A 57,671-nucleotide genomic window follows, 5' to 3' on the forward strand; every position below is an offset into this window, starting at 1 on the left:
TCACCGGGTTCACCGCGACGCCCACCGGCTCGGACGGCCAGGCGACGCTGCGGTTCGACGCACCGGCCTCGCACGGCAAGTCGAACACCGTGACCTGCACGTGGTCCGGCGGCTCGTGCGGCACGTGGACCTACCCGACCGGCGGGCAGGCCGGGGCGACGCAGACCATCACCGGGCTGCCGAACGGGCAGCCGGTGACGATCAACCTCCAGGCGTGCAACGGCAGCGGCGGCGGTGCCTATGCGGGCAACCCGTGCAACAGCGCGGTGAGTGCCGGCGTGACGACGTACGGGCCGATGCGCGACCTCGTGCTGAACACGTCCACGAGCAACACGGTCGTCAACTTCTCCGTGTCCGTGAACCCGAACGGCAAGCCCGCGAACGTCCAGGTGACGACGAGCCGTGGCTTCAACCAGTCGTTCACGACCGGTGTGGGCGGGTGGAGCTGGTCCGGTAGCCAGGACGTCGGCCACTCACAGACGGTGACCGTGACGGTGACGGTGTCCGATGCGGGCCGGCCGACGCTGAGCCAGTCCCAGCAGCAGACGACCCCGCCGCCGCCACCCACGGTCACCGTCTTCAAGGGTGCGCCCTGTCCTGCTGGAGGGTGCGTGGGCACCGTGGGGTCGTGCAGCTCCAGCGCGTGCGCCTATATCGGAGTGCAGACGGCGAATTTCCCTGGAAACGTGACCTGCAGTTTCAGCAGCAACGCCGGTGGCGGTTTCTTCAACGAGAACTTCGGCCCGAACGAACGCAGACAGACGAAGAACTTCTTCGGCTTCACGGGAAAGACGGTCACAGCCACCTGTGGCGGTGTCTCGGGATCAATCGTCTGGTGATCACGCGTACAGCGAAGGAATGAATCATGACCGCCACTCCTGAACAGGCTCGGCTGTTCGCGCAGACTTTCGAGCAGATGGTGCTGAACATCTCCCGTGCCATTTCCGGCAAGGAGCACGTGATCCGTCTCGCGCTCACCTGTCTGCTTTCCGACGGCCACCTGCTGCTGGAGGACTACCCCGGCACGGGAAAGACCTCGCTGGCCAAGGCGCTCGCGAACACGGTGCAGGGCAAGAGCACCCGCATCCAGTTCACGCCGGACCTGCTGCCGTCGGACGTCACCGGCGTGCAGATCTACGACCAGCAGCGCGCGGTGTTCCGCTTCCACCCCGGCCCGATCTTCGGCTCGATCGTGCTCGCGGACGAGATCAACCGCGCGTCGCCGAAGACGCAGTCGGCGTTGCTGGAGGTGATGGAGGAGGGGCGGATCACCGTCGACGGCGAGACGCACCCGGTCGGGTCGCCGTTCATGGTGATCGCGACGCAGAACCCGATCGAGCAGGCCGGCACCTATCGGTTGCCGGAGGCACAGCTCGACCGGTTCCTGATGAAGACCAGCGTCGGCTACCCGGACCACAACGCCACGGTGGCGCTGCTGGCGGACGCGGCGACGCGGGACAGGTCGGTGAACGTGCCCGCCGCCATCGCCGCGAACGCGGTGTCGCAGCTGACCGCGCTGGCGGACCTCGTGCACGTCGATCCGGCCGTGCTCGGGTACGTCAGCCGGATCGCCGAGGCGTCGCGGGCGCATCCCGCTGTGCGGCTTGGAGTCTCGGTGCGCGGCTGCCTCGCGTACGTGCGGTGCGCGAAGACGTGGGCGCTCGCGCAAGGTCGCAGTCACGTGGTGCCCGACGACATCCAGGAACTCGCGCATCCCGTGCTGGGGCACCGGATCCTGCTGCACCCGGAGGCGCAGTTCGACGGCGCGACAGTCGAGAAGGTGATCGACTCGCTGTTCGCGGACATCGAGCCGCCCGTCCGGCGAGGTGTCTGACGTGGGGCGGCTGCTGGAGGTCGTCTCCCCGTCCGGGCGACTGCTCGCCGTGGTCGCGGTCGGGACGTGGATTCTCGGCGCCGTGCTCGGCTGGGACGAGTTCGTGCTGCTCGGCGCCACGGGTGTGCTGCTGCTGGCACTGGTGTGCGGGCTGACGCTGGGCCGTGGCGCGGTCCGAGTCCGGGGCGACGTCACCAAGCGCCGCCTGCAGCCCGACGAGTCCACGCGGTGCGCGGTCGAGGTCGAGCACCACGGCCGGAGGTCGTTGTTCGCGCCCGAGGTCGAGCTTCCGATCGGCAAGGATCGCGTCGAGGTGTTCGACCGCGGCCGGGAGATCGAGATCGCCGGACTGAAGCGCGGCGTGATCGCGGTCGGTCCCGCGACGACGGTGCGCGGTGACCCGCTCGGGCTGGTGCGGCGGACGGTCGGGATGACGGAGGTCGTCGAACTGTTCGTGCACCCGCTGACCGTGCCGCTCGCGCCACTGGGCACCGGGCTGCTGCGCGACCTGGAAGGCTGCACCACCAACGACGTCTCGATGAGCGACCTGGCCTTCCACGCCCTGCGCGAGTACGCGCCGGGCGACGACCGGCGGCACATCCACTGGCGTTCCACGGCGAAGCTTGCAGCGTCCACTCAGGACGGACGGTTTCTGGTGCGGCAGTATCTCGACACGCGGCGGGCGCACATCGTCGTGATCGTCGACGGCGCGGAACAGTCCTATTCGGACTCCGAGGTGTTCGAGATGGCGTTGTCGGCCGGTGCCTCCGTCGTGAAGCGCGCCGCCGCGGACGAGATCGACACCACCGTGGTCGCGGCGGGGCACGTCTCCGGCCGTGGCGGCGGACAGCACGTGCTGGACGTGTTCGCCCGCGCCGAACTCGGCGGTCTCGGCCTCGCCGGAGCCGCCACCCGCGCGGTGGCCGCGGCACCGGACGCCACCCTGGTCGTGCTCATCACGAGCGCGCGGCACAGCTACGCGGACCTGCGGGTCGCGGCGTCCGCGTTCTCTCCGGAGGTGCGCAAGGTCGTGCTGCGGGTGGACCCGGCCGAACACACCAGACGAGCGGCGAGCACCTCCTTCACCGTGCTCACGTTGCGGCAGCTCGGCGATCTGCCGGGACTGCTGGCGGGAGGGACCCTGCTGTGACCGGACTCGTGCCCCGCCGCGACGACCTCGTCGACGCCGCCTTCCTGAGCGCGTTGTTCGTGGTGGCGTTGCTGGGTTTCCGCACCACCTACACCGGCTGGGGCTTCCTGCTCGCCGGTGGCGCCGGACTGGTGCTCGGCGTTCTCGCCGGGCACGTGGCCTCCGCGCTGCGGCGCCCGATGATCGCCGTCGCCGCGATGACGGTCGCGGTGTTCTTCCTCCTCGGCGGCGCGGTGGCGATGCGCGGCAGCGGCGGAGTGCCGACCCCGGACACGCTCGCGGAACTGGCCGACATCGGCGTCCACGGCTGGAAGCAGTTGCTCACGACGCTGCCGCCGGTCGACGGCACCGGCCCGTTGCTGGTGCTGCCGTACATCCTCGGTCTGCTCTGCGGCTCGGGCGGGTTCACGCTGGCCCGCCGGGTGAAGCTCAGCGCGGCCCCGATCGGCGCGCCGCTCGCCGTGCTCGCCGCGGTGATCCTGCTCGGCACCGGAGAGGCGGCCGGGGTGCTGGGCGCGGCCTTCGCGGCGGCCGGCACGGGCTGGCTCGCGGTGCGGGCGGCACGGCATCGCACCGGGGCGCGCGTCCGCGGGATGCGATCGGTGACCGCCGTCGTGCTGGTGGGCGCCGCCGCGGGCCTGGCGTTGCTGGTCGCGCCGGTGCTGCCCGGCACCGGCAGCGCGGACCGGCTGGTGCTGCGCAACTACGTGGAGCCGCCGTTCGAGATCGGCGCGTACGCGAGCCCGTTGGTCGGCTATCGCAAGCACACCAAGGACGCCAACCAGCTGTGGGACCAGACGCTCTTCACCGTGCAGGGCCTGCCGGAGGGCGAACGCGTCCGGATCGCCACGCTCGACGGCTACGACGGCCGGGTTTGGGGCGCGACCAACGATCCGTCCGGCATCGCCGGTCCGTTGCAGCGCAACAACTTCCAACGCGTCGGCGCGCGTATCCCCGTCATCGGCTCCGGGGCCGAGGCGGACGTGACGATCAGGATCGAGGCGGCCTACGCGACGGCGGACGAGCTGAGCGCGTGGCTGCCGACGGCCGGGCGCGCGCGGGAGATCGCGTTCGCCGGTGAGCGGAAGGCCGGTCACACCGAGAACCTGCGCTACAACCTCGCGACCGCGTCCGGCATCGTCGCCGACCGGCTGCACGAAGGCGACACCTACGCGTTGCGCACAGTCCTTGCGGCCCAGGGAATCCCGGACGACGCCCAGCCGTTCGGACGGCCCTCGGTGCGTACCGGTGACCTTGCTTTCGTACGCAGCAAGGTCTCGAAGTGGGCCGGCGACGCGACGACGATCGCCGGGCGGCTGAAGGCGGCCGCCGCGTACCTGCGGGACAACGGCGCCTACACCGACGGCGGTCCCGGCGAGACGGAATACCTGCCGGGACACAGCACTTCCAGACTCACGGCGTTCTTCAACGCTAAGCGACCGGCGGGCAACGACGAGCAGTACGCCGCCGCGTACGCGTTGGTGGCCAACGAGATCGGCATGCCGGCCCGCGTCGTGCTGGGCGCGCTGCCCGGCTCCGGCGGGGTGGTGCGCGGCGAGAACGTGCAGGCGTGGGTGGAGATCCACCTCGCGGACGGCACGTGGGCTGTCGTCCCGAACACCGAGTACATGCCCGACCGGTCGAAGAAGCCGGATCACCAGCCACCGCAGGAGATCGAGAACACCGACGCCTCGGTCGTGCCGCCGCCGAACACCGTGAAGATGCCCAGCTCGCTCGTCGACGCGAGCCGTGCGGACGCGGCCGGCGTCGGCACCGGCCCGATCGACCAGCCGTTCCTGCCGCCGTGGCTCAGAGATCTCCTGATCACCCTCGGCACGGTGCTGCTCCCGATCGGCGCGCTGATCGGCCTGCTCGTCGGGGTGAAGTCCCTGCGACGCCACCGAAGGCGGACGCGCGGGAGTCCGGTGACGAGGTTCGCCACCGGCTGGCGCGAGGTCGTCGACCACGCCCGCGACCTCGGGGCGACGGTGCCCCGGGGACTGACCCGGCGCCAGCAGGCGGCCGTGCTGGCCCGGTTCGACCTACGCGGTCTCGCCGTGCACGCGGACGACCACGTGTTCGGCCCCGGCACACCGGACCAGGCCGCCGTGGACGCGTACTGGGCGGCCGTGCGGGAGACCAGGAACCGGATGCGCGCGACGGTGCCGCGCTGGCGGCGCTGGCTCGCGGCACTGGACCTGCGGACGTTCCTGCCCAGGTACGAGTGATCCGCCGTCATCGCGCGGTGAGCGTCACCTGCCAGTCGCCCGTGGTGCGTTCGGGGATCACCGTGATCTTGACCTGCTGTCCCTCGGACAGCAGGAGTCCGTGTCCCGTCGTCCCGTCGTCCAGTCGCCGGGCAAGGTCTGAGTGCCGCCCACGGGAGTAGGACCAGTTCGAGTAGTCGACGAGCTCGACGCCGTCGATGAGAATCCGGATCCTGCCGGGCGTGTTCATCACCGCGTGCAGCACGTTGTCGCCAGGCCAGGCGGCGGTGATCTCCTGGCGTCCTGCCGGGTCCGCCGGGTCGGCCCGCACCTCGATCGTCGGCTCTCCGAAGAGCGGCCGGACCGTCTCCAACGTCTGCGGGCGCGGCGGGAACGGATACTCGCTCACCGGCACCGGCTCACCGACACCGAGGGCGAACGAGCCGTTCTCCGGGGAGGGCGACACCGGCGGTGGGCGGGAGGGGCCGGGGCCCTGCTTGCCGTCGATGGTCAGGGTGATGACGGTCGGCTGTCTGGGCACGACGCCCAGGGCGCCCCAGTCGGTTTTCGACGCGCCACCGCAGGTGTTGCGGTCAGTGTGTGCAGGCTGCATTCGATGCGGTGAACCTTGCGAATGTCCGGTTTCGGCCCCATTGAGGTGCCGCGGACCGATGTACGGTCGCCTTCGTGAAGGTCGTTGTGCAGGTGAAGCTGCTGCCGGACGCCGTGCAGGTGTCCGCGTTGGCGGCGACTCTGCACGGCTGCAACGAGTCCGCGGACTGGGTGTCGCGGATCGCGTTCGAGCATGGGGTGTTCCGTGAGTACGCGTTGCGCAAGCACACCTATGCGGAACTGAAGGTCCGCGGGTTGGGTGCGCAGGCCGCTCAGCACGTCATCAAGAAAGTCGCGGACGCCTACGCGGCGCTGCACGCGACCGTCCGGGCCGGGAATCTGGGCAGGCCTGGTTCGAAGCGCCGGGTGAAGGCCGGGTCGAAGCCGATCGCGTTCCGGCCGGCTGCGGCGCAGCCGTTCGACGACCGGTGCCTGTCGTGAAACCACGACGCGGGCACCGTGTCGATCTGGACCACGGCGGGCCGGATGAGGAACGTGCGGTTCGCTGGTTCTCCAGAGCAGCTCAAGACCTTGCGTGAGTATCGCAAGGGCGAGAGTGATCTGGTGCACCGCGACGGTATGTGGTTGCTGATCGCGACCTGTGAGGTGCCGGAGGAGCCGTTGTTCGAGCCGGTCGACTGGCTCGGTGTGGACCGGGGCATCGTGAACCTCGCGACCACCAGCGACGCGGACAACGTCCAGGGCCGCGGGCTGGGCCGCTACCGGCGCTGGCACGCCCGCGTGCGCGCCGAGTTGCAGGCTAAACGTACGAAGTCGGCGACGCGGCGGCTGAAGAAGCGGGCGCGTCGCGAGCAGCGGCACGCGACGCACGTGAACCACAGGGTCGCCAAGCAGTTGGTGGCTGTTGCCGAACGCACCGGTCGCGGGATCGCGCTCGAAGACTTGAGCGGTATCCGCGACCGGGTCACGGTTGCCCGGCACCAGCGAGCCACCCACAGCTCCTGGCCGTTCCATCAGCTCGAAGCACACGTGCGCTACAAAGCCCGCCGCGCCGGCGTGCCCGTGCTCGTCGTGGACGCGCGCTACACCTCGCAGATGTGCCCGCGCTGCAAGTACACATCTCGTTCCAACCGTCCCGACAGGGACACCTTCTGCTGTCGCCGGTGCGGTCTCGCTGGACCCGCCGACGTCGTCGCCGCCGTGAACGTCCGAAACCGGGCACGGTCGGCGTGGGTACACGTCAACGCACCCGAACCCACCGCCGCACAGTCGACGGGTTGATGCGGCCCGCACGCCACACCCAGTGGCGCACGGAGAACGCGACTCGGCTTGAAGGTCCGAGCATCACGCTCGACCCCTCAGGGCCAAGAAGTTGACGTCCGGCATTCGTTCTCCTCGGCGGTCAGGCCAGATCTGCGCGGAACGCGGCGGCCAGGGCCTGGGTCAGGTGGCCGAAGCGGAAGCCGCGAGAACGTTCCTCGTCGCTCATACGGCTCTTCTCGAGGTTGAGCGACCAACTCGCCCTGCGCGCCAGCGTCGACCACTCGCGCACGTGCCGGCCCAGGTCGCTGTCCGGCGGGACGACGACGGGCTCGCCGCGCTCGGCGGCTGCCAGTGCGGCGGCGAGGCCCGGTGCGCCGCCCACGCTCAGTTCGGCGACGAGCCCGGTGGCCGTGGCGAGGGCGTCCTCGACGTCGGACGGCCTGGTGCGGCTGAACCAGTGGTCGAAGTGCATGCTGGGCAGGGGTGCGGTGATCTGCTCGTAGGTGGGGAGGACTCCGGTGACCAGGCCGGTCAGCCGCAGGGCGTGGGCCATCACGTCCTCGTAGCGGTACAGCCAGGACTCCTCGTCCTCGTCTTCGTCGTCCTCGTCGTCGACCGTGTCGGGGTCGAAGCCTGCCTCGCGGATCAGCGGGAGCAGGCGGTCCGGGTCCGTGCCGCCGCGCTCGTCGGGCCAGTTGAGGTTGAACGACGTCGCGACCGTGCCGTCGACGGCGTGGGTGAAGCTCGGCGAGGCGTAGTCGTGTCGCACGATCGCGACGGCCTCGGTGCCCCGCGAGAGCGCGTCCACCAGGTGTGTCAACCAGAAGCTGTTCGGCTGGACCAGGACCGTCCACTCGCCCAGCGCGAGCGCCGAGGCCACTTCCGGGTAACCGTTCTCGTAGTCGTGCAGGTCGGCGATCTGTGCGGGCGTTCGGTACGCCAACGTGTCTTCCAGGCCGCCGATACGGCACAACGCGTCCAGCGGGGCGACGTCGCGGACGAACGCGAGTCCGAAGATCTCGCTCAGGAAAGCCGGATCTCCGTGTCCGGCGTCTGCCCAGGACAGGTCGTACTGCTGCATGTGGGTCCCCCAGATCAGTTGACGAGCCGTCGCCCCCAGTTACTTCGGTAGTCCGTTCGGGGTCAATTGACGGTCTCTTCAAGGCGAACCTATCGAATTTGCGTGGAAACACGTACACGATCGGTGTCGCGGCGTTACGCGGGTGGAAGCGGGAACGACATGCGAGGCGTGTGCGCTGACGATTGCTGGACGTGGGGAGGTCGCATGGCCGGCCGGTCGACACTCCTCATCCTGCTCTTTCTGCTGGCCGGATGTGCTTCCGCCCCAACGGTTTCCGATGCCGCCGCGGTCTACTGCGCCGCCAGGGGACGGCAGTCGGAAACGCTGGAGGCCGCAGCCTCGTTGAAACTCGTTGATTCCACGTCTTTTGGAAATCGGGTGGTGGTGGGCGGCAAAACGCTCTCGTTCGACGAATGGCGTGATCAGCGCCGTGCGGATTTCGTCAAGGCCTGCAACGCTCTCGCGGAACCGGTGATGAAGCCCGCGTCGCCGAGTTCCACACCCGGCTGGCTGTCCACACTTCTCACGGTGGTGACGAGTCTCGTCTCCGCGTTGGTGGGTGCCTGGCTGGCCTGGTTCACCGCGAACCGGCGGGAGGACCGCGCGCGGGGCAAGCAGCAGGCGGTCTCGTTGCGCACGGCCGGCAACGAGTTCGTGGCCGCCGTGCGCGAGTACTGCGAGGTTCAGCTCAAAGGCAGCGCCGACGGCAGCCCTCCGTCGGCCACGGAACTGTGGCGCAAGCGCGACGTGCTCGCCAACCAGATCGCGGTGACGGCGTTGCTGTGGCCGGACTGGACGGCGCCGAAAGTGTTGCGAGGCGAGGTCATGGCGTTCGGCGGCGACGTGGCGAGCGGCTGGCGGTTCGACCGGAACCGGACCGAGCTGCGACCCCGTGCCGATGAACTGAACGCGGCGGCCGCGAAGCTCGACGGCCGGGTCGAGGTGCTCGCCCGCGCCCTGGAACGGCCCGCTGACGCGGAGAAGCTGTTCGCGCCCGAGTTCGCCGAGGGGGCGCGCGCGTGAACCCCTACCTCGTTCCGCTCGGCGGCGACGGCCCCGGCCCGCTCCGTCCCCACGACGATCCGACGCACGAGGACTTCTACGTACCGGTCGATCACACCCTGGCCGCGTTCGATCAGTTCAAGGCCTCGATCGGGGACGCGGCGAAGATCCGGGACAAGGGAAGGCTCGTGGTGGCGCTCGGCTGGGACGGGTGCGGCAAGAGTTCGTTGCTGAACCGGTGCGCCACCCATCTGAAGTCCGTTCTGCGGCAGGATGACGGCCAATGCCTGGTGTTGTCGTTCACGGACGCCTGCCGCGACAGCGATTCCGTCGAGGAACGGGAGAAAGCGGTCTACCAGTGTCTGATCGACGAGCTGGACGACCGCGGCATGCTCGCGCAGAAACATCGGGAGAAACTGGAGGAGTACGCGCCCAAGCTCAAATACCGCTACCTGGCCAACCGCGTGCTGGGTGACACCGCGGTGGTGATTCTTCTGCCCCGCATCGAACTCGAACAGGAAGTCGAGAGCTACGCGCATTGGACGCACCGCAACCTCGTGTTCCTCGCGGAGAGTCGCCAGGTCGAGGCGGTGCGGGCGCACTGGCCGAAGATCAAGAGCGCGAGCGCCGAACAGGGAACGGTCCCGATCCAGCTGGAGGTCGGCAAACTGGAGCCGGAAGACGGCTGGGCGTTCGTGCAGGCGCGCAACGGTCATCGAACGGATGGCGATGATTACCCGTTCGTGTCAAGGGAAACGATACGCGCCGTGATCGCGGCGAAAGAGTTCTCGATCGGTGAGCTGCACAATCTCCTCTTCCGGTTGTTCGAGGAGATTCTGGCTGAACGTGCGAATTCGGGTCCGTTAGGCTGCGGCCTGACGGGCGAGGTGACCTACAGCACCATCACTGATTTCTACTTCAGGCGGGGAACGACGTGATGAGCGAGCATCCGGGTCCAGCCCCCAGCGACAATCCGTTTCTCATGGCCGCCGTCGCGAAGCCACGCGAGTTCTCCGGCGGCACGGTCTCGATCCCCACGCCGTCCATCACCGAGGCCATCAGCATCGTCGACAGCTTCCTGCGGCCGTCCACGCTGCCCGCCGGCACCGTGATCGCCATCGTCGGCGAGTACGGCACGGGCAAGAGCCACCTCATCGGCGCGGTGCTGCACCACGCCCTGAGCGCGCCGGAGGATCGGCGCCCGAGGGTCGCGTTCCTCGAGGCGAGGCCGGCGACGTTCGTCGACCTCTACAAGCAGCTCATCGGCACGGAGTTGCGTCGCGACGACGTCTGCGCGCGGGTGCGCGAGCTCTACGCGGACGTGCTCGCCGACGCGCTGGGGGAGTCCGAGCTCACCGCCGAGATCGCGGTCCGGTTGCGCCGGGGGGAGGTCGACCCCGTCGAGGTCTCCGACCGGCTGAACCTCATGGGCAGCAAGTACCTCGCGCGCCTGCGGGAACGGCTGGAGGTGGTCACCCGCAACCGCGCGTTCGGCATCGTGCTTCCGTTGCTGCTGCGGCACGACTTCGCCGACGCCGCCTGGGAGTGGTTGTCCGGCCACCACCCGGATCCGGTGCTGGCCGACCGCGGCGTCGACACCCCGATCGCCACGGAGGAGCTCGCGCTGGAGGCGATGGGCGTCATCGCCCTGCTCTACAGCACGCGCAGGAAGAAGTTCGTGCTGGCGATCGACGAGATGAACAAAGTCGTGTCGGCCACCCGGAAACCGAGCGAGAACGCCGTCGACGCGTTCGAGAAGCTGATCAAGGTGTTCGCCGGCGCGCAGGCACTGCTGGTGCTCGCCGGCCTGCCCGACTACCTCGACGAACTGGGCGGCACGGTGCAGCAACGCATCGGTCGCACGATCCTGATCTCGCCGCTGACCTCCGAGAACGCCATCGAGTACATCCGGCAGAGCCAGGAGGCGATCGGCCGCGGCCGGGTGCTGCACCCGTTCACCGAGGACACCGTGCGGTACCTGGTGAAGCTCACCGACGGCAACGCCCGCCGCATCATCAGGCTGTGCAGCCATCTCTACCGCCACGCGATGGACCTGAGCCCGCGCGACCCGGACAGGGCGCTGGTCACCGAGGCCATGGTGCGCAAGGTGGCCAGGGAGCAGGCGGGCGCGCGCAGCACCGACCACGTTCGCAACGAGATCCGCCAGGTGCTGGCCGCGCTCGGCCTGAGCTACGAACGCGATCACTGGATGGACCCGCAGACCGACTCGCGCGCCGACTACTGGGTGCCCTACGGCGACGAGGACGGCGCCGGCTGTGCCCTGGTGCTCACCGACGCCGTGCTGACCCAGGGCGACTGCGACGCGCTCGTCAGCAGGGCGACGTACCTGCAGACAGCCGCCGAGCAACGGCAGGTGCTGCTCGTCGTCGTCGGCCTGCTGAACGCCGACTTCGTGTCCGAGCTGAGTGAGGCGTTCAGCGAGGAACCGATCTCCTACGACCACTGGACCTTCACCGAAACGCTGTCGTCGGTGCTGGAACGGCAGCTGCGGACGCTCGACCGCGACGACACGCTCGTGCTGGGCGAGGAACGGTTCCGGCGCCTGGGCAGACAGCAGGCCAACACCCAGCGGATGCTCGAACAGGCGCTGAAGACGTTGACGGCCATGCGTTCCTCCTCGGAACGCTCGCTCGGCCAGATCCAGCGCGAGCTCACCGAGCTCAGCACCGCGGACCGGGCGGCACACCCCGGCGCCGAGTCTCCGCCGTTGCGCCTGCCTCCCCCGGTGATGATGCTGTTCACCAGGGCTCAGTCCTTCTTGGACGGACTGGACCAGGTCGACGCGACGCTGCGGACGATGTTCGCCGCCGCGTCCGGCGACTCCGCGAACGCCATCGACGCGCGGGTCGCGGTGCGCGGGCAGCTGCGGTCGCCGCACCTGTTCTCGGCCGTGGGGGTGGGCGCGATGCTGCGCACGTTGCTGATCACGTTCCGGGACAGCGTCAACGAGTGGTACCGCTCGTACGTGCCGAGTTCGTCCGGCGATCCGTACCCGGCGGACAAGGACCGGCTGAGCGCCCTGTGCCGCGCGTACGACACGGTCTACGAGTACGTCCCGTTCTACCGGCTCGAGGATCTCGACGGGTTCAGCCCGCAACTGGTCGACGGGAACGTGCCGCTGCCGCCCCAGTTCGGTGAGGCGCAGGAGGTGTTCAACCTTCTGAGCGGCCAAGTCCAGGCGGCCGTGCTCGAGTCGGTCGCGGAGAGCCGCTGAACCGGCGCAGCAGCGCGTCGCTGTGGTTCTCGCAGAACCCGGTGAACACGCCGTGCAAGGTGTTGATCACCAGAATGGCCGGTGCCACCACGGCCGCGGTGCCGGGGAAGTCCGGTTCCAGCAACAGGACCAGGATGATCGCGGTGATCCCGTTCTGCTGCGCGAACGCGATGTAGGTGCGGTCCCTGCGCGCCAGCCCACCCGTGATCACGAGTCCCACCAGCACCTGTGCGCCGAACGCGGCCAGCCCCAGCACAATCCCTTGGGGCACCAGGACTCCGCCGACGAGCAGGAACCCCAGCAGCACCGAGGCCGTCAGGACGGCCACCTGCGTGATCCGGTCGAGCAGGGCCGCGATCGGTGGCCGGGCCACCAGGCCGACGATCGCCACGCCGAGCATCAGGAACTGCCACACGCCGACCGCGAGCACGGCGGCCACGAGCACCACTTGCGCAACCAACCGCACACGTTCCGGCTTGATCCTCGACAGCAGCCACCACAGGGCGAGACCGGCGGCGGCGAGCAGGAGGTTCGCGATCACGTTGGTGCCGAAGGAGAACAGCCCGTCCTGCGCCAGCGCGCCGCCCGTCACACCCTGCGCCCGCAACGCCAGCGCGGAGAGGTAGATGGTGAGCAGCATGGTGATCGGGTCGTCGAACGCTGCCCACGCCGCCAGCACGCTCTTGGCCCGCTTCGACAACCGGGACGACCCCATCGCCGCCGCCGTGGACAGCGGGTCGATCTGCGCGACCGCGATCCCCAGCACCAGATACGCGGGGGAGGAGAACGCGAGCCACATGACCGTCGCGATCAGCGCCGCCTTCACCAGCACGCCGAGGGTCACCGCGGTGACGACGATGCGCAGGTGTCGGCGGACGTCCGCGATGTCGATGCCGAACGTGCTGTTGTACAGACCGATCGCGAGCAACGCCGTGGCCGCGGTGAAGTACCAGCCGGACGAGGGGAGATCGTCCAGGCCGGTGCCGCGCGCCAGCGCCCAGCCGATGCCCACGGCCACCAGGAGCAGCAGCAGGCGCCGCATCGTCGCGCTGAACGCGCCGGTCGTCATCACAAGGACCGGACGGTGACGCCCAGCCTGGCGATCTTGTCGTCGGACGGGGAGACCTCGTTCTGGTCGAGCGTGACGCCGACGAGGTACTGGCGTGCCCGCACGCGCAGGTAGTAGATCGCGCCCTGCTCGACGTCCAGCACCGCGCGTTCCAGCCTGCCGCCCAGCGACTCGCGGCACATCCGGCCGAACTGCGTGACGATCGACGGCAGCCTGCCGCCCAGCGCGTCGTAGAACCGCCTCCGTTGCGCCACGCTGATGCTCTTGTTGAAGAACCGGCGCACCTTGGGATCCTCGAACACGTCGACGGTGAACACCGGTTCGTCGTCGACCCACCACGACACGAGGTGCAGGTCGCGCGGATCGACGACCTTCTGGCACTGCTCGGGAACCGGGCCGCCGAGGTCGCCGGAGGTGTGCACCGCACCAGGTGGCGCGGTGGGCACCAGAGCGGGATCGGCGTCCGCGTCGGGCATTCGTTCGGTGAGCCAGCCGCCCAGGTTCAGGGCCTGCCTGCTCAGCCTGAGCCGCAACGAGTTCGCCACCTCGGTGGTGCGCCTGTCCGCGTTCCTCACCGGCGGAACCTCGCTCCACGTCACCGGTTCCGGCTGCTCTTCGTTGCGGATGAACGCGATCACGTGCTGGTCGGGCACCACCGAGTCGCAGTACACCGCGCCGGTCGCCGCCTGGAGCACCACCCTGATCAACGAGCCGGTGCGCACCGGGAGCAGCTCGCGCTCCAGTTCGCTCACGAAGGTGCTGAGGCGGCGAGCGGTCCGCACGTACTCGTCGCGGTGGCACTCCGGATGGTCCGGGCGGCGGCCCAGCAGGTCGACGGCGATGTCCATCTGCCCGTCCGTGTAGTGCCCGAGATGGCACAACAGATGGTCGTCGGTCATCGCCTCGTGCATCGTTTCCACGACGTCGTCCCACGTGGCGTCGACGTGCGGCCCTTTGTGCACGTGTGGTCCAGTCACTCCGACCGCCTCCTTCACATCTCCGGTACGTCGAGCACTACGCATTGCCATTCGTCCGCGGACACGTCCAGGTTCGCCGCCGCCGTCCTCGTCGTCGGATGTGCCGTCCCGAGGTACTCCACGCAGTCGTCGTGGATCTCGCCGAGCAGGTGCCGGCCGAGGTCGGTGTCCGAGGTCCGCCCGAGCACCACGGCGTGCGCGAGGCGTCCGGCCAGCGCCCACGGGTGCACGTCGCCGAGCCTGGTGACCAGTCCGCCGCGGGCCTCCTTGACCGACATCAGCGCTATCTCCGGGGCGTTTCCCAGCCAGTGCTGGAAGATCGCGTGGTCGAGCTGGCACATGAGTGAGAACGCGTGGAACGGGCCGGTGCGTTGCCAGTAGCCGTTCAGGCAGTCGAGAGCCTGGCCGACCGCGACGTCGAACTCGCCCACCGCGAAGTGGTCGGCGGCGAAGCTGAGCTTGCACGCCCTCGTGTCGGGGTGGTCCTCGCCGAACGTCTGCCGGTACTCGGTCAGCACCTCCCACGACATGGCCTTCGCGGTGGCGCTGTCTCCCCTGCGCCGCTGGATGATCGCCTGGTTCCACTTGATCCGCAGCAGGTGCCGGGGCGCCCCCGGCAGCTGCGCCACCCGTTGCTTGGCCGTCTGGAGCTCGTTCCACGCCTCGTCGTAGCGACCCAGCTCCCGCAGGTAGGTGCCGATGCTGCACGCCGACCACCAGACGTCGAGGTGGTCGGGCCCGAGCACGTCGCGCCTGCGGTCCCTGTTGGCGCTCTGCACCTCCAGCGCCTGGCCGGGCTCACCCGCGAGGAACAGCGACTGCGCCAGGTTGTTGGTCGCCCGCAACGTGTCCGGGTGGTTCTCGCCCAGCACCCGGCGAAGTCCCCGGACGGTCGCCTGTTCCTCGACGAGCGCTTCGGTGAACAGGCCGAGGACCCGTCGCCCGTGCGCCACACCGCGTGCGGTGCGCAACGTCCTGGGGTGTTCGCGGCCGAGGATCCGGCGCTGGTCCGCGAGCAGGTTCTCGTCCACCGTGAGCGCGTCGATCGGCCGGTTGAGGGACCGGTGGAGGTTGCCGAGGTGGAACCGCAACCGCATGCGCAGCCCCGGTGCGTCCTCCTCCGGCCAGTTCTCCAGCAACTGCTCGCACAACGACGTCGCGAACAGCCACGCCTCGTGGTCGCGTTCGCGGAGGAAGTAGCCCATCTGACTGGTCAGCCAGCGCCGCACCTGCGGGGAGTCCGACGACGGGGCGCCGCTCGGCACGATGTGCCTGCTCAGCTCCTGAAGCTCACCGGCGTACGCCTGGTCGAGCTCGCTCTCCGACGGCGCGGTCACGGCGAGACCTTCCTGCACGGCCGTGCGGATGGCGGCGCGTTCCTCGTCGGACGCGAGCGCGGTGATGTACGCGAGGAGCAGCGGGTGCGCGGCCACCGTGGCCGGCTGTCGCCACGAGACGTGGAACATCCCGTAGCAAACGCCGTGCCACAGCATGCCGTCGAGCTCGACGTCGTCCAGCGCGTCGGACACCGCCGCGAGCAGGGAGACCTTGTGCAGCAGGGAAAGCGCGATGCCGTCAGGGGAGAGGAACGAGCACACCCTGGCGACCCTCAGCACCGAGCGCCCGAGCTCGCTCCGTTCCAGGGTGTTCACGGTCACCTGGACCGTGCGGGGAATGGCCGGGCCCTCGCCGAGCGCGTCCGATATCGCGCAGAACTCCTGTGCCGCACGGATCTCGGCGTTCTGGCGGGAGTCGGTCTGCTGCCTCGCCTGCCACGCGGCCCGCAAGATCCACGCCCGCGCGAGCCGCAACGCGAGTGGCTGGTGCGCGGTGCGGTCCGCGACCTCGCGAAGGTCTGCCTCCCCGACGTCGTTGAGGGAGTTGCGCAGGTACTCGATGCTGTCGTCAGGCGTGAACGGGCCGAGGGTGACCGCGTCCACGGGACTCGACCGCGAGGTGACGACGACGTGGCCGCGGCCGCGGGTGGGCACCAGTCCGTCGAGCACTCCCGGCTCGTCCGCGCCGTCGTAGACGAGCAGCCAGCGCCTGTTCTCGCCGGCTCGCCCGAGCAGGTCCAGCACCTTCTGGGTGACCTGGTTCTCCGCCGGGACGCCGAGCGCGCGCGCCAGCCTCGCCAGGCTCGCCGTGATCGTCATGCGGTCGGCGGCGGGGATCCACCAGACGTGCTCGTAGTCGAACTCGAACCGGTGGGCGTACTCCTTCACCAGTTCGCTCTTGCCCACGCCGGCGGCCCCGGTGAGCCACCACGTGCGCGGCGTGTCCGGCCAGGAGAGGTCGTCGCGCATCGCCTCCAGCTCGGCACCCCGTCCGGCGAACAGGGCGAGCCTGGGCGGCAGAGTGGCCTGGTTCCTGCTGACGGCGCCGGGAAAGCGCGTGCCCGGGCCCGGCGGGCCCGCCACGAACGAGAGCGCCTCGAGGACTCGGGTGCGGGAGGTGCTCTCGTCCTGGCCGGCCAGAGGCACGTGCGTCGCCGACGCCAGCTCGGGCGGCAGATCGGTGTCGTCGACGGTGATCGCGATCGTCCGACCGGTCGCCGTCGTCGGCGGCAGCGGGTGTTGTGAACATATGCGTACGAGCGTGGTGCCGGGAACCTCCGCGCTGCCGACCACCTCGGCCCCGGCGGCGATCAGCTGGGCGCGCACCCAGTCCGCCCACGGACGGTCCCGCGGCGCCCACTCCAGCGCGACGAGGGTGGGCAGCAGGCCGACGCTGCGCCGGTAGCTCTCCAGCAGGTCCACCGTGAGCGTGCGCGGTGTTCCGGCCGCCTTGCCGCCGATGGCCGTGACGAGCCGCTGGTACGCCTCCTGCTGCGCGGCGTCATCGCGGGCCAGCACGGCGAGCGTCCTCGAGGGAGAACCGTCGTCGTGCGGCGGGACGCCCGCTATCTCGGCGGACATCGTCCTGCCGAACTCGTCCGTCTCGTGCGTGAGCAACGAGTGGAACGCCGCGCCGACCAGGGTGAGCGTGCGTTCGGCCTTGTCCCTGTCCATCTCGTCGTGGCGCACCGGCACGGCGAGCACCCGGATGCCGACCGGGGCGGCGTCCCACACCTCGCCCGCGAACCACGCGGCCTGCCGGACGCTGCTGCTCTGCGGCTCGAAGCAGAGCACGACGACGTCGCACAGGCGCGCCATCTTGGCGGCCAGGTCGGGGGACAGCGGCGCGGGGGAGTCGATCAGCACGTGGTCGTAGATCGAACGCTGGATGCCCGCCCGCAGCGTCTCGACCTCGCCGAGATCGCGGTCGCCCGGATCGAACCCGCGCACCGGCGTGCCCGGATCGGGGGAGGCGAGGACGTCGATGCGCCCGAGCCCGCCCGGCAGCTCGTAGCGCCGCGCCTCCATCCGCGGGTACACCTTCTCGTCGAAGAGCAGGTGCCGCGCGGGCGTGCTGAACCTCGTGTCGTCCAGGACCTCGTCGAGCAGTTCCGCGACGCTCAGCGTGCGGGTCTGGAACGGCTGGAGGTAGTCGTGCACGTGCGGGGCGTCGCTGCCCCAGTCCGCGATCGCCACGCGCCTGCCCGCCGCGGCGAGCGTCCACGCGACGTTCGCGACCACCTCGGTGCGCCAGGCGCCGTTCGTCGGCGACGTGAACGCGACGATCCTCGGTTTGCCGGGCGGTGGTCGGTCGTCGGTCATCCTCGCTCCACGGGTGAGCTGTCGTCAGATCGTGTTCTGGAAGGCCGCGTAGTGGTCGATGTTCGACGCGTTTTCCCGCAGCACCCGGTGCAGAGATCTGGTCAGAACCGACGAGGGCAGTGTGTCGAGCTGATCAAAATCCACCCCGCTCAGATCGACCAGATCCGACTTCAGGCTGGCGTCGTGCTGCTCCATCATGCGTCCGGCACCGTCCCATCTCCGCCCCTTTGCGGTGCCACACAATAGTAGAGTCTTGGAGTGGCCTTGACGTGTTAGCGGACGGCACAATCTAATTGGGTGGATTCTTCACTCCGACGAGTTTGGTGTCCGGCATTATCGAGGGAGCCGTGAGGTGTGTCGATCGGCCACCTGGGCGGTGATTCCATCAATCGTGGCGGAAGCGGTGCGACGTGGGGCGACCATTCCGGCAGGTGATCCTCAAGATGCACGCGCGGTGCGATCTCGCGTGCGATCACTGCTACGTCTACACGATGCGGGACCAGCGCTGGCGGCAGCGCGACCGCACCATGTCGCCGGAGATCGTGCGGCAGGTGGCGCTGCGGATCGAGGAGCACGTACGCGCGCACGGGCTCTCCGAAGTCGAGGTGGTGTTCCACGGCGGTGAGCCGTTGCTGGCCGGTGTGGCGCGTCTGGCCGAGGCCGTGCAGGTCATCGGGGCTGCCGCGCCCGTGCGGTTCGCGATGCAGACCAACGGGGTGCTGCTCGACGCGTCGACCGTTGACGTGCTCGCTGACCTGGGAGTACGGGTAGGCGTGAGCCTTGACGGCGACAAGGAGGCGCACGATCGGCATCGTCGCCGGCCCGACGGCAGCGGCAGCTACGACGCGGTGGCCGCGGCGGTCCGCCTGCTCGCCGGACGGTCGATCTACGGCGGTCTGCTCTGCACGATCGACCTCGCCAACGACCCGGTGCGCACTTACGAGGCGTTGCTGCCGTTCGCGCCACCGGCGGTGGACTTCCTGCTGCCGAACGCGAACTGGTCCTCCCCGCCGCCCGCCGGGTCGTACGCGGACTGGCTGACCGCGGTGTTCGACCGCTGGTACGAGGGGGGCGAGACGCAGGTCAGGGGCTTCGCGGAGATCATCAACGTGCTGCTGGGAGGACGCTCGTCGGTCGAGGGCCACGGCACGTCCGCGCCCGCCACGGTGGTGATCGAGACCGACGGTGCCATCGAGGTCTCGGACATGCTGGCCTCGGCGTTCGAAGGCGCGGCCGCGACCGGTCTGGTCATCGGCTCCTCCTCGTTCGACGACGCGCTCCGCGCTCCAGGCGTGATCGCCCACCAGAACACGCGCCTCTCCGCGACCTGTGAGGCCTGTGACCTGCGCGAAGTGTGCGGAGGAGGGGTCTACGCGCACCGCTACCGAGCCGGCTCGTTCCTGAACCCGTCCGTGTACTGCGCGGACCTCTACGCCCTGATCTCGCACGTCAGAGACCGCCTGACGCGGGACGTCGCGGCGCTGCCAGGAGCCGTGCGATGACCACGCACGAGATGGACCCGGCCATGTTCACCGCACTGGCGAGCGGAGGCGGCGGACCGGCCGCCGTGGCCCTGCTCGCGGAGGTGCGCCGCAGCCGGACCCTCCTGCTCATCCACGCCATGGTCGACCTCGCCGAGCGGACCGGCCACCCTTCCGCCACCGCGACGCGAACCGCGTACGAGCAGCTCAGAGCCGTTCCGACAGCGGCGATGCGCGCGGTTCTGGACTATCCCAGGGTGGGTGCGTGGGCGGTGCGCACGACGGCCCGGCTGCAAGCGGGAGCCGCGGCCGCGCCCGATCAGCTCGCCGCCGTGCTGGCCGCCGCACGGGTCCACGCCGGCGTCGAGGGCGTCGTGGAGGTACCGAGCGCTGCCGCCGTCGTGCTGCCGTCGCTGGGCACGTTCCGCCCCGTGACCTCACGCCCGGTGTGCGTCGTGACCACGGCAGAGGGCAGTGTCGCGTCCGACGGCGTGGCGCACGGCGACCTGTCCGGCGGCGTGACCGCGCACTGGCGGCCGGTGGGCAGGCTGCACGCCGAACACGACGGCCTGAGGCTGACGCTGGTGGTCGACGGCACCGGCGAGCAGAACCTCCCCGACCAGGTCCGTGCCCACGACACCCTGCCGCCGGGTGAGGAAAACCGCTGGTGGGGGCGCTTCTCCGAGGCATGGCGCCTGCTCGTCACGCGGCACCGCCAGGTCGCCGAGGAGGTCGCGGCGACGCTGTCCGTCCTCACCCCGCTCTCCACCTCCGGCTCCGGCCATGCCGCGCTCACCTTCGCGAACGCGTTCGGGTGCGTCGCGATGTCCCTGCCGGAGGACCCACGCGTGATGGCGGTGGCACTCGCCCATGAGGTGCAGCACGGCAAACTCTCCGCACTGCTCGACCTGTTCCCTTTGGTCGACGGTGTTTCCCCGCGCCGGATGAGCGTGGCCTGGCGCAAGGATCCACGGCCACCCGTGGCCGTTCTGCAGGGCGTATACGCACATCTCGCCGTGTCCGCTTTCTGGAGTCGGTACGACGACCGGGAAGCACGAGCGGAATTCGACCGCTGGAGTAGTGCCACCCGCGCCGCGATACGTTCTTTGGCCGCGTCCGGGACGCTCACCGGGTTGGGTGAGATTTTCGTGGAACAGATGCGTCTGGTGACCGAAGAGTGGGCCGATTCTCGCGATCAATGCCAATGTGTGGACAAAAGATTGCCAATATGAATTCCGGTTCGCTCGGAATTCACCGACCCATATCATCTCGCGGTCGTTGCTCGCCAGGGTCCCATGCCTCCGCGACGTGTGGGTGAGCCTTTTCCGCGTGTGAGTGACGCGCGTCGCGCTCCGCCGATGCGGGCCGGAACGGCCTCACCGCCTAGGGTGCTGCATGTGTCGCAGTGCGGCCTCGCCCGGTTGCCTGGGTGCCTGCTCGAGCGCGGTCGCCGCCCAGGACAATTGGCTCCGACCGTTCAGCTCCAGGAGGATTGTTGATCCACAAGTTCTCGGTTCGCTCCGCGGGCATCGCGGAGCCCGACATCCGTGAGCTCGGCCGATCGTGGGAGCTCGACGACCTCGAGGTGTGGCGCGACTACTACGTCGAGTTCGAGGGCGCGCCGGACCCCGCCGCGCTGACCGAGGTGGCCGCCGTGCTCGGCGACCAGCTCGACGTCGAGGTCTCGCTGGACCAGCCGCTTCCCGAGGGCGCCGTGCAGGTCGCCTACAAGCGCGGCGTGGTCGACAACGAGAGCGACTCGATCATCACCGTGTGCGGGCTGCTCGGGGTCGAGGCGCGGGCGGGCAAGGTCGCGACCAGCTACAGGTCGGCCTCGCCGAAGCTGCGGGACCTGATCGCCTCGACGCGGTTCAACTCCACGATCGAAGAGCTGCACGACGAGGAACCGCACTACGACACCCTCGTGCCGCAGGGACACTACGAGTCGGCGGCGCAGTACGACCTGCGCGGGCTCGACGACGCCGGGCTCACCGAGCTGGGGGTGGCCGGGGGCCGCAACCTCTCGCTCGCCCAGATGAAGCACGTGCAGCACGTGCAGGAGACGCTCGGCGACGAGTTCGTCACGGACGTCCTGCTGGAGGCGCTGGATGCCCGCTGGAGCGACCACTGCGCGCACACCACGTGGAAGTCGCTGGGCAGTCTGCTCGGCAGGCTCGTCCAGGCGGCGAAGGACGTCGACAACCCGAACGTGCTGAGCATGTTCCACGACAACGCGGGCGTCTGGGACTTCTACGACGGCCACGCGATCGCCATCAAGGCCGAGACGCACAACGGGCCGTCGGCGATCTCCGGCTACTTCGGCCAGCTGACCAAGCTCGGCGGCGTGCTGCGCGACATCCTGGGCACCGGCCTCTCGGCCGACCCGATCGGCAGCTTCGAGTACACCGCGATCGGCGAGCCCGAGGCGCCCGCGCCGATCAAGGGCCGTCCGGACGCGCGCAGGCTCGCCGGCGAGACGATCCGGGCGATCAAGGAGTACGGCAACACGTTCGGCGTGCCGATGATGTCGTCGCGCATGACGTTCCACCCCGCGTACCGCGCCAAGCCGTTCGCGCTCGGTGGCAGCATCGGCCTGCTGCCGGTGTCGGCGGCGCAGCGCGGCACGCCGCGGCCGGGTGACTTCGTCGTCCTGATCGGCGGTCTGACCGGCAACGAGGGCATCCACGGCGCGTCCGCCAGTTCCGCGGGTGCCGTGATGGACACCGCCGCCGTGCAGATCGGCGCGCCGCTGGAGCAGGTCAAGTTCCGCAAGGCGCTGATCGAGCTGCGCGAAGAGGGCTGCATGAGCGCGCTGACCGACGTCGGTGGCGCGGGCCTGAACAGCGCCGTCGGTGAGATCGGCGAGGCGTGCGGCGTGTGGATCAACACCGCGCTGGTGCCGTTGAAGACCGCGGCGCTGCCGATGTGGCGGATCCTGCTGTCCGAGTCGCAGGAACGCATGCTGCTCGCCGTGCCGCCGGAGCACCAGGAGCGGGCGAAGAAGATCCTCGACCGCCACATGGTGCGGTCGACGGTCATCGGCCGGTTCGCGGACACGGGTCGCTACCACGTGTTCCACGCGCCGGACCTCACCGAGGAAGCCCTGATCGCCGCCGCGCCGGACGCCGTTCCCGCGCATCAGGGCGAACTCGGCTTCGACGTGTCGTACGACCTGCTGGACATCGAGGTCGAACGGTTCGAGGTCGGCCCGCCGTCGCGCCCGACGGACGTCGTCGAGTGGCCGGAGCTGGCGCCCACGCAGCTCGCCGGGCTGCTGGAGGAGGTCGTCGCCGACGCGGAGGTCGCCTCGCAGCACTTCGCCGACTCGCAGTACGACTCCACGGTCCAGGGCAACACCTGGTACGGCCCGCACTACGGCACCGAGAACTCGGTTCGCACGGCCTACTGGGCGGGCACGCCGGTCGCGGGGTCGCCCGCCGCGGCCGTGCTCAACACCGCGTTCAACCCGTGGATGTTCGACGCGGACCCGGTCGCCGCGACCCGTCAGATGTTCTGCGCGGCGATCGCGGGCCAGGTGCTCGCGGGTGTCGCCGTCAAGGACATCTGCATGTGCGACAACTTCTACACCCCGCACCTCTCGCCGCACTGGCGTGAGTGGCTGGTCGGAATGGTCGACGAGCTCGCGGTGCTGGTCCGCCACTTCGGCGTGCCGCTGATCTCGGGCAAGGACTCCTCGGCCGGCTCCGTGCAGACCGACGAGGGCCTCGTCAGCGTGCCGCCCGCGGTGTTCCTGAGCGCGCTGGGCAAGGTCCCGCACACCGACGCCCTGCTGCGCGAGCAGTGGACCACGCCGGGCAACGTGCTGGTCCGCGTCGGCCTGGCCACGGGCTCGCCGGTCGGCACGGTCGCCGCGCGCAAGCTCAGCCTGCCGACCGGCGCGCTCGACGACCTGGCACTGTCCGATGTGGACAGCTACCTGACCGCGCTCGCCGCGAGCAGGAACCTGTTGCGCAGCGGTGCCCGCATCGGCGCCGGTGGCGTCGCGGGTGTGCTCGCCCAGGGTGTGCTCGCCAGCGGCATCGGCGTGAAGTTGGAGTCCGCGACCACCGAGTCGCTGTTCGCCGAGCACCGCGTCGGCGCTGTCGTCGAGGTCGCTCCCGAGGACGTCGCCGCCCTGCCGGCCGAGCTCGGCCCGGTCGTCCTCGGCACGCTCGAAGGCACGCTGGAGGGCACCGGAATCGTGCTCGAAGGCATCGACCTGTTCGCTCCGGCCGCGCGCGACGGCTGGCTCAACTCGTTCACGGCGAGGATCGCATGAAGCCGACCGTCAACGTCCTGTACCTGCCCGGCACCAACTGCCAGGAGGAGACCGTCCGAGCGTTCGCCGAGGTGGGTGCGGAGCCGCGGATGCGGTTCGCGGCCGACCTTCTCGCGGGCACCGAACGGCTCGACGACGCCGACATCCTCTGCATTCCCGGCGGGTTCTCGTTCGGCGACCACCTCGGCGGTGGCGCGGTGGCGGCGGCGTTGCTGCGCAGCCACCTCGCGGACCAGTTCGAGGCGTGCCGTCAGCGTCCGCTGATCGGCATCTGCAACGGGTTCCAGATCGCCGTGCGCGGCGGCTGCTTCGGCAAGGTCGGCCTGAAGGTCAACAGCACCGGCACGTTCCGCAACGAGGAGAACCAGCGGCACGTCGTCGAGACCGACAACGACAGCCCGTGGCTCGCCGGTCTGGGCGGCCAGACCCTCGCCTTCCCGTGCGCGCACGGTGAAGGCCGCTTCGACCCCGGCAGCGAGACCGAGGGTTACCGCGTCGCACTGCGGTATGAGAAGGACTCCAACCCGGACGGGTCGTTCGAGGACGTCGCGGGCATCACGAGCGCCGACGGACTGGCGTTCGGCCTGATGGACCACCCGGAGCGGGCGATGGACCGCGAGGTGCGGCTGGCGTTCTTCGCCAACGGCGTCAGCGCGGTTCGCTAGCGGTAGAAAGACCTGGTGCTGGCCCTACCGCGAGCGCGGGGGCCAGCGCCATGGTCGTGACCCGGCCGGGGCGGCACGGTGGTGATCATGAAGTCACTCCTGATCGCCGCCCTGGTCGCGGTGACCCCTTTGCCGCCGCTGCAACCGGAACTGCTGCACGCGGCCATCGCCGACCTGGAACATCCGGTCGTCACGTCGGCGCAGCTGAGGGTCTCCGGCGAGGCAGGCCGCTGGTACGGCGCCGAAGGCGTTGCGGAGCAAGGACGTCCGGTCCGGCCCGATGACCGGTTCCGGATCGGCAGCGTCACCAAGGTGTTCGTGGCGACGGTCGCGCTGCAACTGGTGGCGGAGCGCAGGCTCAGCCTGGACACCAGGGTACGGCACTACTTCCCCGACCTGCCGGAGTCCGTCGACGCGGTGACGGTCGGGCAACTCCTGAACCACACCAGCGGAATCCCCAACGAGGTCGGTTACCCCGACCTGAGCACGCCGGAGAAGGTCCTCGCGCACCGGTACGACCAGTGGACGCCCGAGCAGCTCAGGGCACTGGTCCCGCCGACGGAGCCCAAGTTCACGCCCGGCACGAAGCAGGAGTACCGGGGCATCAACTACCTGCTCGCCACGATGATCATCGAGAAGGTCACCGGCTGCGATCTGGCGCGGGAGGTGGAAAAGCGCATCACCCGTCCGCTTGGCCTCACCAGGACCTACGTGCCCGGCCGCAACGAGACGAAGATCCGCGGCGCCCACGTGCACGGTTATCTGAACGTGCCGGGACAGGGCCTGGCCGACGTCAGCGACTACAACTCCTCCCGGGCCCACGGCGAGGGCGACATGGTCTCCACGACCGGTGACCTCACCAGGTTCGCCGCCGCCCTGTTCGACGGCCGGTTGGTGCGGAAAGACCTGCTGGAGAAGATGTTCACCGTGCCGAACGTGTCCATGGTGGACGGTTCGCCCGCCTCGTACGCCACGGGCCTGCAGACCTTCACCATCAACGGCGTCGAGGTGTGGGGCAAGACGGGGGAGTGGTACGGCTTCAACGCGGGCGTGTTCTCCACACGGGACGGGCAGCGCCGCATCGCGTACTCGTTCACGCCGACGGTCCGCGACAGCTCGCAGCAGCTGATGACGTTGCGGATCGCGAACGCCGTCACCAGCCCCGCCCCGACGCCCTGACGCGGTTCGTTCGGGCTGTAACGCTCGGCAGGGCGGGGTGGATGAACCTGCCATGGGTTTGGTCACGGTCGAGGGAAACGCCGTCAGGTTCAGCGAGTCGGTGGCACGCATCGCCGACTCGCTGAGCCCGCTCGGGCCCGCCGGGCGGTGCGTCGCCGAGTCGTACGCGCTGAACACCGAGATGCGCCGGGTCGGTGAGTCGAAAGCCGCGCACGACAAGGAGATCACGCTGGCGTTGCTGGACCAGCGCCGCCGTGAGTCCTCCACCACGTTGCGCCAGATGCAGAAGCACCTGGGCAGGGCGGACCGCAGTGCCGAGGCGTTGCGGGAGTGCATGGTCAACATGCAGCGCGAGACCGTCAAGCCGGGGCTGGCACTGGAGGAACGCCGCGCCTACATCGACCTGACCTCGCATTTCACCACCATGCTCGTCCAGCACCACACCGACCTCACCGGTGGCGTCGCGAACGTCATCGACAAGGTGCTCAACGGGTCCGGCGCGGCCGCTCTCGCACCGGCCGGCCGCAAGCCCGGCCGCCACCGCCGGTGAGCGGCAACCAGCGTGGCTGTGGCGGCTGCGCGTTCTCGTTGCTGGCCCTGATCTTCGTACTGCCGCTGGGAATCGTGCTGGTGGCACCGGCGTTCGCGGCCCGCATCCTCGTCGACGGCCTGCCGGAGCAGCAGCCCTACCTGCACGAGTGGCTCTGGGGCGCGGCCATCTCGGTGCCGCTGGCCGTACTGCTGGTGAGGTCCGTGCTCAGGCGCGGTGGCCGCGTGCGCGGGACACCACCGCTGAAGCGCTGGGCCGGGTTCCTCACGCGCGGCGTCGTGCTGCTCGCCGCCATGAACACCTTCGCCTTCCTGAAGCGGCAGCCGTCCGCTCCCGGCGAGCACGTCGTCGACGACGGCATGCCGCTCTTCGGTGGTGCGGCACTGATCGGCGTCGTCGTGCTCGTCGTGATGGCGTTGTGGGACCGCCGCCCCCGCCGCGTCACCGTCGAGGAGGTGCGCGCCGCGGCCACCGAGGCCGACCGCACCTTGAAACGCGTCCGCGCCGAGAACGCCCGAGTGCGCCGCCAGGCCGAGCAGGTGCAGGCCCGCCTGGTGAAGCTCCAGGCCAGGAACCCGGCACGCCCCGACGTCGAGTTCCACTCCCTGCGCGTCTTCCACCGCGAGTCGTACCAGTGCGCCGACACCGCGCACCTGGCCTACGGGTCCGCGCAGACCTCGTTGCACACCATGTCGTTCCTGGTCCGGCACGCCCGAGTCGCGCCGCTTCAGCTGGTGGTGAGCAAGCGGGCCCGCGCCGAGATGCGTGCTGCCGCGGCACATCTGCAGAGGTCGCACAGCGAACTCCGGTCCCAGGTCGACCAGGGGCTCGACATGGTCCGCACGTTGAACACCAACACTTCCGAGCTCAAGCACGAGATCCGCGACAGCTGCGGCGCGCCGGGGCAGCAGTGGTTCGCGGACCTGGAAGAGCGCGTCGCGCAGAAGCGCGCGGAAGAACGCCGAGCGAACCGCGTCCGATGACAGCGGGATCACTCGCCTGATGCACCGCAACAGCGCCGGATCGTCGCGGCGGTGAGCGCGTTCCCCTCCTTGAACGATGTCAACGCCTTGACCGCGGGGTCGTTGAACAGCGGACGGATGTCCTCGGCCACGTCCTCGAGCTCTTCCTTGGGCTTCCCGAACAGTCCTACGTCGTCCGGCCGGGACCGCAGATGGTCGGCGAGGCGTGGCCAGCGGGTCTCCAGCACCGTCCACAGGGCCAGCGCCTCCATCGGCACCGGGTTTCCTTCAAGCGTCCGGACCGTCCTGAGCACCGAGTACGTGTTGAGGAACAGCTTCATGCTGCGCGGGTTCGGCCTCAGCAGAGGACCGAACCGCTGCAGTTGATGTTCCGTCGCCGCCACGACCTCGGGCGCGGACAGCTTCTCCACCACCTCGGCCGCGAGCCGGTCCCGCACCTCGTCGCTCGCCTGCCGCAGGGTCTCCAGGACGTGCGCCTCGGACGTGCCGGCCCGCAGCCGTTCCCGCACCGACGTCTCCTCCTGCACGATCTGCTCCTGCGATCGCAGCCCGAGCAGCCGCCCCAGGTACGTGCGCTGCCGGGGCGGGTCGATCATCGGCACCGGCACGTGCAGCTGGAAGAGCTTGTCCAGGAACAGATAGCCGAGCGGGCGCCCCGGCTCCGCGATCGTCGGCACGAACTTCTCGTACTCGATCTCGTAGCTCGCCCGCATCCACGCCCCGTCGGCGGCGACCACGAACGACGCCGCCGCGTCCTTGGTGACGTGCTTGCTGCGCACGATGGTCTGCACCGCGTCGAGCAGCTCCACCACGTACGCCTGCGGGCACCGGTCGAGGTCGTCGATGAAGAACACCACCGGCGCCTTTGCCTTCTGCATCAACCAGTGGAAATGCCGTGCCACGTCCTGCATCGGGTTCGCGTTCGACTGCTCGAACAGCCGCGCACCCCGCGCCGAGTCCCACAACAGCAGCCGCGCGGCCACGAACGCCCCGCCACCCAGCGTGCCGACCGCAGCCAGGACCGCGGTCACGGTCTTGGCCACCTCACCGATCGACTTCGCGTCCAGCTTCGCCGGCCAGAACAGGAAGAACACCCCGGCGGACACGGCCAGCAGCAACGCCACCGCCAGCACGAACGCCGCACCAGTCTTCCGCAGCCGTGTCCCCGCCTCGGTGATGCGCAGCCACTTGCGCCCGAAGAAGCCGCGCTGCCGGCAGATTCCGGCCCGCAACGCCACCAGCAGCGCCCACCACGGCGGCCCGACACCCGCTTCGCGCCACGCGTCGAACTCGACCGTCACCCACTTCCGCTCCTCCAGATCGGCGCGGATGAAGTCGATCAGCGTGCTCTTGCCCGCACCCCACGGGCCGTCGATGTGCATCAGGAACGATGCACCAGGTTCCTTTTCCTGCTGGCGCTGCAACCGCTGCGCGAGCACGGTCGCGAGAGGGCGGCGCTTGAGGTAGTCGGCACCGGACGGCGAGTCGGACTGCCACTCGACCTGGTCACCGCGGGCGGCCTCCCAGATCCGGATCGTCCCGTCGTCGCTGCCGCTGACCAAAGCTGGAGCGCCGTTCAGATCCATGACGGCCAGGCCGCGAACGGTTCCTGCATGGCCTCTCAACGGTTCGCCGAGCGCTCCGTCGCGGACGTCCCACAACCGGATGGTCTTGTCACTGCTACCGCTGACGATCACACTGCGCCCGTCGACTTCCATGACTGCGACACACCAGACGACATCGGTGTGCCCGGTATGAACGGCCAACTGCTTTCCAGTCGTGAGATCCCAGACTCTGACCGTGAAGTCGTTTCCGCAGCTCACGGCGATCGGCTGGCCGAACAGCACGCCGAACGCAACTGAGGTCACCCAACCCTCATGGCCGTCAAGAGTCATGAGGAGCCCGTAGGTGTCCAACCTCCACACTCGAACCGTGCCGTCCTTGCTCGCGCTGATCGCGACAGGTAAGCCGTTCACACTGCCGAACGCGAGTGCGTTGATGAAGGATTCATGTCCTCTCATCGCTGCGAGGGCGTTGCCATCCAGCATGTCCCACACGCGGAGGACGGAGCCAACGTCGGCCGTGACCACGATGACGCGGTCTCCGATCCGTCCAGTGGCGACGGCGGTGGACGGATCGGAATCGATGCGCAGAACCTCGTCGACGGACTCGGCCAGAACGCTGACGCCTGCTCTGCCTGCGATCGTGATGAACGGCTCGGCTACAGCGACCTGTGACACGTGTTCTTTGTCGGCGAAAGACTTTGCGAGTTCGAGGTTTCCAGAGAGACCACGTCGCCACACGCGAACCGAACCGTCGTCACTGCAGGCCACCAGGGCGGCCCATCCGTTGATGTCTCCGACGGTGAGGACGTCGATCGGGGAACCGACGTCGATTCGTCTGGTCGTCGTGAACGGGACCGGCTCGACCGCGACTTCCTGTCGGGCCTGTGCGACGCCGAAGGCGGCGATGACCTCCGCGATACGTGCCTCGATCGTCGGCGCCTGGGGAATCTGCAAGTCGGCCAAGCGGGCAAGCGGGCTGTCCTGCAGATCGGCCAGCGTGACGTCCAGTGTCATCAGAACGGCGAAGCGGAAGCCTGATTTGTCCGCCGCGAGTTTCAGCATCGACAGCAGCTCGACCTCGGCGATGTAGACCGACGCCAGTGCGTCCTGGTTCACGACGATGATCGCGCCGTCTGCCTCGCCGAGCATGTCACCGAGCGACTCCAGCCACGGGTCGTTTGCTTTCAGAGACCACGCCCCGACGGGCTCGTGCCCAGCGGTCGTGAGTTCGCGACGAAGCTGACCCACGACTTCAGTGGAGCCTCTGTCGGAGTAGCTGATGAAGATCTTCTTCGGCGCGGCCACCTCTGCTCGTCGCCCGACGAACTGTGCTCGTTACCCTGGGGGACGCATCCGTCCACAATGGATTTGATCGGCTGATCGGCTTGAGCTGCATCATTCCCGTTCGCCAGGAATCGCAGATTCTAGTTCTTGCGGCACAAGGAATGAATCCTGTTACGCAGCCTCAGGGTACGGCGATAGGTGAGCAGTTCACATCGGTGGCGAGAGGGGCGTTCATGGCGAGCAGGTCTGCACGGATCAGTTTGTTCCTCGCCGGAACGCTGCCCGCGCTCGCCGGGCTTGCCGCTGGTCATCCCGTCGCGGCGGGTTTTCTCTTCCTGGGCGCTGAACTGGGTATCTGGGCGCTCATGCTCACCGGTGGTGTTCTCGACGACCTGGGGAAGCGGTGGCGTAACCGCGTCACCGAATGGCTCGACCAGGCTGTGCTTCGCGGCACCTCGCGGTTCGGCAAGCGCTATCGCGAGTTCCTGATCGACACGTTGCGCGCCATAGAGGAACAGGGACCTGCCACGTCGGGCTTCTACCGGCCGGATCTGGACGAGGTTTTCGTTGACGTCGGACTCGTCACCCAGGCACCGCACCTCGTGTCGCCGAGTCTGCTGGCAGACCAGCAGGTGATCGGGGTGGACAGGCGCAACCTCGACGAATTCATCGACCAGGAGCAGCCTAGCGTCCTCGCCGTGATCGGTGCGCCCGGCAGTGGCAAGTCGACGCTCCTGCGCCGCACGGCGCGGGAGATCAGCCGGCACAGGTTCCGCAACCGGCGCACCGTGCCGATCCTGCTGTACCTGCGCGACCACACCGACATCATCGTGGGGAATCCGGACATCGACGTCGCCACGTTGGTCCGGCGGCATCTCGAGGTCTACCGGCTGGAGGATCCCGCCCGGTGGTTCGAACGCAGGTTGCGCGCAGGCAAGTGCGTGGTGCTGCTGGACGGCCTGGACGAGGTGGCCGACCAGAAGGACCGCACGGTGGTGTCCGACTGGGTGTCGGCACAGGTCGCGCGTTACCCGAAGAACGACTACGTGCTCACCTCCCGGCCGCAGGGTTACCTCTCGTCCAAAGTGGACAACGCGCTGGTGCTGCAGGTGCGGAGCTTCTCGGACGAGCAGGTCACGGACTTCGTACGGCGCTGGTACTTCGCGGTCGAACGGCGCGCGTCCCGTTCGGAGAGCGTGGACGTGCGCCGGGCCGCTGAGATCGCCGCCAACGACCTGCTCGACCGGTTGTACCGCAACCCCGCGCTCTACGAGCTGACCGTCAATCCGTTGCTGCTCACCATGATCGCGAACGTGCACCGCCATCGCGGCGCGCTGCCAGGCAGCCGTGCAGATCTCTACAAGGAGATCTGCGAGGTCATGCTCTGGCGCAGGCAGGTGGCGAAGAAGATGGAGCTGGAACTGCGCGGCGACAAGAAGGAAAGCCTGTTGCGGAGCCTTGCCTTCGGGATGATGGAGAAACGCGTCACCGGCGTGCCCCGGGCGGACGTGGTCGAGGCCATCAAGCCCTCGATGCGCCGACTGTCCCGCGACTTCACCGTCGATGGTTTTCTGTCGGACGTCACGACCAACGGCCTGCTCGTCGAACGGGAGAGCGGTGTCTACTCGTTCGCCCATCACACTTTCCAGGAGTACCTGGCGGCAGCGCACATCCGGGACAAGCAGTGGAGCAAGATCCTTGTGGACGGCGTCGACGACGTGTGGTGGCGGGAGACCACCCTGCTCTACGCCGCCTGGTCGGACGCCGACGAGATCGTGCAGGCGTGCCTGGACTCCTCCAGCGTGGCCGCCTTCCAGCTCGCCTACGACTGCGCGGGACAGGGCAGTGAACTCGCGCCGGAGCTCGTGGAACGAATGGACGCGCTGCTCGCCGAGGTGTACGAGCCGGACACGCCCGCCGAACGCCGCCGGCTGATGGCGGGCGTGCTGGCCGCCCGGCACGTGCACGGCCTGGTCCGCACGCGAGGCCGTCGCTGGGTGTGCTCGAAACCGATCACCAGCGGGATCTTCTGGCTCTACCAGCAGGACGTCCGCGCCGAGCAGGCGGTCAACGCCGTCCCTGGCGGCACCGATCCGGTGCGCGGCGTGTGGGGTGGCGATGCGTTGGCGTTCACCCGATGGATCAACAGCATCACCGGCAACCACATCGTCTACCAGTTGCCGGAACACGACGACGTCAAGGACGTCTTCGACCGGGCGCCGGACTTCACGGTGTGGCTCCGCCCGACGGCGAAGGCGAAGCAGCCGAAGCTCTGGGTGCCCAAGGGTGTCGCACATCCGCACAGCGTGAACAGCGAAATGTTGGCGAGCCACGTCATCGGAGACGCTACTCGGGTCGCGCCGAGCCTCGCACGGCTGCTGCTCCTGCAGTCGCTCCTGGAGGTCCGCGTGCTCGCCGAGAACCTCGAAGGCGAGCTTGCCCAGGCTCGTGCGAACGCGATGGCGCGAGGTCGTACGCGAGAACTGGAGATCGCGGCCGCGGCAGCCCACGCGCGATCACTGGCGAAGGACAGACCACTGCGGCTGGCACAGGCCTTGGAAGGGGCGCGCGACCTCGCGGCGGCGCTCGGCCTGGAGTCCGCGGCCGCCGTGACGATCGAGGTCGTGAAGGCGATCGCCTACGCGAACAAGGCCGACCGGGCAGCGGCGATCGCGCGAGCGGACCGGCTCGCGGACGACCTCGTCGACGAGCTCGATCCGGACTTCGCCCGCATCTTCGTCCTCACCGGCAAGTCGAGCGCCCGCAAGTCACCGGACCGCGTCATGGGGCGGGCGCTGTGCAAGGTCTTCGACACGCTGTTGTTCAAGCAGCCATCACCGGAGACGTGGGCCACGGAGTTCTCGACCGCGTTCCTGCACCACACCCTGGACTTCCAGCAGAAGCCGATCGTCGTGTCACCAGGCGCACTGGCCGATTCGACGCACCACGCCCGGAGGGTGCTCATCGATGTGGCGGGGGTGTCGGCGTCGGAGGAAGACGAGGACGAGGACGTCTACGAGGGGCCGTCCGCCTGGGCGAGCCAGGCGGTGTTCGCACTCGAAGATGTCGCTGTCCCGATCTTCGAACGCAAGCGCGACCTCACACCCGACACCGCCACGGCGATTCGGCTGGCGTCGTTGTGCCTGGCCGCGGAGACTCCGACGTTGCGCACCGGCGTGCTCAGTCAGACGTTCCGGCAGATCGCCGCAGGGGTCTCGCTGCTGGAACGCCGCATGGACGGTCAGGCCGTGTGCAACGAGACGATCATGCTCTCGGTCTCCTAGCTCTGACGGTCACCCAAGTAGGTGAGCGTGGCGAGCACCCGCCGGTTGCGGACCTCGCCGGGCACGGTCCGAGCTTGGCGAAGATGTTGCCGAAGTGCTCCGCGGCCTCGGAGACGACGCGCCTCTCGGCGATGCCCGAGTCGGAGCAACCCTCGGCGATCAGGCCCAGCACCTCGCGTTCGCGGTTCAACAGGCCTTGCCAGCGGGCTGCGCTTCAGGAGCTTGCGGACCACCTCGGGATCGATGACGGTCTCGCCCGCCGCCACCTGCGCCCGCTGACCGCTCACCTCGTCGTCACCTCCACCGGTGACCAGGCGGAACGGCTGCCCGGAATCGAAGGCGTGGCCGTCGTGTCCCGGCAGAACGCTGTGGACGTCACGATCACAGCGGGGGGACCGGCGCAGCGTCCACTCCGGGATCATCGCGGTCGACTACATGCACACGTACACCCTTATTCCGGCGAACGGTGACTTGAACGCACTCATCGGTGACACCGTTTTCGTCGGCCCCGCCCAGCGCTCGGAGTGGATCCGGCCCCGGCGAGGTGCTCAGCGTGGCGCAGAAGGAAAACCGCTGAACCTCACCGTCGTCGGAGGACTTCCGGAGACCCTCGAACCGGGCGAGAACTTTTTGGTCCCGCGTGCGATTCCGCCCAGGCAGGTGTGGACGAACGCGCCGACGGAGACGGTCATCCAGGTCGCTGCGGAACAAACCCCGGTGTTGTCGCCGAACGGACCGAGCGGGCCGGTATCGGACAGGTGCACACCGCGCGGGATTGGGCGAGGGCGCGTGCGGGCAGAAATCAGGCAGGAAACGTCCAGATCCTTAGTGCGCTGATGGGATTGGCCGGGCTCTGCGCGCTGATGGCCGTCGTGAACTCGGTCGTCATCGCGGGCACCGAACGCCGCCGCGAGTTCGCCGTCTTCCGGGTGACCAGGCCCGGCCGGCCCCAGGTCGTCCGGACGACTGTGGCCGAGGCCACTGCGGCGGCGATCATCGGACTGCTGCTCGGATGCGCGGCCGCCGCCGCGGGATTGGCGGGCATCGGCGGTTCCGTGCGCGCCGCGATCGGCGTGACCGTCGTGCACGTTCCTTGGACGCTCCTCGCGGTGGTCGCGGCCGGTTCTCTCGCCGTCGTGGCGATGACCAGGGGAATTACCGCGTTCTTGACGACACGGGAGCGGCCGTTCTCGTTGATCACGACCAAGGAATGAGCTGTGTTGATCACGGTGAGGTGCGGTGATCCGCATGCGAATTCGCGAATAACGGCTGGTGACGGAAAGCGACGCCTGGTTGCGCTCCGTTCCGCTTAGAAGATGCCGCACGTCGTTGTCAAGTTCGGGGCAATAGCCGTCGCGTTTCCACTGTTCAGTTAGCGAAAGCCCAGCTCGCGTCCTTTCGCCCGCTCGGTCACGACCGCGCGACCTCCCCGCGAGAGCGTGCGCATACCGCAACAGCTGGGGATCGAACCGGAGAACGGGGGTGTTGCGTTGCGCATCTGACTGAGTACTCTGCACTCACCCCCTCAAGATCATCGCTGTTGGTCATGTTGATCATGTGGTGTTATCTTTCCGTCGCCAATTCGGGTGGTCGTGGAGCGTTGTGAAGCTGAAGAACGTGCCTGAGACGAATTACAAGACAATTCGTTCGCGGCTCACTGGTGTCGTGGTGGTTCCCAGCGTCGTCCTTCTGGCCATGTGGGCGCTGTTCTCGTCCTACACGGTGTTCGAGGGTCTCTACCTCCAGCTGGTCGCCTCCGGCGCGCGGGACGCCTCGATCCCCGCGGTCCAGTCGTTCGCGTCGCTGCAGAAGGAACGCGAGCTGAGCATGACGAGCCTGAGTCGCTCGGGCGCCAGCACGTCGGCGTTGCTCAAGCAGCAGCAGGACACCGACAAGGACGTCGAGAAGATGAAGTCGGCGTTCGCCGAACTCGCTTCCCAGGCGCCGCAGGAGATCGTCGACGGCATCAACAAGCTCAACGGACTGCTCGACCAGCTGCCGGACCAGCGCGAGCGCCTGGAGTCGGGCAACGCGTCCAAGGACGAGATCTACCGCTACTACAACAGCGTGCTCGACGCCGGTGGCTCGCTGTTCGGCACGCAGGCCCGCATCGTGCCCGACGCCGAGACCGTGCAGGGCGCACTCGGTGCGCTGCAGTACTTCCAGGCCTCCGACGCGATGTCGCGGTCCAGCTCGGTCGCCGCGGGCGCGCTGGCGGCGGGCAAGTTCACGCCGGAGGAGCACCGCGAGTTCGCGAACCTCGTCGGCGCTTACCACTTCACGCTCAACGTCATCGAGCCCACCTCGCTGCCGAACGTGCGCGAACACTTCAAGCAGCTCACCGGCAGCGCGCCGTACCAGCAGCTGGTGACCCTGGAGAACCGCCTCCTGCAGAACTCGGAGCGGCCCGTCGGGCAGCAGGTCACGCTCGCGGACTACGAGAACGCCACCCGCGCGGTGTCCACCGAGCTGACGACGATGGTGCAGGAGCAGTCCACCGGCGCGGTCAACATCGCCATGGCCAACGGCAAGGACAAGTTCACCACCGTCCTGATCGGCAGCCTCATCGCCCTCATCGCGGTCATCGCCGGCATCTTCGTCGCGGTCCGCGTCTCGAACCGCCTCGTCAACAAGGCGTTGATCGTCCGCCTCATCGCACTGAAGAGCGACTCGCTCAAGCTCGCGCACGAACGACTGCCGAACATCGTCGAGCGGCTGCGCGAGGGCAAGCACGTCGACGTCGCCGCGGAGGTCCCCGCTCTCGACTACGGCAACGACGAGATCGGGCAGGTGGCCGACGCGTTCAACGCCGCGCAGTACACCGCCGTCGCCGCGGCCGTGAAGGAGTCGCAGACCCGTGAAGGCGTGAACCGGGTCTTCCTCGACATCGCGCGCCGCAACCAGGGCCTGGTGCACCGCCAGCTCAAGATCCTCGACAAGCTGGAGCGCGAGGAGGAGAACCCCGACCACCTCGACGCGTTCTTCCAGCTCGACCACCTCGCCACCCGCGCGCGCCGCAACGCCGAGAACCTGATCATCCTGACCGGCGAGCAGCCGGGCCGGCAGTGGCGCAAGCCCGTGCGCATGCTCGACGTCGTGCGCGCCGCCGTCGCCGAGACCGAGCAGTACGCCCGCGTGAAGGTCAACCCGGTGCCCGAGGTCGCGCTGGTCGGCGCCGCCGTCGCGGACACCATCCACCTGATCGCCGAGCTCGTCGACAACGCGACCTCGTTCTCCTCGCCGCGTTCACAGGTCGAGATCCACAGCAGCGAGGTGCCGCAGGGTCTCGTCATCGAGATCGAGGACCACGGCCTCGGCATCAAGCCCGAGGACCGCGAGCTGCACAACAAGATGCTGGAAGCGCCGCCCGACTTCGAGGCGATGAGGCTGCGCGGCGAGTCCCGCCTGGGCCTGTTCGTCGTCGCCCGGCTGGCCGCCCGCCGCCACATCCACGTCGAGCTGCGCGACTGCCCGTCCGGCGGCACCATCGCGCTGGTCCTCATCCCGGCGGAGCTGATCGTCGGCGAGGCGGGCGCGGTGGACCCCGCGGACTCGGTCCAGATGCCCAAGCCGACGTTCCGCCAGCAGACGCTCCAGCAGGCCTCGCGGTCGCCGGAGGCCCTGGAGGCCTCGGTCCCGATGCAGGGCGACCTGACGCGGGACCCCCGGCCCGCCGAACGCCCCACCGAGACCTTCCACCTGGACGAGTTCTGGGCCGGGAGGGCAGTGGGAAACGACCGGAGCCCAGGCCTGGAAAGGGACCTGGACAGCAGCAGCGGGCACATCGAGCTGCCCCGGGAAGACCGCCTGGCAGGCGTCTGGCCGACAGACGACCCGGGGGAAGGTGAGGAGACGACGCGTCAGAACGCCAGGCCGGAGCTGCCGCGCCGGAGGCGGCAGCAGCACCTCGTACCTCAGCTGGCCAACGACGAACCCCGGCCGATGCCCGAACTCGCGGAGTTCAACCCCGAGGAACGGGCGGAACGCACCCGCGACGGAATGTCCGCCTTCCAGCAGGGCACGCGCAGCGCCCGCCAGGCCGACGACGTCGTGGAACCGTGATCACGAAACTGAAAGGGCTATTTCCGTGGACGACCTGACCGGCGGGCACCCCGAGCTCAACTGGCTGCTGGAGGACCTCGTCGCGAGAGTGGTCGGTGCCCGGCACGCGGTGGTGCTCTCCGCGGACGGCCTGCTGCTCGCCCACTCTCCCGAGCTGTCCAAGGACGACTCCGACCACCTCTCGGCGATGGCGTCGGCGTTCCAGAGCCTCGCTCGTGGAACCGGACGCCACTTCGGAGGCGGCCAGGTCCGCCAGACCATCGTGGAGATGGAGCGCGCGCACCTGTTCGTCACCGCGGCGGGACAGGGAGCCTGTCTCGCGGTGGTGGGCGACGAGGACGCCGACATGGGCATGATCGCCTACGAGATGAACATGCTCGTGAAGCGCGTAGGCGCCTACCTCTCGTCGGCACCGCGAACACTGGCGTCGCCGAGGATGCCCAACCCCCTCGGGTTGTCATGAGCAACTCCTCCGACTGGTGGTACGACGAGGCGGCGGGCCCCATGGTCCGCCCGTACGCGATGGTGAGCGGCCGCACCAGGCCCAAGCCCGCGGGTGAGGATCTGACCCTCACGACCCAGGTCCGGGCACTGCGCACGACGACCGACCAGGGCACGCTGTCGGTAGAGCACCTGGAGATCATCAAGCTCTGCCGGAAACCGCTTTCCGTCGCGGAGGTCGCTGCCTACCTGCACGCACCGCTCGTCGTGGTGAAGGTGCTGCTGAGCGACCTCATCCAGCGCGGAGACGTCATCACCAGCGGCCCGGCCACCACGGTGGTCCCGGTCGACATGAACCTACTCCAGAAGGTGCTCGATGGTGTCCGTGCAATCTGATCGGCCTGATTCCGGGCAGGGGCGTGAGGAACTCACCATCCCCTCCTCCGTCAAGATCGTCGTCGCCGGCGGTTTCGGCGTCGGCAAGACCACGATGGTCGGCGCGGTCAGCGAGATCACCCCGCTGCGGACCGAGGAACTGCTCACCGAGGCCGGCGAGGAGATCGACGACCTCTACGGCGTCGAGGGCAAGACCACGACCACGGTCGCCCTGGACTTCGGCCGCATCACGATCAACCCCGAACTGGTGCTCTACCTGTTCGGCACGCCGGGCCAGGACCGCTTCTGGTTCCTGTGGGACGAGCTCGCCATCGGCTCGATCGGCGCGGTCGTCCTGGTCGACACCCGCAGGCTCGACGCGGGCTTCGGCGCGATCGACTTCTTCGAGCGGCGGGGCATCCCGTTCGTCGTGGCGGTGAACTGCTTCCAGGGCAGCCACTCCTACACGGCGGAGGAGATGCGCGCGGCGCTGGACGTCGCGGACACGGTGCCGTTGGTGCTGTGCGACGCCCGCGACCGCGAGTCGTGCAAGGCGGTGCTGGTCCGCGTGATCGAACACGCGATGAACAAGCTCGACGTGATGGCCTGACCTTTGTTGAAGCCCTTGGCGTTGTGCGCCAAGGGCTTCAGCTGTTCCTAGGGCTTGATCTGCTCCAGCCGGCAGCGGAACGGCCTGAGGATCGGCGGCACCTCGGTGAGCCGGTAGCCGGGCACCTGTTCGGGATCCTTGGCGATCCCCGCCAGCGTCTCCGCCACGTACTCCAGGTGACTGCGCGTGTAGACGCGGCGCGGGATCGCGAGCCGCACCAGTTCGAACGGCGCGGGCGTGATCAGGTTTCCGGCGGAGTCGATGTCCCCGAGGTAGAGCGAACCCACCTCGGCACACCGGATTCCGCCCGCGAGGTACAGCTCCGACGCGAGCGCGTGCCCGGTGAACCTGCTCGGCGGGATGTGCGGCAGCAGCCTGCCCGCGTTGAGGTAGACCGCGTGCACGCCCGCCGGCCGCACACTGTCCACACCGGCCTCTCGCGCGCAGTCGGCGAGGTACGCGGTGGCCTCGGCCCGCTCGCGCAGGTACATCGGGTCGGTGACCTCGAGCAGACCCTGCGCGCACATGTCCAGGTCTCGCCCGGAAAGCCCGCCGTACGTGCTGAACCCCTCGGTGGCGATCAGCAGGAGTTCGCACTGCTTGGCCAGGTCGGGGTCCTGCAGCGCGAGCATCCCTCCGATGTGGACGATGCCGTCCTTCTTCAGGCTCAGCACGCACCCGTCGGCGAGCCGGAACGCCTTCTTCGCGACCTCACGAGGAGTGTGGTCGCGGTACTTCTCCTCCCGCTGCGTCACGAGCCACGCGTTCTCGGCGAACCGGGCCGCGTCGAGGATGAACGGCACACCGTGCCTGCGACACAACTTCTTCACGGCCTTGAGGTTCGCCATCGACACCGGCTGCCCGCCGCCGCCGTTGTTGGTGATCGTCATGAGCACCAGGCCGACGTCCTCGGGACCCTCCAGCAACTCCTCGAGTGCGACGAGGTCGATGTTGCCCTTGAACGGCTCGTCGCTGTCGAGGTCCGCGAAGGCCGGCGACGGCAGGTCCCGCACCACGCCGCCCGCCAGTTCGACGTTCGCGCGGGTGGTGTCGAAGTGCGTGTTGCTGACCGAGATCTGCCCGGGTTTCAGCAGCGAGCCGAACAGGATCCGTTCCGCCGCCCGGCCCTGGTGCACGGGGAGGATGTGCTCGTAGCCCGTGAGTTCCTCGGTCACCTCGCGGAACCGGAACCAGGAACGGGACCCCGCGTAGGTCTCGTCGCCGCGCATTCCCGCGGCCTGCTGCTCGGCGGACAACGCGCCGGTGCCGGAATCGCTCAGCAGGTCGATCGTGACGTCTTCCGCCGTGAGGTTGAACTGGTTGTACCCGGCGTCGGCGTAGCGGCGTTCCCGGAACTCGCGGGTGGTGATGGGAATGGGCTCGACGACCTTGATGCGGTACGGCTCCACGACGGGCCTTTCTTCGGTGCGGCGGAAGTGGTGCGGTTCGGAACGTCGCCGGGTGAATTCACGCTCAGCAGGGCACCTCGCGGCGCCGACGGGCCGGGCCGCGCCACTAGACAGTCAGTGCTTTGGCGCGGGATGGGGTGACGTCGTACGCCTCGGACGACAGGTAGACCGAGACTCCCGGTTTCGGCCTGCCCAGCCGCAGCGACACGTGGGCGATCAGGCCCACACCGTCACCGAGGGGGCGCTGGACGAGGCTCGCGAGCGCCATGACGAACGGCGCCGGGTCGAACCCGCACCTGGCCATGATCGCCAGGACGCGCTCGCAGGCTTCGAGGTCGTCCTGCACGTAGTCGCGCACCGGGATGTAGAGGGAGTAGCCGCTGGGCCGCTCGGTGTCACCGGACAGGAAGGTGTAGCTCGACATCAGCGGACGCCGGGAGAACGGTCCCGCGCCTCCGCAGGCGAGTTCGCAGACGTCCGCCAGGAGTACCGGGTCGACGTCGGGGACCGCCGCCGCTGCCGCCACCACGTCCGCGATCACCGCGTCGTCGTGCGACACGTAGGTCTTCACACGTGCCTGGTTCTCGTCCGTGAGGTCGAGGGCGAAGAACGAGAACCGGTCCAGCCCGTCGCGCCGCAGCCCGTGCTCCGAGATGGCCGGGAGCGCCGAGCTCAGGCCGAGCCGGGACAGTCCTTCGCCGACAAGGGCGGTCGCGCTCTCACGGCCGCGCACGTCGGGGTTGAGGTAGACCTTGATCGCGGGCGGCGTCTCCGGCCCGACGATCAGCGAGTACCAGAACGCGAACGCGCCCTGCGGGTCGTCCGGCAGGAACAGATCGCGCACCCGGTCGAGCTGCCCGAGGTTCAGGCCGCGCCGCCGCGCCAGCCGGTCGAGCACGCCGAGCGCCGCCTCGAGATTGGCGCGCGGACCGGGTTGTTCGGCGAGCGATTCGACGATCATGCGGACGACCGGTCGTTCGTTTTGGGCCAAAGCCACCGAGAATTCAACGGGGGTGTGGTCGTCGGCGACATTGGAGGTCCAATGGGGAACCGCGGACAGGGGCAGTCTGCAACCAGGGCCCAATGCTTCACCCAGCAGTTTTGTCGCGCTTTGCGCCGAGTCCGCTAAACCGACGGCGCGAAGGAGGTCGCGTAGTTGTCCGATGGCGAAATCGTGCAGGGAGACGGCTGGCGCGCTCAAGATGGGGCACTCCTGATCGGGCCGGTAATCCGGTCGGTTGCAATCCTGACGGGGTGGAATCGCAACGTGAATTCTCTCAACCAGCCACATGCCCAGGTCAAGAGCCAAGGGGGTTGCGTGCGACACTCTGCGCTGTGATCAAGATTGCACCACTCGGTCTATTGACTTGATCGCTCTCTGCTGTCTTCGTGCGCAATTGTGTCTGCGGGTATGAGTGTGCTATGCGTGATCGTCAATGGTGTCGCAGAGTGAAGGATTGTGCTAATCGCGGGCATTGTGGTATTGCGTTCGTTTGCGGCCCGTTTGTCTCGGTACAAAAGAAAAACGGGGGTGCCCGCATCGCGGAACACCCCCGTTCGGGGCTTGTTTCGACACTTCTCAGCCGTACGTCTTCGCGCACCGCTCTTTGCCCGGACAACTGCGGATCATGCGCACCGAAGGCGCCTCGCCGATCCTGTCGGGCGGGTTCGCCGCACCGTCCGGCCACTGCACGGAGATCGCGATCGACGCCGCGTTGTTGTCGTAGTTCTTCTCCAGCAATGCGCGGTCGGAGTTCACGACGTTGACCACGTCGTAGATGCCGGACTTCACGTGCGTGAGGTCCAGCCACTGGAAGTCGACGTCGTGCTTGTAGTCGTCGCCGGAGCCGACGGAGATGCCGAACATGACGTCCACAGCGGACGGGTTGTGGTGCTCGCACATGTGCCCGTCCAGGCGTTCCGCGAGCTTGCCCTCCGGGCTGTCCGGATCCGTGGGCCGGTGCTCCAGGTCGTCGGAGACGGTGTAGCGGTCGCCGATGCAGAACCCGTTCTTGCGGTCGGTCACGACCACGCCGCCGTCGGGGGTGCGCAGCTGGAAGTACTCGAAGTTGAGCAGGTGCCAGTGCGTGTGCGTGGGAGCGGGCTCGTAGTACGCGCTGGAGTTCGTCTCGCGCCGCGCCTCGTTGTAGGAGCCCGCGATCGAACCGTCCACACCGGACTGGATTGCCTGACGCACGTTCATCGTCGGCGTGGACGTGCTGTCGCGGTGCGCGTGCAGCAGCAACGGGCCGTCGCCGACGTTGTCGATCGAGGTGGTGAACCGCAGGCGGACGGCCTGGGCGGTGCCGCCGCGGTACATGCACTTGCCCCGTGCCGCCGAGGCGTCCTCCACCAGGCACACGTCCCAGGCACGGCACAGCAACGGGGAGCCGTCGTGGCCACCGGGACAGCCGATGGGCGCCTGGCGGAGATCGGGCAGCAGCGGCGCGGGATCGGCCTGGACGTGCTGCGAGGAGACGAGGTTGACCGCGGTGATCGTGAGTGCTGCGATCACCGCGCCGATTCTGCTGACCATGCGGCGTTCTCCTGGGTCGCGGAGCTCCTGGCGGCGCGCAGGAGCGTGTCCGTCACGGAGTTGGAGAGCTCGACGCTGGAGTTCCAGCTCGTGACGTCGGGGTAGACGTGGGCCGTGGTGGCGAGCAGCAGCCGCGTGCCGGGGACCTCGACAGCCGGCCGCTTCGTGAGATACCCCAGTGGGTACACCGGTTCGACGAACGGCGCCTTGAACACGCGCACCTCGTCGACGTCGTCCGGCTTGAGTCCTTTGTGGATGCTCAGCAGCTGCTCGGTCCAGCGGCGGGCGATGCTCTCGGAGTCCTCGCGGTACAGCGCGGACTCGCGATCGGTGTAGTGCATGACGTACACGAGATGCCGGTCGCCGTAGCGCTGCGAACCGGTCAGCGGGGTCATCTCGATCACGCCGTCGAAGTCAGTGCCGCAGCGCAGCACCGGCGCCCAGTAGTGCCCGGACAACGGCTTGCGCAGGAAGAACAACGTGTTGACGACACCCTGGTACGGCAGCTGGACCTCGGGCAGCCGCGGTGCCAGCTCGGCGTCCGCGATGGCCCGCAACGCCGGCAGCGGAACCGTGGAGACCGCGTGGTCCGCCTCGATCGTCTCGCCGTCGGCCAGCGTCACGACCACCCGGCTCGCCGAAGCCTCAAGCCTGCCAACGGGAGCGGAGACGCGGACCTCGCCGCCATGAGCCTCGATGGAGGCCCTCAGCGCGTCGATCACGCTCTTGTAGCCACCGGCCGGGTAGCCGCGGACCGCCTCGTTGCTCTCGCGGCCCAGGCGCTGCCACACGTACAGGGCGGGCACGTCACCGAACGCGGAGCCGAACTTCGCCCCGAACATCGGCGCGAGCAGCATCTCCCAGATGGTGTCGCCGTACAGGCCGCGCAACCAGTCCTCGGTGCGCAGGTTGTCGAGGTCCTTGCCCTTGCCCAGCCTGCGCAGCAGCAGCGAGACCACGCCGAAGCGGATCCGGTTCACCAGGCTGAGCGGCCGGAACCGCAGCAGGTCCAGCGCCGAGTTGAACGAGCGGTGCTCGCCCTCGACGATCATGCCCATCGTGGTCGGGTTCCAGCCGACGCTCTCGCGCAGGCCGACCTCGTCCAGCAGCGCCAGCAACGCCGCGTCGGTCGGCATCACGCAGTGGTAGAAGCGTTCCACCGACCGGCCCTGCGACGTGAAGAACGTGCCGAGGCCACCGAGCTGGTCACTGGCTTCGAGAAGCGTCACCGCCATGCCCTCGCGGGCGAGGCGGTGCGCGGTGGCGAGGCCGCAGATGCCCCCGCCGATCACGACGACCCGCGCGGTCATCAGAGCTTCCGGAACGGAACGGGCGCGAGGCGGTCACGCGTGAGCAGGAGCAGGTACTGCTTGAGCGTGCGGCCGAGCCGGAGCTTGCTGGCGCCGGGCTTGCGGTCGTAGCGCAGGTGCAGCGGGATCTCGCTGACGATCGGCCCGCAGTGCCGCAGCTTGAGCAGGAGCTCGACCATGCAGGCGAACCCGCGTTCCTCGACCAGGCGCTCGCCCCAGTGCTCGGTGGCGCGGCGCAGCAGGCTCACCCGATAGGCGCGGAAGCCGCTGGTGAAGTCGCGGACGCCGTCGAAGTGCAGGATCTTTCCGAACACGACGCGGGCGCCGCGCGAGAGCAGCCTGCGCCACTGCGGTGCCGTCGAGTCGTCGCCGCCCGAGACGAAGCGGGAGCAGATGACGACGTCCGCGCCGGCCTTGATCTCGGCCAGCATCGCGGGGAAAACACCGGGGTCGTGGGTGTCGTCGGCGTCCATGACGATCAGGACGTGCTCCGGCGAGGCCTCGGCGAGCACGGCCCGCAGTCCCGACTGGACGGCCTGGCCGAGCCCGAGGTTGACCGGGTGGGTCACCAGGCGGACGTCGAGCCCGCGCACGCCGGTCACGCTGGCGGCGGTGCCGTCGGACGAGCCGTCGTCGACCACCCACACGGTGATCCGGTCGGCGAGATCGGTGCCGGCGATGCGCGCCAGCAGCGACGGAAGCGCCACCGCCTCGTTGTAGGCGGGCAGGACGACGTGCACATCGCCGCACGTGCGGATCGGCTTCTGCACGATCGCGACCGGTTCGCCGGCGGAATGCCGGATGCCGTGTTCGTCGACTCTCACGCTCAATGCCCCCTCTTCGGTGGCTCGTGGTTGGTGGCGTGAATTATTGACACGGCGTGCTAAAGCTTTGAGGCGGCCCTGGGTGAGTTCAGGGCAGGAACAACGTCGAAACCTCACCAACTGCGTTCACGCGGGACACAGAAGAGGGATATTGATACCCGAAGAGATGATTTATCAGCGCTCATTCACTCTTTCGTGCACTCCTGCGGCCACAACTCCTTCGATCGGATGATTTTCCATGAGGCGATTCTCGGCGGTTGCCGTTCCAGCAGCTCCCCTTCCCGCGCGCGAGGCTGAGCACAGACGCCCTTCGCAGCGCCCCCTCAAACCGTCGTCGGTCCGCCGAGACCTGCTCAGCCGGGTGAACGCGGTGGCGGTCCTGCTCGTCCTCGCCGACACCGCGGTGCTCGCCGCCGTGTGCGTGCACCGGGGTCTTGGCTGGGGCTGGAGCACCGCGGTCGTGGCCACGATGCTCACGATCAGGGGAACGTGGCGGCTCTACCGGCGGCGACTGTGGTTGTCGTGGCTGCAGGACCTGCCCCGGTCCGCGGCGAGCACGGCGCTGGCGTTCGCGCTGCTGTCCGGCATCGGTCTGGTCAGCGGCTCCGACGCGGCCGACCTCGCCGCCGCGCAGTGGGCGATGCTCGCGTTCGCGCTGGTCATCGAGCCGGTCCGGTGGTGCGTGTTCGCGTTCGGCCGGTGGTGCCGCCGCAAGTTCGACCGCTGCGACCGCACGATCATCGTCGGCGCGGGCGAGGTCGGCGTGAACCTCGCGCGGACCATGCTGGAGCACCCCCAGTTCGGCCTGCGGCCCGTCGCGTTCGCCGACTCCGGCCCCGATCCGGACCGGCAGCCGCCGCTGCTCGAGGTCGTCGACGGCGACCTGGCCGACGCGATCGTCCGGCTCAAGGCGGGCACCGTCGTGCTCGCGTTCTCGCACACCCGCGACTCGCCGCTGGTCGAGGCCGCGATCACCGCCCACCGGCTCGGCTGCTCGACGCTCGTGGTGCCCCGCATGTACGAGCTGCACCCGGACGGCCCCGGCATCGAACGGCTGCGCAGCTACCCGCTGATGCGCCTGGGCACCGCGCCGACCAGCAGGCCGACCTGGTGGATCAAGCGCGCCGCCGACCTGCTGCTGGCCGCGTTCGCCCTGGTCGTGCTGTCCCCGGTGATCGGGCTGTGCGCGCTCGCCGTGCTGGTGGAGAGCGGCCGGCCGCTGATCTTCCGGCAGGTTCGCGTCGGCATGGACGACCGCACGTTCACCCTCTACAAGATCCGCAGCGTCCGGCAGTCCGGCGAGGACGACTCGCAGGTCAAGTGGTCCGTCGTGGGCGACTCGCGGGTCGGGCCGGTCGGCCGGTTCCTGCGCAGGACGTCGCTCGACGAGCTGCCCCAGCTGTGGAACGTCCTGCGCGGCGACATGTGCGTCGTCGGGCCACGCCCGGAGCGTCCTGGTTTCGTTCGCGAGTTTTCCGCTATTCACGAGCTATATTGGGCGCGCCATCGCGTTCCGACCGGCTTGACTGGACTAGCCCAGGTGCACGGTCTGCGAGGTGACACTTCAATCGCCGACAGGTCTCGATACGACAACTACTACATCGCGAATTGGTCGTTGTGGCTCGACCTGAGGATTCTACTGATGACAGCGGGTGAGTTGTGTTGTCGGAGAAATCGCTGATACGTCGATTCGCCGCTGTCGCTCTCGTACTTCTTTCGAGTGCATGTGCGGTCAGTGCCGCCGAGTCGGACCCGATCATCACCGGGCCGGTGCCGAAACCGATGGCGCCCTGCGCGTGGTGGTACGGCATCGGCGACTCGCCCTCGTCGTGGGAGATCCGGGCCGCCGCGAAGCACTACGACGTCGTCGTGCTCAACGCGTGGGAGACCTCGGCCATGCGCAAGCTGCACGAGCTGAACCCCAGGGTCAAAGTGCTGGTGTACAAGGACTTCTCCAGCACCCGCAACTACTACGGCGCGGTCGAGGGCGATCGGGACGCCCGGTACCTGCCCACCGGCGTCGGTTACGTCGCCGCCGAGCAGAAGCAGCCGGGGTGGTTCGCGATCAGCACCCTCGGCCAGCGCATCGAGTGGGACGGCTACCCGAAGCACTGGCAGATGACGGTCTGGGACCCGGCCTACCAGGAGGCGTGGGCGGACGCCGTGGTCGGCGAGGTGCTGCGCGAGGGCTGGGACGGCGTGCTGGCGGACAACGACTTCAGCTCGCTGCGGTACTACTCGCCGTCGATCATCGCGGGCACCGCCGACGCCGCCGGGACCGACCGGCTGCTGCGCGACGGCCTCGACGGCATGCTCCAGCTCACCGGTGACGCCCTGGAGAAGGCCGGGAAGATGCTGGTCCCCAACGTGTCGGAGTCGCAGCTGACACCGGGCAGGTGGTCGGCGCACTCCCGGTACGCGGGCGCGATGGAGGAGAACTTCGGCCTGCAGGGCGACGACGGCACCGGCGAGCTGATCACGTTCCAGGGCAACCAGTTCAAGGAGCAGCGCGCCCAGGCCGCGCTCGGCGAGTCCTGGCTGCTGCTGGTCACGCACACGAAGTCGGACAAGGAGGAACGCGTCGGGTACGCCTCGGCCGCGCTCCTCGCGAGCCCACACACGTGCTGGACCAGGGCAGAGCCGGACTACAAGAACCCGTACTGGTCGCTCTACCAGGACGCACGGCTCGGCGAGGCGATCGAGACGGCCAACCGCCTGCCGAGCGGCGTGTGGAACCGCCGCTACTCGGGCGGCTGGGTGGCCGTGAACCCGACGAAGACCTCCGTGCTCCTCACTCCTCCGCCGGGTCTCGTGACGCTCAAGGGCGAGGCCGTGCCCACCCAACTCGACGTGCCGTCAGCCGACGCGGTCGTGCTGGTCAACGGTCCGAAACGGTGAGCTTGCGGTAGAGGTCGAGGTGCCGCCGCGCGCAGACCTCCGCGGTGAACCGCTCCCGTGCCCTCGTCGCGAGCCGATGTCCGGTGCTCGCGGGGTCGGGGTCGGCGAACAGCGCCTGCAGCCGTGCCGCGAGTGCGGGCACGTCGCCGGGCTTCGGGCAGTCGTCGCCGGGAACGCCCAGCATGTCCGCGACGCCGCCGGTGTCGGTGGCGACGACGGGTTTGCCCGCCGCCATGGCCTCCGCGACCACGAGCGGCTGCTGCTCCATTGTGGACGGCAGCACCAGTGCGTCGTGCTCCAGCAGCAGTTCGGGGACGTCGCTGCGGAATCCCAGGAACTCGACCCGGTCCGCGAGACCTCGGCGCGTCACCCTGCCCTCGGCCTGGAGCCGGAGCGGGCCGTCGCCGACGACCGTGAGCGTCGCGTCCTCCGGCATCGTGGTCTCCAGCGCGTCCAACAGGTTCAGCAGACCCTTGCGTTCGACGAGCAGGCCCACGAACACGAGTTTGCGCACGGGCTTGGTGGGCGGGTTCGCGGCGCCGACCTCGACGCAGTTGTCGATGTGGGTCATGCGGTGCGGGGGCACGTAGAGGCGTTCGCGCAGGAACCGGCCCATCTCCCTGGCAGGCACGACGGTCCGGTGCACGACGCGGGCGACGGCGGCGTCGGCGGCCAGCACCGCCCTGGTGTAGGGCGGGGGAGGGGTCGCGCCCCGGATGTTGCGGAACCACGGCTCGGCCACGTCGTCGGGCACGCCGTGGTAGGTGTGCACGATCTTGGTGCCGGTGGTGGCGAGCGCGGCGCTGACCAGTCCGGACCGGCGGTCCTGGGCGTGCACGACGTCCGGGCGCCAGGCCTTGAGAGCGGCACGTGCCTGCCGTGCGGCGGCCATGTCCCCCTTGCGCATCACCAGGGTCTCTTCGAAGAACGGGTCGATCAGCTCGGCGCCACGCCGGGGCCGCGGGCCGAACACGCGCACCTCGGCGTCGCCCGACTTGGCCAGCGCGGCGGCCAGGCGCACCGTCACGTCCACCGGGCCACCGCTGTCCTGGGTGAGCAGGTAGGCGATCCGTGTCATCGTCGTCCTTCCTCGGAGACCAGGGTCTCGGTGAGCGTCACGATCTGGTCCGCCATGCGGTCGCGGTCGAACAGGGTCTCGGCCCTCTGCCTGCCGCGTTTTCCTTCCGCGGCAGCCAGTTCCGGATCCGCGAGCCGGAGCGCAATCGCTTGCGCCAGGGCTTTCGTGTCGCCGGCGGGGACCACTTCGCCCGCGTCGCCGAGGCTTTGCTCGACGCCTTCGACGTCGAACGCGACCACCGAGCGTCCGCAGGCCATGGCCTCCAGCGGCACCAGCGCCATGCCTTCTGCGCGGGACGGCAGGACCACGACGTCAGCCTCGGCGTAGAAGTCCTCGACCTTGTCGCTGTGGCCGTGCCAGCGGGTGTTCGGGTGTGGGGTGGCTTGGAGTTGTGCTGCCATCGGGCCGTCGCCGACGATCAGGAGTTCGGCGTCCGGGACTTTCTCGAGCACCTGGGGCCAGGCTTCGAGCAGCAGGTCCTGGCCCTTCTGGTGGGCCAGCCGTCCGACGCACACCGCTGTGGGGGTGTCGTGGGTTTTCGGTCGGGGGCTCAGGCGTTGGGTGTCGACGCCGTTGCAGACGACCTCGGCCCGTGCGGTTACTCCTGCCGCGCGGCCGGCTTTGAGCTCGTCGTCGCTGACGCACAGGAGCACGGTCGTCCAGCCTGAAGCCTTGGCCTCCCAGAACCGGCAGGCTCGGCTGAGCAGTCCGGTGGCGACGCGGAACGACCACAGGTGGGGCTGGAAGATCGTCGGGGTGTGGCCGCGCAGGACGAGCCTCGCCAGGCCTGCCTTGGAGCTGTGCAGGTGGACGACGTCCGGCTGGAGGTGTCGCAGGATCTTGCGGAGTTTTCGCAGCTCTGAGGCGGTGCGCGGTCCTGGTGTCCTGGTCGCCCGCCAGGGGTGGAGCGGGATTCCGGCTTTGGCTGCTTCTCGGGTGAGCCAGCCCGGCGGGCAGGCGATGCTGACGTCCCAGCCTCGTTGCCGCTGGGCCTGGGCGAGGTTGAGGACCACGACGGCGACTCCGGCCTCGACCGGTTGCGTCACGTGGACGATCTTCACGCGCGCTCCTTCAGTCCGATGAGGACGGTGCGGTTCAGGGGAAGGGTGATCGCGCAGTAGGTCGCGAGCAGGACCAGGCCGGTGGCGATGAGTCCCGTGATGGTCCTGGTTTCCGGCAGGAGGGTGCTGATCGCCGTACAGGCGAGCGCGGCACCGATGACGCTCGTCGTGGCCCGGAACGGAAGGGGGAACGTCAGGCCGTTGCGGGAAAGAACCAGCCAGGTCACCGGGACCAGCAGCCAGACCACGGCGAGTTGGGTGAGGGCGACTGCCTGGGGTCCGAGCTCGGTGGTGAACGTGAGCGCTGTCAGCAGTGCGACGAGGTGGGTGGCTTCGAGGGCGAGGTACTGGCGGGCGTGTCCGGCGGCCCTGATCACCTGGTACCAGACGTGCAGCAGGCTCAGGCCGAGTCCGTAGCCGCACAGCAGGACCAGGATCCGTGCCGCGTCCGCCCACTGCTCGCCGAGGACCACGATGCCGTGCGCGGACAGCGCCGTGACGACGTACAGGCCGCCGGTGATGGTGAGGGTCGCGATGGTGAACCGCTGCAACGTGGCGGGCAGGTTCTGGTTCTGTCCATTTCGGACCAGTTCGGCGCAGATCGGGAACAGCACGCCGCCCAGCACGACCGCGATCATGATGTACGGCACCCAGGCGATGCGGAAGGCGAGGCTGTACCCGCCCACTGCCTGGGGCCCGAGGACGTGGCCGATCGCGAGGTAGTCGACGTTGATCAGCAGCACCGCGATCAACGCGCCGGGCCAGACGACCACGAGCCACTTCGTCGCTTCGGTCGCGGCGTCACGATCCCAGACAGGCCGGATCCGTGCTCCGGCGACGGCGGCGAGCACGGGTTGGGCGACCGCCGTGCAGAGCAGACCGAGGACCAGCGCCGTGGGCCCGGTTCCGTTGGCCGCCAGGGTGACGGTCACGACCGCGCCGACGAGCATGCCGCCCGCGTCGGGGAGCATGCGGCGCCGGAAGTCGAGGTCGCGGTGCATCAACGCCATCTGCACCCCGCCCGCCGCGGTGAACGGCAGGGTGAGCGCCGCGAGCCGCAGCATCCCGGCGGCCTGCGGTGCGCCCAGCGCGGTGGCGATCGGGTCGGCGGTGGCGATGATGATCGCGGTGAGCGTGACTCCGGCCGCGATGCTCATCGTGAGCACGGTCCCCGCAGTCCTCAGCGGATCTCTTGCGGTGCGGCTGACGATGTCGTAGACGCCCATCGCCTGGATGACCTGGCCGATGTTGACGATCGACACGACCAGCGCCACCGCGCCCAGGTCGGCTTCCGTGAGGAACAGGGCGAGCGCGAGGGTCACCACGATCTGGCTGCTCTTGCTCACCAGGTTGACCGCGAAGAGCCACAACGACCCCCGCACCGCCACGTCGGTCATGCGCTGCGCCGCACGTGTCGTATCGCGAACGCCGTGAGGATCACCCAGGCCGCGACGACCGCGACCCCGTCCAGCGTGACAGCGGCCCGAGCGCCCAGGAGACTCTTGACGGCCGTGTCGACGAAGTAGAGGTGCGCGAACGGAACGGCGAGCAGCAAAGTCGCGACCCCGGCCCATCGCCAGTGGCTGTCCCTCCGCTGCCGCCAGCACACGACGGCCAACGCCGTCATCGCCGGCACCGCGATCAACACATCGCCCGGCTGGTGCACGAGCGCGACCACGATGCCAAGGCAGGTGAGCAGATCAGCCGCCTCGGCCCCGTTCTCGGTCCGGTCGAGCTTGCGCGCCAGAAGTGCCGTCACCGCGAGAACCCCGCACAACGCCAGCAACTCCGCCGCGGGCGGCAACCACCCGGTGCTGCGGAAGAACACCGCCGGCAGGTCGACGCGTTGTGCCGTCATGGAGTCGACCGCGCCGTATCCGGTGCTGCTGGCCCACTCCAGGTTCCGCTTGATGACGTCGAGGAACTCGCCGATCCCGCCGCCCCTCACGACGAGCAACCCCGCCACCGGCAAGCTCGCCAGCGCGGCGATCGCCGTCCCCATGAGCGCGACCTTCCGGTCACCCCGCACGAACAGCAGCAGTGCCAGCGGAAGCCCGAACTGCGGCTTCAGCCAGGCCAGCGCCAGCGCCGCCGAAGCCCAGCCCGGGCTCTTCGTGCGCAGCAGCAACGCCCCGGCCGCGCCGACCGCGATCAGCGGGTTGACCTGCCCGACGTACATCTGCGCCTTGCCGACCTGACTCGTCACCAGCAGCGTGCTGATCACGACCGTGCCGCCGATGATCGGCAGCCGTGCCCGCCCCGCGGCCATGACGGCGAGGCCGATCAGAAGCATCAGGCACGCCAACGCGAACGCCACCGCGCCCACCCGGTAGTCCGGCAGCGCGAACGGCAGGTGCAGCACCAGGTGGTAGGGCTGATAGAGGTTGAAGTTCTGCCGCACCGGCCAGTGTTCGAACATCACCGCCGGGTCGTACGGGTTGCCGCCGTCGAGGAACTCGCGGATGGGGAAGTACAGCGCGTCCCGGAAGTCCTGCATGCGCTCTTCCGGCAGGTTCGCCTCGGAGGGCAGCGGCACCTCCCACGACGGCCTGAGCGCGCGGACCGCACTGACGACGCCGGCGAGGGCGACGAGGGCCACGCCGATCGTCCTGGCGAGCCCGGCCCGGTTGGTCGTGGTGATCATCGCGCCACCTCCAGGACGACGGAGGTCGCGGCGAGCGCGGCCAGTGAGGTGAGGCGGGCCGTGGTGATGAGCGAGGCCGGGAGGTCGTTGCTGCGCAAGAGGACGCTCCAGCGGGGTGGGGTCGTCACTCCGGCACCACCGCCAGCACGACCGACGTCACCGCCACCACGGCGACTGCGGCGAGCGCAGCCAGGGCGGTGAGCCCCGCCACCGTGAGCACGGCCCTCATCCGGATCGATTCGGACTGACCGGCCCCCTGGGGGGATTCGGCCCCCACTCCTGTCGTCTCAGGCAGGTCTGACAATTCCGGATCGGCTTCGGCGGCGAGGCCGGTGTCCAGAGCCGCGGACTTGGGCGTCGCGATCATGCCAGCACCACCGCCACCAGCACCGACGACGCCGGCAGCACCGCAAGGGCCGTCGCCAGGTCGTGGCGCCGCGCCCGGTCGGTCGATGCCACCGCGATGACGGCCGAGCCGTCCGCGGGCTCGGAAGCCTTGTCCGGCAACGCCCGCGCGAGCGCCTCGGCACGCTCCACCAGCGACGGGCTCACCGCCAGCACCCGCACCGGGCGAGCCGCCGCCACGCACAACGCCGTCAGACGGTCAGCAAGTTCGGGATCATCACCGGTGGTGACGACGACCGGGTGCGTGATGCCCGCACCAGAGAGCGCAACCCGCACCGTGTTGCCGCGCAACCGCCGCAGCGCCACGACGGCCACCCCGGCGATCACCGCCGCGACCAGGGCGAGACCCGTGGCGAGGCGCCAGTCCGGCGTCACCTGGGTGGTCTCGGGACGCGGGTCGAGGAGCCGGAACTTGGCGGCGGGCGCCAGCAGGTCGGCTTCGATCACGGCCTGAGCCACGGCGGTGACGGCGGCCGAGGCGTGGGCGGCCGAGTCGGCGCGCACCGAGATCCGGGCCACGCCGGACGCCGGGACCAGTTCGACGGCGATGGCGTCGGACAGGCGGTCCGGTGTCGTGCCCGCTGCGGCAGCGGCCACGTCCAGCACGGACGGGCTGCGGACCAGCTGCACGACGGCCGGGGTGGCGAGGGAGGTGACCTCGCCGAACTGGGCGCTGTCGGACGCGGACGGGGTGGCGAGCAGGGTGAGTCTGCCCTCGGTCACGCCGTCGCGCAGGGCGACGGCCAGCAGGACGGCGGCGCCGACCAGAACGGCGGCCAGCAGGCCCTCCAGTACAGCTCTCGGAGCCTTCATCGTCCCTCCAGGACGGTACGCAGCAGTTCGTCGTAGGACTTCATCAACGTGTGCGCGTCGGCCGAGCCGTCGTGAGCGGCGGCCACCGAACGCGCGGTGGGGGAGTAGAGCAGGCCGCGCAACGCTTTCGCGGTCTGCGACGGGTTTCGGCGCGGGACCAGGACTCCGCCGCCGCCGGACAGGACCTCACGCACTCCGTCCACATCGGACGCGACGATCGGACGGCCCGCCGCCAGCGATTCGAGGAGCGCGATCGGCATGCCCTCCCAGTCGCTGGTGAGCACGGTGACGTCCGCCGCCTCGAGCAGGTCGCGGACGTCGGTGCGGGTGCCCAGGAAGCGCACGCGGCCGGGCGCCGAAGACTCCAGCGCGGAACGCAGGCTGCCGTCGCCGGCCAGCCACAGTTCGGCGTCGCCGGGGATCTGGGCCCACGCGTCGAGCAGCACGTCGTGCCGCTTCTGCGGTTCCAGGCGGGCCGGGCAGAGTGCGACGGGCACGTCGAGCGGGGTGCCGAGCCGGGCACGCACGGTCGCCCGGTCCGCCGATGGCACCGAAGGGAAGGCCGCGTTCGGGATCACGACCACGGAGTCGAGGCCGGACAACCGCTGGGCGGCGGCCGAAGCGACCGTCACGACGACGGTCGACACCCGCCGCAGCACCCGGACGGCACCGGGCACGTCGGCGGAAGCCACGCCGTGGAACACCGTCACGACCGGTCGTCGCGGCGAGGCGAGGCGGGCGACGAGCGACGCGGAAACGTTGTGCGCCAACACCACATCCGGCCGAAACCGGCGCACGGTCGCCCGCACCGCCCACGTCGCGCGCAGCACACCCAGCGCGGAGCGGCGCGCCACCGGCACGTCGAAAACCGGCACCCCGGCGGCACGCAACGCGTCGGCGCGGAACCCGCCGCCGCTGGCCACCGCCGACTCCCAGCCGACGTCGCCGCCCGCGAGAGCCATGCCGGCCACGAGCGCCTCCGCACCGCCCGCGCCCATCTCGCTGATCACGTGGAGGACGCGCATCGACTCTCCTCAGAAGAACGCCGCTCGATCGCGACCGCGATGGCGACGAGCGACCACAGGGGCAGGTAGTACTGCTCGGACAGGAAGATCGAGGCGACCAGCACGGCGATCAGCGCCGCCTGCACGGCCACGGCCTCACGCCGGTCCGCCACGCGCCGCAACGCTCGTTCACTGGAGACGAAACCGACCGCGATCAGTCCGACCAGCAGCGCGAACCCAGGAACCCCGAGCTCGGCGGCGACTTCGAGGAACAGGTTGTGCGCCACCGGGGTCTGCTCGTCGATCTCCGCGTTGTGCCCGGCCGCCGCGTACTCCTGGCGGAACCCGCCGGGGCCGACGCCGAGCACCGGGTTGCCGGCCAGCATCCGCGACGCCGCCTGCCAGCGCAGCATCCTGGTGTCCGCGTTGGTGCCCGCGATGTGGCTCTTCTCCTGGAACGCCCGCGACAGCTCGGCCTGGGCCGTCGACGCGAACACCAGCGCCGCCACACCGGTGACGGCCGCGGTGACGACCACCGCGCGGACCGGCAGCCCGCGCCGCACGATCAGCCACACCAGCGCACAGGCCAGCGCGATCCCGCCGCCACGGGAGAACGTCGCCGCGGCACCGGCCAGCAACACCGCGCCCAGCAACAACAACACGATCCGCGACCGCCCCCTCGCGGGCAGCGCGACCAGCAACGGCAGCGCCGCCACGAGGAAGAACGCCAGGTCGTTGGGATCCTCCAACGGCCCGGTGGCGCGCAACGAGCCGCCGACGACGCTGAACACCCCGCCGGCCGCCGCCACGACCGCACCGGCGACCGTCGCCGCGAGCAACGCGCGGACCGGCACCTCTCGCGCGGCCACGTCGGCGAGCACCACCGTCATCACCAGGAACGGCACCCACCGCACCAGGTACTCCAGCGTGAACGGCTCTGCCTCGTGCACCGCGGACGTCGCCAGCAACACCACCGCCAGCAACGCGATCAGCAGGTGCAGCGGATGCGGCGCCGGCAGCCGTCGTTGCCGGTACAGCGAGAACAACCACACGCCGATCAGCAGCGCGGGCACGACCTTGGCCGACTGCCCGTGCACCTGCAGCAGATAGCCCTCCAGCGGGGCCAGCGCCACCGTCCCGCAGGCTAGGACGCGCAGCAGGGCGGTCAGCCACATGCGACCGGATCCCGTTCGCGCAGCCGGGAACCCGCGACCCGCTCGACGTGCTCGCCGGTACCGACCACGTCGAAGTGCTTGCGCAGCAACGACAACACCCAGCCCAGCAGCGCGACCTTCGCAGCTCCCGGCAGGGCCATGCCGGGGAAGAACTCCATCCCGGGCGCCTCCGCACCCGAGAGCACGTCCGTCGGATGCAGCAGCAACGACGGGGAGGTGTTGCGCGCCAGGCACAACCGCAACGCCGTGCGGAAGTACCCGCGAGCCAGCCGGGGCGAGATCTGGTGCAGCTGCAACAGGTACGCGCCGTGGATCGGCACCCGCAGCAACGGCATCGTCGTCACCGGCAGTTCGATCAGCCCGTTGTCCCGCCAGCGGTACGCGGTGTTGGGAGCCCGGACCTTGCCGAAGCCACCGAACAGGTCCTCACCGCCGTCGGTCGAACCCGCCGTCCGGTTGTGGTAGGCACGAGCCAGCGGTCCGATCCAGGTCGGCAGAACGCTGGCGTCGTACCGATAACCGCGCCGCGCGAGCACGTCGAGCAGGGCGGGCGTGACGCTGTAGCCAGGACCGCGGAACCCGATCGGCTTCGGAGCTCCGGCCGCCATGATCGCCTCCTCGGCGCGCATGACCTCCTTCTCGACGTCCTCGTCGGAGAACCGGTGCAGCCAGGGCTGGTGCCAGAACGAGTGGTTCGCGATCTCGTGCCCGGCCGCGGTGATCGACGCGACGGCCTCGGCGCCGTCGTCGCGTTCCGCGTCCGCGCCGACCACGAAGACCGTGGTGGTCAACCGGTGTTCGCCGAAGACGTCCAGCAGGCGCGGCACCGCGGACGGCAGGAAACTCGGCCTGCTCTCCCACCGCGAGTCGCCGTGCGTGCGCAGGTACGCCCACAGGTTGTCGAGGTCGAGCGAGACACTGGCGACGGGCTTCATCGCTCACCTCTGGCGGAGACCAGTTCGGCGGCGGGCTTCGCTACCGACCCGAGCACCAGCACGCCGGACACCACCAGCAGCACGCCCAGCACGACCCACCACTCACGCCCGGCCGCGATCTGGTCGCCCATCAGCGCGAGCCCGGCCACCGAGCCGATCACGACGGTGGTCGCGTCCATCGACGCCACCGCGGACGTGGCCGAACCGCGCTGCAACGCCGTCGCGAGGCACGCCTGCCCGACGAACGCGGCGATCACCATCAGCCAGGTCAACGGGTGCAGCACGAGGTCGAGCACCGGCTTGCCGGCGACGGTGCGCGCGGCCACCGCGACCACGGCGAACGCGATTCCGGCGAGCACCGGCGTGACGGCCTTGAAAGTACGGGCCAGCGGCAGCACCGCCAGGGTCAGCAGCCCCAGCACGACCAGTGCGGGCACCAGCGGGAGCTCACGGGCCGTCGACGGCGCCGCCGCACCCGTCAGCAACAGCAGACCGCACGCCATCACCACCAGCACCGCGATCTCGACGCGCCGGATCCGCCAGCCGAGCAGCAGCACGCCGATCACGGTGGCCAGGCCGACCGCGCACGACGACCCCGCCTGCACCAGGTAGAGGGGCAGGTCCTCACGAGCCAGGAACGCGAACAGGAAACCGCCGACCTGACCGGTGAACCCCAGCAGGTAGACCTGGTCCGCGGCGAGGCGTGCGAGCAGGCCCACGCCGGTGCCGGGACGAACGCCCGCCCTCCGCGCGGCGACGGTCTGCGCGACT

At 69.3% G+C, this 57,671-nt stretch carries 47 protein-coding genes (2 of these 47 cut by a window edge); 24 read left to right on the forward strand and 23 right to left on the reverse strand.

Annotated features, from left to right (window positions below; all coding sequences use genetic code 11):
* The 4 genes in view from ACIRG5_RS06590 to ACIRG5_RS06605 are tightly spaced (at most 26 nt apart) and all read left to right on the forward strand, a layout consistent with a single transcriptional unit that may run on beyond the window.
* A protein-coding gene (locus tag ACIRG5_RS06590) for an Ig-like domain-containing protein (RefSeq protein WP_402901195.1) crosses the window boundary here: on the forward strand, positions 1-839 show its 3' end. Its footprint begins 5,320 nt before the window's first position; 839 of the gene's 6,159 nt are visible here — the last part of the coding sequence; the start codon falls outside the window, past its left edge; its stop codon occupies positions 837-839.
* A 26-nt stretch (positions 840-865) separates the two neighbouring features.
* A complete protein-coding gene (locus tag ACIRG5_RS06595) occupies positions 866-1,834 on the forward strand; it encodes an AAA family ATPase (protein WP_402901198.1) in 969 nt (322 codons plus the stop codon).
* 1 nt (position 1,835) lies between these two features.
* Positions 1,836-2,984, forward strand: coding sequence for a DUF58 domain-containing protein (locus tag ACIRG5_RS06600; protein ID WP_402901200.1), 1,149 nt, complete (start codon positions 1,836-1,838; stop codon positions 2,982-2,984).
* Positions 2,981-5,212: a transglutaminase-like domain-containing protein gene (locus ACIRG5_RS06605; RefSeq protein ID WP_402901203.1), complete on the forward strand. Its 2,232-nt coding sequence runs from the start codon at positions 2,981-2,983 to the stop codon at positions 5,210-5,212. The genes ACIRG5_RS06600 and ACIRG5_RS06605 overlap by 4 nt, the downstream gene beginning before the upstream one ends.
* 7 nt (positions 5,213-5,219) lie before the next feature.
* On the opposite strand, the gene ACIRG5_RS06610 is transcribed toward ACIRG5_RS06605, so the two are convergent.
* A complete protein-coding gene (locus ACIRG5_RS06610; RefSeq protein ID WP_402901206.1) occupies positions 5,220-5,804 on the reverse strand; it encodes a hypothetical protein in 585 nt (194 codons plus the stop codon).
* Between the two features lie 74 nt (positions 5,805-5,878).
* Here ACIRG5_RS06610 and ACIRG5_RS06615 point away from each other — a divergent pair, with 74 nt between their 5' ends.
* Together ACIRG5_RS06615 and ACIRG5_RS06620 are read left to right on the forward strand one after the other, a co-directional pair.
* Positions 5,879-6,244 carry a hypothetical protein gene (locus ACIRG5_RS06615; RefSeq protein ID WP_402901209.1) on the forward strand — a complete coding sequence of 122 codons (366 nt, stop codon included), beginning with the start codon at positions 5,879-5,881 and terminating at the stop codon, positions 6,242-6,244.
* Between the two features lie 18 nt (positions 6,245-6,262).
* Positions 6,263-7,045 carry an RNA-guided endonuclease InsQ/TnpB family protein gene (locus ACIRG5_RS06620; protein WP_402901212.1) on the forward strand — a complete coding sequence of 261 codons (783 nt, stop codon included), beginning with the start codon at positions 6,263-6,265 and terminating at the stop codon, positions 7,043-7,045.
* Positions 7,046-7,166: 121 nt separating this feature from the next.
* Here ACIRG5_RS06620 and ACIRG5_RS06625 read toward each other — a convergent pair whose 3' ends face one another.
* Positions 7,167-8,108, reverse strand: a complete 942-nt coding sequence (locus ACIRG5_RS06625; protein ID WP_402901215.1) for a DUF6461 domain-containing protein — start codon at positions 8,106-8,108, stop codon at positions 7,167-7,169.
* Between the two features lie 204 nt (positions 8,109-8,312).
* On the opposite strand from ACIRG5_RS06625, the gene ACIRG5_RS06630 reads away from it, so the two are divergent.
* From ACIRG5_RS06630 to ACIRG5_RS06640, 3 genes are read left to right on the forward strand one after another with little or no spacing between them, the layout of a single operon-like run.
* On the forward strand, positions 8,313-9,131 hold the full coding sequence (locus ACIRG5_RS06630) for a hypothetical protein (RefSeq protein WP_402901217.1): 819 nt from the start codon (positions 8,313-8,315) through the stop codon (positions 9,129-9,131).
* On the forward strand, positions 9,128-10,048 hold the full coding sequence (locus ACIRG5_RS06635; protein WP_402901220.1) for a hypothetical protein: 921 nt from the start codon (positions 9,128-9,130) through the stop codon (positions 10,046-10,048). The genes ACIRG5_RS06630 and ACIRG5_RS06635 overlap by 4 nt, the downstream gene beginning before the upstream one ends.
* A 44-nt stretch (positions 10,049-10,092) precedes the next feature.
* Positions 10,093-12,345: a hypothetical protein gene (locus ACIRG5_RS06640; RefSeq protein WP_402901222.1), complete on the forward strand. Its 2,253-nt coding sequence runs from the start codon at positions 10,093-10,095 to the stop codon at positions 12,343-12,345.
* On the opposite strand, the gene ACIRG5_RS06645 is transcribed toward ACIRG5_RS06640, so the two are convergent.
* Genes ACIRG5_RS06645 through fxsA form a run of 4 tightly spaced genes read right to left on the reverse strand, consistent with a single transcriptional unit; the run spans position 12,284 to position 18,248 of the window.
* Positions 12,284-13,414 carry a hypothetical protein gene (locus ACIRG5_RS06645; RefSeq protein ID WP_402901224.1) on the reverse strand — a complete coding sequence of 377 codons (1,131 nt, stop codon included), beginning with the start codon at positions 13,412-13,414 and terminating at the stop codon, positions 12,284-12,286. The genes ACIRG5_RS06640 and ACIRG5_RS06645 overlap by 62 nt on opposite strands.
* On the reverse strand, positions 13,414-14,391 hold the full coding sequence (locus ACIRG5_RS06650; RefSeq protein WP_402901226.1) for a hypothetical protein: 978 nt from the start codon (positions 14,389-14,391) through the stop codon (positions 13,414-13,416). Before ACIRG5_RS06650 ends, ACIRG5_RS06645 begins: the two co-directional genes overlap by 1 nt.
* Positions 14,392-14,405: 14 nt before the next feature.
* Positions 14,406-18,050, reverse strand: coding sequence for an FxSxx-COOH system tetratricopeptide repeat protein (gene fxsT / locus ACIRG5_RS06655; RefSeq protein WP_402901228.1), 3,645 nt, complete (start codon positions 18,048-18,050; stop codon positions 14,406-14,408).
* Positions 18,051-18,074: 24 nt separating this feature from the next.
* On the reverse strand, positions 18,075-18,248 hold the full coding sequence (gene fxsA, locus ACIRG5_RS06660) for an FxSxx-COOH cyclophane-containing RiPP peptide (protein WP_402901231.1): 174 nt from the start codon (positions 18,246-18,248) through the stop codon (positions 18,075-18,077).
* Positions 18,249-18,460: 212 nt separating this feature from the next.
* Here fxsA and ACIRG5_RS06665 point away from each other — a divergent pair, with 212 nt between their 5' ends.
* The 7 genes from ACIRG5_RS06665 (at position 18,461) to ACIRG5_RS06695 (ending at position 27,187) form a co-directional block, all read left to right on the forward strand.
* Complete coding sequence (locus tag ACIRG5_RS06665) at positions 18,461-19,552, forward strand: FxsB family cyclophane-forming radical SAM/SPASM peptide maturase (protein WP_402901233.1); 1,092 nt, start codon at positions 18,461-18,463, stop codon at positions 19,550-19,552.
* Positions 19,549-20,763: an HEXXH motif domain-containing protein gene (locus ACIRG5_RS06670; RefSeq protein ID WP_402901236.1), complete on the forward strand. Its 1,215-nt coding sequence runs from the start codon at positions 19,549-19,551 to the stop codon at positions 20,761-20,763. Before ACIRG5_RS06665 ends, ACIRG5_RS06670 begins: the two co-directional genes overlap by 4 nt.
* A 263-nt stretch (positions 20,764-21,026) precedes the next feature.
* Positions 21,027-23,810: an AIR synthase-related protein gene (locus tag ACIRG5_RS06675; protein WP_402901239.1), complete on the forward strand. Its 2,784-nt coding sequence runs from the start codon at positions 21,027-21,029 to the stop codon at positions 23,808-23,810.
* On the forward strand, positions 23,807-24,475 hold the full coding sequence (locus ACIRG5_RS06680; protein ID WP_402901242.1) for a phosphoribosylformylglycinamidine synthase subunit PurQ: 669 nt from the start codon (positions 23,807-23,809) through the stop codon (positions 24,473-24,475). Before ACIRG5_RS06675 ends, ACIRG5_RS06680 begins: the two co-directional genes overlap by 4 nt.
* 87 nt (positions 24,476-24,562) lie before the next feature.
* Positions 24,563-25,654, forward strand: coding sequence for a serine hydrolase domain-containing protein (locus tag ACIRG5_RS06685; protein WP_402901245.1), 1,092 nt, complete (start codon positions 24,563-24,565; stop codon positions 25,652-25,654).
* A 52-nt stretch (positions 25,655-25,706) separates the two neighbouring features.
* The gene (locus ACIRG5_RS06690) at positions 25,707-26,204 is read left to right on the forward strand and encodes a hypothetical protein (RefSeq protein WP_402901246.1); all 498 of its coding nucleotides are present in this window, start codon (positions 25,707-25,709) and stop codon (positions 26,202-26,204) included.
* A complete protein-coding gene (locus ACIRG5_RS06695) occupies positions 26,201-27,187 on the forward strand; it encodes a hypothetical protein (protein ID WP_402901249.1) in 987 nt (328 codons plus the stop codon). Before ACIRG5_RS06690 ends, ACIRG5_RS06695 begins: the two co-directional genes overlap by 4 nt.
* Positions 27,188-27,195: 8 nt before the next feature.
* On the opposite strand, the gene ACIRG5_RS06700 is transcribed toward ACIRG5_RS06695, so the two are convergent.
* The gene (locus ACIRG5_RS06700; protein WP_402901251.1) at positions 27,196-30,057 is read right to left on the reverse strand and encodes a P-loop NTPase fold protein; all 2,862 of its coding nucleotides are present in this window, start codon (positions 30,055-30,057) and stop codon (positions 27,196-27,198) included.
* Between the two features lie 212 nt (positions 30,058-30,269).
* Between ACIRG5_RS06700 and ACIRG5_RS06705 the strand changes: the two genes are divergently transcribed.
* The 6 genes from ACIRG5_RS06705 to ACIRG5_RS06730 all read left to right on the forward strand — a co-directional run bounded on the left by ACIRG5_RS06705 (position 30,270) and on the right by ACIRG5_RS06730 (position 38,808).
* Positions 30,270-33,320 (forward strand): NACHT domain-containing protein, encoded by a 3,051-nt coding sequence (locus tag ACIRG5_RS06705; protein ID WP_402901254.1) that lies wholly within the window; start codon positions 30,270-30,272, stop codon positions 33,318-33,320.
* Positions 33,321-34,156: 836 nt separating this feature from the next.
* Positions 34,157-34,534, forward strand: a complete 378-nt coding sequence (locus tag ACIRG5_RS06710; RefSeq protein ID WP_402901256.1) for an FtsX-like permease family protein — start codon at positions 34,157-34,159, stop codon at positions 34,532-34,534.
* A gap of 451 nt (positions 34,535-34,985) precedes the next feature.
* On the forward strand, positions 34,986-37,382 hold the full coding sequence (locus ACIRG5_RS06715) for a nitrate- and nitrite sensing domain-containing protein (protein WP_402901259.1): 2,397 nt from the start codon (positions 34,986-34,988) through the stop codon (positions 37,380-37,382).
* 25 nt (positions 37,383-37,407) lie between these two features.
* The gene (locus ACIRG5_RS06720; protein WP_030475700.1) at positions 37,408-37,845 is read left to right on the forward strand and encodes a roadblock/LC7 domain-containing protein; all 438 of its coding nucleotides are present in this window, start codon (positions 37,408-37,410) and stop codon (positions 37,843-37,845) included.
* Positions 37,842-38,219, forward strand: a complete 378-nt coding sequence (locus ACIRG5_RS06725) for a DUF742 domain-containing protein (RefSeq protein WP_319973592.1) — start codon at positions 37,842-37,844, stop codon at positions 38,217-38,219. Before ACIRG5_RS06720 ends, ACIRG5_RS06725 begins: the two co-directional genes overlap by 4 nt.
* Positions 38,200-38,808, forward strand: a complete 609-nt coding sequence (locus ACIRG5_RS06730) for a GTP-binding protein (protein ID WP_402901262.1) — start codon at positions 38,200-38,202, stop codon at positions 38,806-38,808. Before ACIRG5_RS06725 ends, ACIRG5_RS06730 begins: the two co-directional genes overlap by 20 nt.
* A gap of 47 nt (positions 38,809-38,855) precedes the next feature.
* On the opposite strand, the gene ACIRG5_RS06735 is transcribed toward ACIRG5_RS06730, so the two are convergent.
* From ACIRG5_RS06735 to ACIRG5_RS06755, 5 genes are all read right to left on the reverse strand, one after another.
* A complete protein-coding gene (locus ACIRG5_RS06735; protein ID WP_402901265.1) occupies positions 38,856-40,217 on the reverse strand; it encodes a tryptophanase in 1,362 nt (453 codons plus the stop codon).
* Between the two features lie 106 nt (positions 40,218-40,323).
* Positions 40,324-41,508 carry a tryptophan dimethylallyltransferase family protein gene (locus tag ACIRG5_RS06740; protein ID WP_402901268.1) on the reverse strand — a complete coding sequence of 395 codons (1,185 nt, stop codon included), beginning with the start codon at positions 41,506-41,508 and terminating at the stop codon, positions 40,324-40,326.
* Positions 41,509-41,796: 288 nt separating this feature from the next.
* Complete coding sequence (locus ACIRG5_RS06745; RefSeq protein WP_402901271.1) at positions 41,797-42,753, reverse strand: lysyl oxidase family protein; 957 nt, start codon at positions 42,751-42,753, stop codon at positions 41,797-41,799.
* A complete protein-coding gene (locus tag ACIRG5_RS06750; RefSeq protein WP_402901273.1) occupies positions 42,729-44,063 on the reverse strand; it encodes an NAD(P)/FAD-dependent oxidoreductase in 1,335 nt (444 codons plus the stop codon). Before ACIRG5_RS06750 ends, ACIRG5_RS06745 begins: the two co-directional genes overlap by 25 nt.
* Positions 44,063-44,887, reverse strand: a complete 825-nt coding sequence (locus ACIRG5_RS06755; protein ID WP_402901274.1) for a glycosyltransferase — start codon at positions 44,885-44,887, stop codon at positions 44,063-44,065. The genes ACIRG5_RS06750 and ACIRG5_RS06755 overlap by 1 nt, the downstream gene beginning before the upstream one ends.
* A gap of 370 nt (positions 44,888-45,257) precedes the next feature.
* Here ACIRG5_RS06755 and ACIRG5_RS06760 point away from each other — a divergent pair, with 370 nt between their 5' ends.
* Together ACIRG5_RS06760 and ACIRG5_RS06765 are read left to right on the forward strand one after the other, a co-directional pair.
* Positions 45,258-46,568, forward strand: coding sequence for a sugar transferase (locus ACIRG5_RS06760; RefSeq protein ID WP_402901276.1), 1,311 nt, complete (start codon positions 45,258-45,260; stop codon positions 46,566-46,568).
* Positions 46,569-46,657: 89 nt separating this feature from the next.
* Positions 46,658-47,785, forward strand: a complete 1,128-nt coding sequence (locus tag ACIRG5_RS06765; RefSeq protein ID WP_402901279.1) for a putative glycoside hydrolase family 15 protein — start codon at positions 46,658-46,660, stop codon at positions 47,783-47,785.
* Here the strand turns inward: ACIRG5_RS06765 and ACIRG5_RS06770 are convergent.
* The 11 genes in view from ACIRG5_RS06770 to ACIRG5_RS06820 are tightly spaced (each overlapping or abutting the next) and all read right to left on the reverse strand, a layout consistent with a single transcriptional unit that may run on beyond the window.
* Positions 47,766-48,863, reverse strand: coding sequence for a glycosyltransferase family 4 protein (locus ACIRG5_RS06770; RefSeq protein ID WP_402901282.1), 1,098 nt, complete (start codon positions 48,861-48,863; stop codon positions 47,766-47,768). The genes ACIRG5_RS06765 and ACIRG5_RS06770 overlap by 20 nt on opposite strands.
* Positions 48,860-49,924, reverse strand: a complete 1,065-nt coding sequence (locus ACIRG5_RS06775; RefSeq protein ID WP_402901285.1) for a glycosyltransferase — start codon at positions 49,922-49,924, stop codon at positions 48,860-48,862. The genes ACIRG5_RS06770 and ACIRG5_RS06775 overlap by 4 nt, the downstream gene beginning before the upstream one ends.
* Positions 49,921-51,321, reverse strand: coding sequence for an oligosaccharide flippase family protein (locus ACIRG5_RS06780; protein ID WP_402901288.1), 1,401 nt, complete (start codon positions 51,319-51,321; stop codon positions 49,921-49,923). The genes ACIRG5_RS06775 and ACIRG5_RS06780 overlap by 4 nt, the downstream gene beginning before the upstream one ends.
* The gene (locus ACIRG5_RS06785) at positions 51,318-52,568 is read right to left on the reverse strand and encodes a glycosyltransferase family 87 protein (RefSeq protein WP_402901291.1); all 1,251 of its coding nucleotides are present in this window, start codon (positions 52,566-52,568) and stop codon (positions 51,318-51,320) included. The genes ACIRG5_RS06780 and ACIRG5_RS06785 overlap by 4 nt, the downstream gene beginning before the upstream one ends.
* Positions 52,565-52,696 carry a hypothetical protein gene (locus tag ACIRG5_RS06790; protein WP_402901293.1) on the reverse strand — a complete coding sequence of 44 codons (132 nt, stop codon included), beginning with the start codon at positions 52,694-52,696 and terminating at the stop codon, positions 52,565-52,567. The genes ACIRG5_RS06785 and ACIRG5_RS06790 overlap by 4 nt, the downstream gene beginning before the upstream one ends.
* Positions 52,693-52,935: a hypothetical protein gene (locus tag ACIRG5_RS06795; protein WP_402901294.1), complete on the reverse strand. Its 243-nt coding sequence runs from the start codon at positions 52,933-52,935 to the stop codon at positions 52,693-52,695. The genes ACIRG5_RS06790 and ACIRG5_RS06795 overlap by 4 nt, the downstream gene beginning before the upstream one ends.
* On the reverse strand, positions 52,932-53,786 hold the full coding sequence (locus tag ACIRG5_RS06800; RefSeq protein ID WP_402901296.1) for a hypothetical protein: 855 nt from the start codon (positions 53,784-53,786) through the stop codon (positions 52,932-52,934). Before ACIRG5_RS06800 ends, ACIRG5_RS06795 begins: the two co-directional genes overlap by 4 nt.
* Positions 53,783-54,811 (reverse strand): glycosyltransferase, encoded by a 1,029-nt coding sequence (locus ACIRG5_RS06805; protein ID WP_402901299.1) that lies wholly within the window; start codon positions 54,809-54,811, stop codon positions 53,783-53,785. Before ACIRG5_RS06805 ends, ACIRG5_RS06800 begins: the two co-directional genes overlap by 4 nt.
* Positions 54,793-55,965 (reverse strand): O-antigen ligase family protein, encoded by a 1,173-nt coding sequence (locus tag ACIRG5_RS06810; protein ID WP_402901301.1) that lies wholly within the window; start codon positions 55,963-55,965, stop codon positions 54,793-54,795. The genes ACIRG5_RS06805 and ACIRG5_RS06810 overlap by 19 nt, the downstream gene beginning before the upstream one ends.
* A complete protein-coding gene (locus ACIRG5_RS06815) occupies positions 55,956-56,900 on the reverse strand; it encodes a polysaccharide deacetylase family protein (RefSeq protein WP_402901303.1) in 945 nt (314 codons plus the stop codon). The genes ACIRG5_RS06810 and ACIRG5_RS06815 overlap by 10 nt, the downstream gene beginning before the upstream one ends.
* On the reverse strand, positions 56,897-57,671 hold the 3' portion of the coding sequence (locus ACIRG5_RS06820; RefSeq protein WP_402901305.1) for a hypothetical protein. 53 nt of this gene lie beyond the right edge of the window; only the last 775 of its 828 coding nucleotides appear in the window; its start codon lies beyond the right edge, outside the window; the stop codon is at positions 56,897-56,899. Before ACIRG5_RS06820 ends, ACIRG5_RS06815 begins: the two co-directional genes overlap by 4 nt.

It is taken from the genome of Lentzea sp. NPDC102401 (assembly GCF_044765805.1).
GTDB lineage: Bacteria > Actinomycetota > Actinomycetes > Mycobacteriales > Pseudonocardiaceae > Lentzea > Lentzea sokolovensis.

What these genes read in the sequence shown, in the direction of transcription:
- ACIRG5_RS06595 (WP_402901198.1), top strand. Translation starts at nt 866, where the DNA reads ATGACCGCCACTCCTGAACAGGCTCGGCTGTTCGCGCAGACTTTCGAG.
- ACIRG5_RS06610 (WP_402901206.1), bottom strand. Translation starts at nt 5,804, where the DNA reads ATGCAGCCTGCACACACTGACCGCAACACCTGCGGTGGCGCGTCGAAA.
- ACIRG5_RS06625 (WP_402901215.1), bottom strand. Translation starts at nt 8,108, where the DNA reads ATGCAGCAGTACGACCTGTCCTGGGCAGACGCCGGACACGGAGATCCG.
- ACIRG5_RS06630 (WP_402901217.1), top strand. Translation starts at nt 8,313, where the DNA reads ATGGCCGGCCGGTCGACACTCCTCATCCTGCTCTTTCTGCTGGCCGGA.
- ACIRG5_RS06640 (WP_402901222.1), top strand. Translation starts at nt 10,093, where the DNA reads ATGGCCGCCGTCGCGAAGCCACGCGAGTTCTCCGGCGGCACGGTCTCG.
- ACIRG5_RS06645 (WP_402901224.1), bottom strand. Translation starts at nt 13,414, where the DNA reads ATGACGACCGGCGCGTTCAGCGCGACGATGCGGCGCCTGCTGCTGCTC.
- fxsT (WP_402901228.1), bottom strand. Translation starts at nt 18,050, where the DNA reads ATGACCGACGACCGACCACCGCCCGGCAAACCGAGGATCGTCGCGTTC.
- fxsA (WP_402901231.1), bottom strand. Translation starts at nt 18,248, where the DNA reads ATGATGGAGCAGCACGACGCCAGCCTGAAGTCGGATCTGGTCGATCTG.
- ACIRG5_RS06670 (WP_402901236.1), top strand. Translation starts at nt 19,549, where the DNA reads ATGACCACGCACGAGATGGACCCGGCCATGTTCACCGCACTGGCGAGC.
- ACIRG5_RS06680 (WP_402901242.1), top strand. Translation starts at nt 23,807, where the DNA reads ATGAAGCCGACCGTCAACGTCCTGTACCTGCCCGGCACCAACTGCCAG.
- ACIRG5_RS06685 (WP_402901245.1), top strand. Translation starts at nt 24,563, where the DNA reads ATGAAGTCACTCCTGATCGCCGCCCTGGTCGCGGTGACCCCTTTGCCG.
- ACIRG5_RS06690 (WP_402901246.1), top strand. Translation starts at nt 25,707, where the DNA reads ATGGGTTTGGTCACGGTCGAGGGAAACGCCGTCAGGTTCAGCGAGTCG.
- ACIRG5_RS06705 (WP_402901254.1), top strand. Translation starts at nt 30,270, where the DNA reads ATGGCGAGCAGGTCTGCACGGATCAGTTTGTTCCTCGCCGGAACGCTG.
- ACIRG5_RS06710 (WP_402901256.1), top strand. Translation starts at nt 34,157, where the DNA reads ATGGGATTGGCCGGGCTCTGCGCGCTGATGGCCGTCGTGAACTCGGTC.
- ACIRG5_RS06725 (WP_319973592.1), top strand. Translation starts at nt 37,842, where the DNA reads ATGAGCAACTCCTCCGACTGGTGGTACGACGAGGCGGCGGGCCCCATG.
- ACIRG5_RS06730 (WP_402901262.1), top strand. Translation starts at nt 38,200, where the DNA reads ATGGTGTCCGTGCAATCTGATCGGCCTGATTCCGGGCAGGGGCGTGAG.
- ACIRG5_RS06740 (WP_402901268.1), bottom strand. Translation starts at nt 41,508, where the DNA reads ATGTGGCTGGTTGAGAGAATTCACGTTGCGATTCCACCCCGTCAGGAT.
- ACIRG5_RS06745 (WP_402901271.1), bottom strand. Translation starts at nt 42,753, where the DNA reads ATGGTCAGCAGAATCGGCGCGGTGATCGCAGCACTCACGATCACCGCG.
- ACIRG5_RS06750 (WP_402901273.1), bottom strand. Translation starts at nt 44,063, where the DNA reads ATGACCGCGCGGGTCGTCGTGATCGGCGGGGGCATCTGCGGCCTCGCC.
- ACIRG5_RS06770 (WP_402901282.1), bottom strand. Translation starts at nt 48,863, where the DNA reads ATGACACGGATCGCCTACCTGCTCACCCAGGACAGCGGTGGCCCGGTG.
- ACIRG5_RS06780 (WP_402901288.1), bottom strand. Translation starts at nt 51,321, where the DNA reads ATGACCGACGTGGCGGTGCGGGGGTCGTTGTGGCTCTTCGCGGTCAAC.
- ACIRG5_RS06785 (WP_402901291.1), bottom strand. Translation starts at nt 52,568, where the DNA reads ATGATCACCACGACCAACCGGGCCGGGCTCGCCAGGACGATCGGCGTG.
- ACIRG5_RS06795 (WP_402901294.1), bottom strand. Translation starts at nt 52,935, where the DNA reads ATGATCGCGACGCCCAAGTCCGCGGCTCTGGACACCGGCCTCGCCGCC.
- ACIRG5_RS06800 (WP_402901296.1), bottom strand. Translation starts at nt 53,786, where the DNA reads ATGAAGGCTCCGAGAGCTGTACTGGAGGGCCTGCTGGCCGCCGTTCTG.
- ACIRG5_RS06805 (WP_402901299.1), bottom strand. Translation starts at nt 54,811, where the DNA reads ATGCGCGTCCTCCACGTGATCAGCGAGATGGGCGCGGGCGGTGCGGAG.
- ACIRG5_RS06810 (WP_402901301.1), bottom strand. Translation starts at nt 55,965, where the DNA reads ATGTGGCTGACCGCCCTGCTGCGCGTCCTAGCCTGCGGGACGGTGGCG.
- ACIRG5_RS06815 (WP_402901303.1), bottom strand. Translation starts at nt 56,900, where the DNA reads ATGAAGCCCGTCGCCAGTGTCTCGCTCGACCTCGACAACCTGTGGGCG.